This window comes from Autumnicola edwardsiae, from assembly GCF_031846505.1.
GTDB lineage: Bacteria > Bacteroidota > Bacteroidia > Flavobacteriales > Flavobacteriaceae > Autumnicola > Autumnicola edwardsiae.
In genome coordinates, this window is the sequence record NZ_JAVRHP010000019.1 from 1 (window position 1) to 46,549 (window position 46,549).

The window sequence follows — 46,549 nt, forward strand, 5'->3', positions numbered from 1 at the left end:
AATTCTTGTATTATGATTTTACCCGTCCGTTTTTATCAGCCTTTCGGCTGACAAAGCTAGCTTCCCTTGAAAAAAGAAGGAGCTATTGAAATTTTGAATGATGCCTGAAAATTGGCAAATATCGATCTTTAGTATGAATATCGACGTGAGGGATAGGAGCGGACTTCCATCGTTAACTTTACCTTTCCTAATGAGAAGCTAGTCAAAAAGTGCTTTTATCAAGGTTACAATTCCTTTAAAAATAAAGAAGATGGCGGCGGCAGAAAATAATATTCCGCCAATGAGAATTGGAATATATAGGGGTTTGTCCTGGTTGTTAAAAGCGCTGAAAATTATAGAAGGACCTACTAGTATAAGTGGCATCGCAATTAAGAGGTACTTGATTCCTTTTCCTAAAACATCGCGATTAGTACGTTTCATTTTTTTAATTTTTCTTGATTATTCTACTACGTAACTGGCCGTGTCTACCTGAGAAAGCTGAAAATAACCTAATGGATAATTTTCTTGATTGGTCTGGTTCACAATATTTCCTTTTAAGGTTGCGGGCTTGGTTTCAAAAGGGCCACCGGCATTTGTGCCTATTTGTGAACGTAATATAAAAAGATATTCGTAATAGGGTCTGGAGATACCGGCCATTTCTATAGAAACCTGATCCCCTGCTTCTAAATCCTCATCTGAATAGTAACCGAAGATCTGATTCCCGTTTGTGAACTCATCTTCGTAAATCTCAAAAGTGGTTCTTTCTTCTTTAAAGGAGAAAAAATAATAATTCTCTGCGTCTGCAGGATCGGTGTAGTATGTCTTTATTTCTATTTCGTCCCCGTTAAAGCCTCCGTTTGTGGTCTGCTCTACAAAATCTATATCTACAACAGGGATTAGTGTTTCAGTAGCGGTGTAAAGTTGCTCATTATGTTGCACACTCAACTGGTATTGCATTTCCAGAACAGGGTTAAAATAAAAATTTTGGTAAATTCCTTCTGAAGTATGTTGAAATACGTAAACCACACCATCCTCGTCTGTAATTTGTACTTGAGCATTAGTTACGGGAGGTGTTTCTTGTTCATAAAACGGAGAAGTAGTGGATAATCTTATAGATTGCATGTTTCCCTGTGTTCCTTTAATCCACTTAACGGAGGCTTCAATTACAAGACGTGGTTCACTTTCCTTCAAATCTACCTCTACTACATCTTCGCAGGAAATAAGCAAAATCATGCTCTGCAGTAGTACTATTATTTTTAAAGTTCGTATCATTTTCAGAATTTGAAATTATAGGTAATGGAAGGGATTATACCAAAGAGGGATAATCGTACCGCCTCATTTCTCTGGGTATCCAGGTTTTGACGAAAAGAAATGGAATAGGCATTTTTGCGATTGTATATATTGTAGATCCCGAAATTCCATGAGGATTCATAGGTTTTGTTTCCTTTTTTATTAGGCGTGTAGGTGGCAGATAGGTCCATCCTGTGATAGGCCGGTAGGCGGTTGCTGTTGCGTTTGGAATAAACCGGGACAGTAATATTCATATACTTGTAGTTGCCGGTAGGATAAGTGGTTGCCAGCCCTGTTTGGAAAACAAAGTTGGCATTGAATTGCCATTTTTTATTCAGATCATAAGACGTGGTTAGGCTTAGATCGTGAGTTTTGTCAAAGTTGGTGTTATACCAGTCTCCGTTGTTGATGCCGGTTTCGTTGGCCGTACGACCGGGAGTTTGTTGTTCAGATCTTGAGAGGGTGTAGGCAAGCCATCCTGTAAGTTTTCCCGTATTCTTTTTCAGTAAGACCTCGAGACCGTATGCTCTTGCTCTCCCATTAAGAACAGCAGTTTCAATAGCATTGTTGGCTATTAAATTGGCACCGTTAAGGTAATCTATCCGGTTTTTGATTTTCTTATAAAAGCTTTCTACCTCAAGCGAAAATTTACCATTATCGATATTGCGGAAGTACCCAACGGCGACCTGATCCAGGATTTGTGGTTCTATGTAAGGGCCACTGGGCGTCCAGACATCTGTTGGAGTAGGGGAGCTCGTATTGGAAATTAGATGTAAATACTGCGTCATCCGGTTGTAACCGGCCTTAAACGACTCATTTTCATTCAGCTTATACGATATGGATAACCTAGGCTCCAGATTAAGAAACGATGCTATGACTTTACTGCGGCTATCGGTTTGCACTCCAATGGGCGTGGCTTCTGTGTAAATATCCTGCGACTCGTTATAAACTACCGGAAGATCATTTTCATAAACATTCAGTTCGTCCTGTCCTAACCGGAAAAATCCGCTTAATCGGGCTCCGTATTCAGCACTAATTTTATCTGAAATATCGTGTTCTGCTGAAAAATACAGAGCACTTTCCAGTGCGTATTTATTGTTAAGCTTAAGATAATTAATACCTGAATCTTCACCTGTAGGCTGAATTTCTCCGGGATTAAACTCATAGTACGTGTTATGCAAGCCGTACTTCAACTGGAATTTATCGTTGAGATAATGATTAAAATCGTACTTTAAATTGAAGTTTTTGATTCCGCTGTCCCAGTTAAACTGTACGAGATTAAGCTGGAGGCCATAGTGGTAATCACTGTAGATGAGAGATAAATTACTAAAAAGATTATCAGAATTTAAGTGATTCCACCTCAGGTTTAGCACCGTATTTCCATAAGTGTTCTCAAAATTTTCGCTAATGCTAAAGACATCTCTCCCAAAATACCCTGAAAAGAGCAATTTGTTTTTAGCATCAATCCTATAGCTGAGTTTGGTATTAAGGTCATAGAAATATGCAGAATTTTCATTATCTGTTAACTTAAGAAAAAGATGAGCATAAGAACTTCTTCCACCAATTAAAAAGGAACCTTTGTCTTTCACAATAGGACCTTCTGCCAGGAGCCTGCTGGAAATGACACCTATACCTCCCTGCGCCTCAAATTCTTTGCTGTTCCCATCTCGCTGATAGATATCGAGTACCGAAGAAACCCTGCCCCCGTATTTTGCAGGAATTCCCCCCTTGTATAGCTTTAAATCCTTTATCGCGTCGGGATTAAAGACAGAAAAGAACCCGAACAAGTGGGACGAGTTAAAAATTGTAGCTTCATCTAACAGAATTAGATTTTGGTCTGCAGCGCCTCCACGCACATTAAATCCAGAAGACCCTTCGCCCGCGTTAGATACTCCCGGAAGTAAAAGTAGTGATTTGACGATATCTACTTCCCCAAAAACCACGGGCAGTTTTTGAATAGTGTTTATAGAAAGTTTATTTACGCTCATTGCCGGACTTTCAATATCTATACCTTCAACATCTTCTGAAATAACAACTTCCTCAAGGTTCTCTGAAGATTCCGTCATCCCGATGTTAACCGAAGTATCCTTGGTAAGGTTAATTTGCCGTGATATTGTTTCATAACCTAAATATGAAATTTGTATGGTGTAGGTGCCTTCGGGAAGTTTTATAGAAAAAAAACCATACTCATTAGTGACAACGCCTGTGCTTTGAGAAGGAATAATAACATTTACACCAATAAGTGTTTCATTGCTGGCAGCATCTGTTATGGTGCCGCTTATGTTAAATGTCTCCTGGGCTTGAAACAGGGAAGAGGATAAACAAAATATAAGAAGTAGGAGCTTTTGGATATTCAATTTTTCTGTAAAGATACATTACAGGAGCCTAATTAAAAAAGCTTTAGGTTTTGTTGAAACTTTAATGACCACTAAGTGCGAGCTTTCTTTTTTCTTTTCCCGAAAAGCGGAGTAGTAAAAGAAAACTTACCATTAAACAAAACAACAAAACAACAGCCAAAGGAATTACTCCCGGATCATGAAAAAGGCTGATTGTAAAGGAAGCCAAAGCTCCCAGGATCATCTTTAAACTACCTATTAATGCTGAAGCTCTTCCTGCTTTGGTGGCGAAAGGTTCCAGGGACAGCGCTGTGGTATTAGGGTTTTGAAATCCAAGGAGGAATAAAATAAAGAAAAGCAGTCCCACTGTCACATAAAAGTTTGGGCCCATCATTCCGTTTAAAAGGAATAGAAAGGCTAATCCAACCAGAATTATGCTGTTAAAAAAAGTGATTTGGAAGGTGGTAAATTTTTTCAGGAACAAGCGGTTTATCTGGCTTCCTAATATCAGGCCGGCCGCATTAATTCCAAACAACATTCCGAATTCCTTTTGAGAGAGGTCAAAATTTCCCATGAACAGCTTAGGAGCGTCAGAAATATAGGCAAACATAGCTCCAATAGTAAAACTTCCTGCCATGGAAAAACTCCAGAATTTCTCATGTGTGAGAATGCCAAAGTATTTGCTAAGGATTGGTTTTGCCCGGAGTTGTACTTTTTTATTTGGAACAATACTTTCCGGAAGAAATCTATAGACGCTCAGGATCATTAAAAAACTAAAAAGTGCCAGGAACAGAAAAATAGTCTTCCATCCAAGACTTTCAATAATAAAACTTCCTACGGTTGGAGCAATAATTGGAGCTCCACCCATAATTAACATTAAGACGGAAATTGCGCCGGCAACTTCGTTTACCGGGAAGATATCCCTTACAACAGCTTTTGCGGCAACCATCCCGGCGGCTGCCCCAATAGCAAGAAAAAACCGGGAAACGATTAACCACTCCAGGTTTGGCGAATAGAAACAACTAAGAGCTGCAATAAAATAAATAAGAAGACCCGTTAGCAGAGGCTTCTTTCTTCCGTATTTATCCATTATTGGTCCATATGCCAACTGCCCAAGAGAAATACCTATAAAGTAGCTGGTTAAAGTAAGTCCGACTTTCCCTATAGTGGTGTCAAAATCATCGGCTATCCTTGCGAAACCTGGAAGGTAGGCATCTATTGAAAAAGGCCCGAGAGCAATAAGGGTTCCCAGAACCACAAGAATAATGGATTCTTTTTTCTTATTTCTTCCCTCTGGTGAATTTTTCATTTTGCAAAGTTCGTAAATTGGAACCTTCTATAAAGTTTCATACTCTGGTTTAACGTATCATTAGTACGGTTATAGGGATATAGTAATTTTAAGGAATTATTTTTTGAGAATCTGAAGATTATTGGGAAGAAAAGTGAGTTTGTGAAAAGATACATCCAGCTTGTTTCTCAAAGTATTTTTCCGGGGCTACTTTTTAAGAGGGATTTGTTTTACGAGTAGTTTGTCCCTTACTCTGGATTGGAGTCTTAAGGATTTATAAAGAAGATTGGGGGTACGTTCAAGAAAAAAACTTTCATTTACACTAAGCCATTCCGGGTGTTTGTCTTTTGTAGAAAAGTACAAAGCAGATTTTGCCTGCCTAACGTAGAAATGGTTTTTAATATTTATTTTTTCAGCTATTGCGTCGTCAATAAAATTCCAGCTTTTAATGTAGCTATTTATGCCAGATTTGGTATCTCTCCTGGTACTTATGCGGTTTCCGCTGCCTGTGCGGTAAAGGACGTAGGTTTCCTTACAAAATATCACTTCTGAAGAATGTAGGATCACACGGGTGAAAAATTCCCCGTCCTGGTTTATTTTTAGCTCATTTTTCCATTCTCCTGATTTTTTCAGGAGTATACGCGGAATAAGATAAGCGTGTATGGGTAAAAAAGTAAACCATTTGGCAAAGCGGTTTAACAATCTTAGAGGTTCTTTTGTGCTGATATAGGAAGCAAGACCTTCATAAATTCGCGGATACTTCCATTTTGGTTTTAATCCGCCCCACTTGCAGGTTGCGAAGCTTAGGGGAGAAGCATTTTCCAATTTTTTTAGCTGAACTTCAAATTTATTTAAGCTGAGTTTATCATCAGAATCAAGAAACTGAATATAATCACCTGAAGACTTCTCTATTCCAATATTTCTGCAGGTACAGGCGCCTTTTTCCCGTCCATCGGGTCTTTTAAAATACTTGAAGCGTTCATCACGTAGATATTTTTTAATTACATCTTTCGTATTGTCTCCAGAGCCATCATCTATAATAAGACACTCCCAATTAGCGTATGTTTGATCAAGTACAGAATCCAGGGTTTCATTTATAATATGAGCCCGGTTGTATGTTGGTATTATTACCGAAATTGTTGGTTTCACAGATTTGATTTCAACTTTGAAAAAATTTTCAGGAAAAAGTAATTGAAGAGAGACATTCGCGAATTAAAAAAATCCGGGTATTCTTCAATTACAGCGGGATTATGCTTCTTAATGCGTTTATAAAAATTCAGCTTTCCCTGCTTTACGAAGACATGATTTTTAATTCCGATACTACGGTATATTTCTTCTTCAATACTCTTCCAGGCCTTAATATAGCTTGCAATTCCTTCTTCAGATAAAAGTCCGTTAAGGCGATTGCCTGCTCCTTGCTTATAAATGGCATATGTGTGGGATGAGAAAACAATTTCTGAACTGCTTAAGATCATACGGCATAGAAACTCCCCATCGTCGCTTACCGTTAATTGTTCGTTCCAGTTTCCGACTTTTTCTACTAGCGCTTTAGGAATAAGGTAAACATGAAGAGGGAAATAGGTAAAATTCTCTCCGAATGTGGTAAGTAACTGCTGCGGATTTTTTGTACTGTAATAGGTTGGCAATTTCTCATGAATCTTCGGAAATTCCCAATCTGGCTGCATTCTTCCCCATTTTGAAGTTGCTATGGCATTTGGGCTTGATTTCTTAAGCAATCCAATTTGTTCTTCCAGTTTATTTTCAGCAATAATATCATCAGAATCCAGAAACTGAATAAATTCTCCTGCTGCGTTTTCCAAACCTATATTTCGGCAGGAGGCTGCACCTTTTTTCCTGCTTTTTGGTCGTTGGATGTAGCTTAACCTTGAATCGTGGAAAATTTTTTTCTTTAGCAATTGCTCTGTTCCATCTGTAGAACCGTCATCAATAACAATACATTCCCAATTTTGATGTGTTTGATTAAAGACACAATCTAAAGTCTCTATAATCGTATGTGCACGGTTAAAAGTGGGAATAATTATGGAAACTTCTGGTTTCATCTACTCTGGGCTGGGAAATTATTTCTTCTATTACAATAGCAATATAAAAAAGGCTGTCCTAAATTCATTTAAAGTCAACATGTAAATTACATGAGGACGATAATTGGCAATTTTGGACAGCCTCTTTAGAATTATACTTTCTGAACTTTAGTTCGCTAAAATCTGATTCAGAGTTTCACTAGGTCTCATGGCCTTAGAGGTTAGCTCCTCATCTGGTTTATAATATCCTCCTATGTTCACAGAAGAACCCTGAGCTTCGATCAATTCTTTTACAATTTCATCTTCTTTTATCTCCAGGACTCTTGCTATTTTTTCAAAATATTCCTTCATTTCCGAATCTTTTTCCTGATTTGCGAGAGCCTGTGCCCAATAGAGTGCCAAATAGAAATGGCTTCCCCTGTTATCCAGCTCATTCACTTTACGGGAAGGCGATTTTCTATTATCCAGGAACTTGTCTGTAGCATCGTCTAAAGCTTCAGATAAAACAAGGGCTTTTTTGTTATCATATTTTTGACCCGCATGTTCCAGTGAAACTGCCAGTGCAAGAAATTCTCCTAAAGAATCCCATCGTAAATGTCCTTCTTCAACAAATTGCTGAACATGTTTAGGGGCAGATCCGCCGGCACCGGTTTCAAATAAACCACCACCATTCATAAGCGGTACAATAGAAAGCATTTTTGCACTTGTTCCCAACTCCAGTATTGGAAAAAGATCGGTTAAATAATCTCTAAGTACGTTTCCTGTTACAGATACGGTATCTTTTCCATCTTTTACCCTTCTAAGCGTAAATTCTGTAGCTTCAACAGGAGACAGTATTCTAATGTCCAGCCCATCGGTATCATGCTCTGGTAGGTATTTCTGAACTTTATCAATTAATTGTGCATCATGTGCTCTTTCGTTATCAAGCCAGAAAACCGTTGGGTTACCGGTAGCTTTTGCACGATTTACGGCAAGTTTTACCCAATCTCTTACAGGAGCATCTTTTACCTGGCACATTCTCCAGATATCACCTTCTTCTACTGCATGTTCTAAGAGTACCTCTCCGGCATTGTTTATAACACGTACAGTTCCTTTTTCAGGAATTTCAAAAGTTTTATCATGGGAACCATATTCTTCTGCCTTTTGGGCCATTAAACCAACATTAGGAACTGTTCCCATGGTCGTTGGATCAAATGCGCCGTTTTTCTTACAAAAATCTATTGTGGCCTGGTAAACTCCGGCATAACTGCTATCTGGAATAACAGCTTTTGCATCCTGCTGTTTTCCTTCTGCATTCCACATCTGGCCAGATGTTCTAATCATAGCGGGCATAGATGCATCAATAATCACATCGCTTGGTACGTGCAGGTTGGTAATTCCTTTATCAGAATTAACCATGGCAAGGTCAGGGCCGTCTTTTAGATCTGATTGTATAGCTGCATCTATTTCTTGTTTTTTATCTTCCGGAAGCTTGTCCAAAGCACTTAGAATATCTCCCAGACCGCTGTTTGGATCGGCACCCGCTTCTTTAAGGTCCTGTCCGTATTTCTGAAAAATATCCTGAAAAAAGACTTTTACAGCATGACCAAAAATAATAGGATCAGAAACTTTCATCATTGTAGCCTTCATATGAAGAGAAAAAAGTACATTCTTGTCTTTGGCGTCCTGAACCTGTTTTCTCAAAAATTCTACAAGTGCTTTTCTATTCATTACGGCGGCATCAATAATTTCGCCGGTCAATAAATGAATGTTGTCCTTTAATACTTTTTTCTCACCTTGGTTAGAAGTAAACTCAATGGTTACATCTCCTTCTTTGGCAATAGTAACAGACTTTTCGGTATGTCTAAAATCACCTGAATCCATTGTGGCAACGTGAGTTTTTGAATCTGCACTCCATTCTCCCATCTTGTGCGGATTCTTTTTAGCAAAATTCTTAACGGCTTTAGGTGCACGCCTATCGGAATTTCCTTCCCTTAACACAGGATTTACGGCACTACCTTTTACTTTATCATAATTAGCCCTGATTTTCTTTTCTTCTTCAGACGAAGGTTCATCAGGATAGTTGGGGATATCAAATCCTTTTTCCTGAAGTTCTTTTATAGCTGCCTTTAGCTGAGGAATAGAGGCACTGATATTTGGGAGCTTTATAATATTTGCTTCCGATTTTTTGGCAAGTTCTCCAAGTTCTGCAAGGGCATCAGAAACTTTTTGGTCATCTTTTAAATATTCAGGAAATTGGGAAAGGATTCTTCCAGCCAGGGAAATATCTTTAATTTCAAGATCGATATTTGCTGTTTCTGTAAATTTTTGCACTATAGGTAGAAAAGAATACGTGGCCAGTGCAGGAGCCTCATCAGTTTTGGTATAAATAATTTTGGTTTGTTGTGCCATTTTTTATGTGTTTTTATGATAAGATTATTTAGCAAACGCCCTGGTGTTAGCCAGGGCGTCCTCAACCCCCGCAATATAACATAATTAAGGCTTTTTTCATAACCTGAAAAGACTAAAAGCTTCCTAAAACTTAGAGCAAATAAAAAAGCCATTTCATCTTAGTAACTAAAATGAAATGGCTTCTACTGAAATAATCTCTTATTCACCACGGAATTTATCCTTAAGCTCAAAGGCTTTTAGGTGGAGGTCATTTCATCCGGGACAACTGTTTACTTTAGAAGTAAAGTGCTCCGGAAAGGGTTTTATCTTTCAAACTACTTTTGACACAGCAAAAAATTAACGTTATATAGAAGATAAAAACCAGATGCAAAGACTTTTTTTCTTTACATACAAATTCTAGTTTTCATGGAAAATCCTTTTGTCATTTCTTTGAAGCTAGATTCTTTACTTAAAATTAAAGAGAAACTTCTTTTCAGAAAACAATTTTAGCTTTTGTTTAACTATTTTGTTTTCAACACTTTATAAACAGCTTTTATTCACATTTGTTCATAAAAAAAGCCTCCGGTACCGGAGGCTTTTACAGCTTACTTTATAAGAGAAATTATTTTCTCTTTTGTTCTTTAATACGAGCTTTTTTACCGGTAAGTTCTCTAAAGTAATAGATCCTTGCTCGTCTAACTTTACCTCTTTTGTTTATCTCAATCTTTTGGATTGCCGGTAAATTTAGAGGGAAAATACGTTCAACACCCACAGTACCACTCATTTTTCTAATGGTAAATGTTTGAGAGGCCCCGGTTCCTCTTTTTTGGATTACAACTCCTCTGAAGAACTGAGTACGGGTTTTCTGACCTTCCTTAATTTCGTAATACACGGTAATTGTGTCTCCGGCTGAAAATTCAGGTAAATCTTTTTTTGCAACGAACTCTTCCTGAACGTACTTAATTAATGATTCCATATTTCTTTGTTTAAAATATTTCTGAAATAACATTCACGGTTTTCGCCAGAGGTTATTTTAGAATGAGTGCAAAAGTAAATATTTTAATTTTAAATGCAAGTCCCTTAGTTTGTTATTTTTCATCCTCTTCAAGTAAATCGGGACGCAGATTTTTGGTTCGCAGATAGGCCTGTTCTTCCCGCCATTCCTCAATCTTTGGAAAGTTACCTGAAGTTAATATTTCCGGAACCTGCCAGCCCTTATAATCTGCAGGCCTGGTATATACCGGGGGAGCCAGTAAATTATCCTGAAAAGAATCGGTTAAGGCTGAAGTTTCGTTACCCAAAACGCCGGGAATTAGCCTGATTACAGCATCGCATAAAATAGCTGCGCCCAGTTCGCCGCCAGAGAGTACATAATCCCCAATAGAAATTTCTTTGGTGATAAATTGATCCCTCACTCTCTGGTCCACACCTTTATAGTGACCGCAGAGGATGATGATATTTTCAAGTAAGGAAATTTTATTAGCCAGTTTCTGATGCAGTCGTTCCCCATCGGGGGTCATATAAATTACTTCGTCATAATTCCTTTCAGATTTTAACTGCGAAATACATTTGTCTATGGGTTCCACCATCATTACCATCCCGGCACCTCCGCCAAATTGATAGTCGTCTATTTGTTTATAATTGTCAGTCACATAATCGCGCAAATTATGAAGGTGAATCTCTACATGCCCTTTTTCGATTGCGCGTTTTAAAATAGATGCTTCAAAAGGGCTCTTTAAAATATCGGGAACCACTGTAATGATGTCAATGCGCATAACAATTGCTGTGTTTTTAGGAAGCAAAGATGGGAATTATTACCAGATTTTGACGAATTCCCTATGGATTAGAAGATTTGTTCCGCTCGTCCTGCAACAGTCTCCCCAGTCGTTGTTCTTTCTCAAGGGCTTTTGCCCGATAAGCATCAAACTCCCGTTCAGTCTCTTCCAGTTTTTTTCGTGCTTCTTTTGTGGTAGCATGGGAACTTTTAAATTTATAGATAAAGAGTAGAAGAGCAAGAATAAGAATACCTACCACACTCCACATTACTGTTTTATAACCTCCTTTGCTAAATGGCATTCCCAGGAAGGTAATAGCATCTTTTTCGTTGTTGACCTTTTCTAAATCAGCTTCAGTATCCTGTAGTTGTGTCTCAAATTCTTCCAGTTCCTCGTTTTGCCTGTCTATAGTATTTTGCTGGGTCGTAATTTCATTTTTTAGCTCTTCAATATATTCTGAAGTGGTATTCCGAAGCTCTATAAGCCTGTCATATTCCACAACTTTATACCCCTGGTAATTATTCGAGGTTTCAATAAGTTCATCAAACTCTGCCCGAATTGGCTGATTGTTTTGAAGACTGTCCTGAGCTTTTACCTGCGTTAAAAGTGCAGAAAAAAGCAAAAAGGTAAAAATAGTTCTGTTCATTCCTTTAGAGGTTTCATTTTTTGGTTCTATCACACAACGTTCCCTCAAAAAAGTTATTGCCGATAAATTTTCCTGAATGCAAATTTCCTGAAAAAGAATGGATTTGCAAATAGATGCAATTCTTAATATTGCATTTTTTTATTGCTCTTCTGTACTGTCTTTAAACAAAATATCTTCTATAGGTTTAGGTAAGGCAAAAAAAAAAGCTCCTTCTTAAAGAAGAGGGAGCTTTTAAACAGGGTTAGAAAAATTACCTCCAAACGACCCTTTGTTTTTCAACATTTTCGTCAATAAAAGTTACAACAACAGGATCTGAACTTCTTTTTCCTTCAATTATTCTTTCAACATCCTGGATGTTATGGACTTCTTCATTGTTAATTTCGGTAATAATGTTGCCGGCCAACTCATCTGCAGGAAGATCGTTCCTTAAGATCTGGTTTATTTTCACTCCATAATCTGTATTGTACCGGCGTAATTCATCTTTGGACGCATTAGCTACTTCCAGTCCTATAGATCTAATTCTATAAACCTCATATTTTGTAAGGGTTACTGTTACTTCCCGTTCACGCCCGTCTCGTAAAAGAGTTACTGCAACCTTATCACCAGGACGTTTTGAGTTAATATATCCTGTAAGGTCAGAAAGCTTGTTGATCTCGATATTGTCAATTTTCCGGATAATGTCATTCTCTCTGATTCCTGCGTTTTCAGCTCCGCTGCCAGGACTAATGTCTGCAACGAGAACGCCTTGTGTGGCATCAAGATCAAATTCTTCAACGGCACGCTGGGTAACACTATATCCTCTTATTCCCAAAATTCCTTTTTGCACATCGCCATATTCCATAATATCTTCAACAATTTTGCGTGCATTGTTGGATGGAACAGCAAAAGCATAACCCACATAGCTTCCGGTTTTTGATGTAATTGCGGTATTAATTCCTATCAATTCGCCATTGATATTTACTAAAGCACCACCACTGTTACCCGGGTTTATTGCAGCATCTGTTTGTATAAAAGATTGAGGGATAGCGTCTGCAGTGTTAAGGTCCCTGGCTTTGGCACTTACTATTCCCGCAGTCACCGTAGATTTTAAATTAAAAGGGTTTCCTACGGCCAATACCCATTCTCCCAACCTCACATTGTTCGAATTCCCAAAAGGAATATAATCCAAACCTTCGGCATCTACTTTTAGCAGGGCGATATCTGAAGCTTTATCAGTCCCTATAACCTCTGCCATGTAGGTTTGATTATTGTTCAAGGTCACTTCCAGTTCACTGGCTCCTTCAATAACATGGTTGTTGGTCACAATATATCCGTCAGGTGTAATTATAACTCCGGAACCTGCTCCCTGCACAGCTTTTCCTTCACTTCCGCCTCTGCGTCCGTAATAAAATTCAAAAGGATTTCTTGATCCATTAAAAACTGCTACATTTTTAACGTGTACCACTGCATGTACAGTATTTTCTGCTGCTTCGGTAAAGTCGGCATTAGTCCCATAAACCCTGTCTGTGTAATTTGCAGGAATAAAATTGCTGGTTGCTTCTGTAGAAGGAAGGGCGAAATTTGATGAAATTGGTTCTTCTTCAAAAAATAATTTATAACTACCTAAGGTAAGAACTCCTCCTAAAACAGAAACAATAAGTAAAGTTGCTAATTTTTTCATATTTCTGAAATGTATTTGTTAATTAAACGGTTAAATTAAAATTTTTAGTATGCTTGCTTTTCAGCTTTAACGACCCTTTAACACCGCAAAATTCTTAAGCTTTATTGTATATTTGTGCCCGTTTTAAACCAGAATTATGAAGATCCAGTTTTATAAATATCAGGGCACCGGGAATGATTTTGTGATGATTGATAATCGTCATAAAATACTTTCCAAAAAGGATACCAAACTTGTCAGGCTTCTTTGCGACCGTAAATTTGGCATAGGAGCTGACGGGCTAATTCTTCTGGAAGAGCCAGACGTAAAAGGCGATGATTTTAAGATGGTTTATTTTAACGCAGACGGGAACGAGAGCAGTATGTGTGGTAATGGTGGAAGATGCCTGGTTGCTTTTGCAAAATATTTGGGAGTAATAGAAAATGAGGCTGTGTTTACTGCAGTAGATGGTCCCCATAAAGCTAAGGTAAAGGCTGGAATGGTGAGTCTCCAGATGCAGAATGTGAGCGAAATCAGAAAATTTGGAAATGTATCCTTTTTGGATACCGGTTCACCACACCATATCGTCTTTACTAAAAATGTAAAAGACCTTAAAGTTAAAGAAGAAGGTGCTGCAATCAGGTATTCTGATGCTTATGTAAATAATGGTGGGACCAATGTAAATTTTGTTGAAGCTGAAGAGGAGAACACATTTTTGGTACGCACCTATGAGCGGGGAGTGGAGGACGAAACATTATCTTGTGGCACCGGCGTTACTGCCGTGGCTATAGCTGCAAATGCTTCTGGTAGAGCCACTGGGAATACTATAAAACTTATTGTACCTGGAGGAGAACTTTCCGTTTCTTTTGAAAAAGAAGAAGAGGACCACTACAAAAATATCTGGCTCACGGGACCGGCAGAACAGGTTTTTAAAGGAGAAATTGAATGCTAACACTGGAAGGGGAAAAAATCTATTTGCGTGCACTGGAGCCCGAAGATCTGGACTTTGTTCACGAGCTCGAAAATACCGAAGATTTTTGGGAAGTGAGTGCGACTCAGGTTCCCTATTCCCGTTTTATGATAAAGAAATACCTGGAAAACGCACATCGCGATATTTATGACTACAGGCAATTACGGCTTGTAATTTGCAACAGGCAGCATAAAGCTATAGGTCTTATAGATATTTTTGACCTGGAGCCGAAAGATCGCAGGGCGGCAATCGGAATTTTAATTTCTGAAACCACCGACCGCGGTAAGGGCTATGGCGCAGAAAGTCTTTCTTTGATCTGTAACTACTGCTTTAAGCACCTTGCACTGCACCAGGTTTACGCCAACATTACTGATGGAAATTTGGCTAGTGTTAATCTTTTTGAAAAAAGAGGTTTTAGAAAAGTGGGTGTGAAAAAAGAATGGAATTTTCTTAATGGAAGCTTTAAGGATGAAATTTTGTACCAACTTGTAAATAATGTCTAAAAAGAACATAATATTTATTGTGGCCGCGGTGGTTGTTATTGCACTCTCTGCTGTGGGCTATTATGCTTATACTAGCGTGTTTTCTGCAAATACAGATTTTTCTGAAGAGCAGGCGGTTGTCTACATTCCGACGGGAGCCGACTACAATACCCTCGTAGATAGCATCCAGCCATTGCTGAAAAATATAGAATCTTTTGAAATGGTAGCCGAAAAGAAAGGATATAAATCCAGTATCCGGCCCGGGCGCTATATTCTGAAGAGGAATATGAATAATAATGAAATTGTGAATGTGCTCAGGAGTAGAAATGCACCAGTTAAAGTGCGCTTCAACAATCAGGAGCGACTGGAAAACCTGGCTGGAAGAATTTCGAATCAAATTGAAGCCGACAGTGCAGAGTTGCTTCAGGCTATGAAAGATCAGCAGTTTTTAGCTAAAAATAATATGTCCGAAAGGGAAGCATTGTCTTTGTATATACCAAATCAATACGAATTTTACTGGAACACTTCCGCTGAAGAATTTAGAAAGAGGATGCAGCAGGAGTATAACAGGTTTTGGACAGAAGAGCGGTTAGAGAAAGCAGAAGAAATAAATCTCACTCCAACACAGGTCATGGTCCTGGCGTCTATTGTTCAAAAGGAAACTGCGAAGGTGGACGAACGCCCAAAGGTCGCAGGAGTTTATATGAATCGTTATAAAAACGGATGGAAACTCGATGCAGATCCTACCGTTATTTATGCTATTAAAGATGAAAGTCAGAAATTCGATACCATTATAAAGCGTGTCCTTTACAAAGACTTGAAACTGGACTCTCCTTATAATACCTATTTATATAAAGAAATTCCTCCGGGACCTATAACGATGCCCGATATTTCGTCTATAGATGCTGTTCTCAATTATCAGGATCACGATTTTTTCTATTTCGTGGCAGATGTTCAAAATTTTGGCTATCATAAATTTGCAGAAACATTGGCGCAGCATAACCGCAATAAACGGGAATATGTTCGTTGGATCAACCAGCAGGGCATAAGGCGATAAGACCATTTTTCGTATTTTTCTTTAACAAGTCTGTAAGTCTTGAAACCCTCCAATGCTATATGTTTGTTAAAGTCCGATACTATTTATATTTGCCTTAACTACTTGTGTATCAAATTAATAAAATTTGTTGTACATTCGCAGCGCAAAATTGAAGGGGGCATTTTGGGCTATTTCCAGTCCAAGGCCATTAACTCTTCAGAAACATAATATTATGCAAAAAAGAAAGAAAATCGCGAAAATTTCAATTTTACCGGCAATTGCAGGTACAATGTTTTTCAGTTTTTCTACCAAAGATGCAGCTAAGCTGGACCTGGAAAGTTTCTCTACTGCAAACCTGGAGTTGGATTATACAGTTGAGCCGTTGCTGGAGGATGAAGCCTTTGAGGAGGTTCATTTAGCGAACCTGCCAAAATTAGGTAAATCTTACCTTGGCTTTAAAGAGGCCCTTGGTTTTAAAGAATCCCGAAGCAATTACAAGTCTGTTAACGAGTACGGCTACATGGGGAAATATCAGTTTGGGAAAGGAACCCTGGAGCTTATTGGGATTTATAACACACAGGAGTTTATGAATTCCCCGGCACTGCAGGAAGCTGCCTTTTATGCAAATGCTTCCAGGAACAAATGGATCTTGATTCGGGATATTAAAAGATTTAGTGGTAAAACAATTAACGGTGTTGAGGTAACTGAGTCTGGAATCCTTGCAGCAGCACATTTGGCAGGTCCAGGAAGTGTAAAGAAGTACCTTAGAAGCTGGGGAGCCCATGCTTTTAGCGATGCTTTTGGTACAAGTATAAAAAATTATATGAAGAAGTTTGGTGGATATGATACTTCATTTATCCAGCCGGAAAAGAGGGCGAAGGCAATCTTGCCAACTGCTTAAAAATCTTTCTGAATAATAAAAATAGTGGGCCTTTTATGAAGGTCCACTTTTGTTTTGGACCAATCTTCCATTGCCTTAGTTATTATATATTCAGATTGAAGGGTAAGTTCACAGGCAATACATAACCTCGTACCGGGGTGCAAATTCTGTTGCATATCTTCCAGAAGTTTATTGTTGCGATACGGAGTTTCGATAAAAATTTGAGCCTGATTCCTTTCTGAGGATATCCGCTCCAGGTTCTTCAGTTCGTGTTTACGCTCCTTTTTATCGATTGGAAGATACCCATGGAAGGTAAATCCCTGTCCGTTCATGCCGCTTCCCATTAAAGCAAGGAGAATAGAGGAGGGGCCAACCAGCGGTATCACCTGAATATTTTCTTCGTGGGCCAGTTTCACCATTTCAGCTCCGGGATCTGCTACTCCCGGGCAGCCTGCCTCACTCATTAATCCAACATTTTTTCCTTCTTTGCAGGCCTTTAAATACGTTGGTAGTGCAGAGGCCTCTGTAAATTTGTTGAGTAAATGCAATTTTAGAGACTGCTGATTCTTACCGGGAACTAGCTTCTTTATTGCCCTTCTTGCGGTCTTTTCGTTCTCAACAATATACTCGTCTGTTTCTTCAATGATCTTTTTTATATGAAGTGGCAGTACTTCCAGGGGATTGGAATCTCCTAAAGTTGTAGGGATCATATAAAGTTTTCCCAGGTATTTAAATGAAGAATCGGCCATATTACTTTAAATCCAGGCGTTGGACAATATTTTCGCAAGCTTCCTCGAGCATTTGATAAACATTTTCGAAGCCCTCATCACCTCCATGGTAAGGATCCGGGACATCTACATTCTCACCGGGAAAGATTTCGTTCAGGATAAGTTGTACTTTTTCTTCGTCATCTTTATTCTCAGTAAGCGATAAAATATTCCGATAATTGGCATTATCCATTACAAAAATATGGTCAAATTCTTCAAAATCTGAAACATCAAACTGCCTGCACTTTTGTTCGGTAATATCAATACTATATTTTCTTCCCACGGCAATAGAACGTTCATCTGGAGCGCAACCTACATGGTAACTTCCCGTTCCGGCAGAATCTATATATACTTTTTCAGGGTCTGTTTTAGCTTTTAAAATTCCTTCAGCCAGGGGTGATCTGCAAATATTGCCGAGGCAAACCATTAAAATTTTGGTTTTCATTTTTCTTTTCTTTTTCAGATCTCTTCAAAAAACGGAAAGAATCCGGTGCTGTTCCAGAATTCAGGAAGAGTTTATATCGTAAGTTTTTTGTTTAGATCTTCCACAAATTTCTTAAACTGCTTATCTGTTGCCGCCAGGTTATCTACCGTTTTACAGGCGTGAAGTACAGTAGCATGATCTCTGCTGCCAATCTGTGAGCCTATACTGGCAAGAGAAGCTTTAGTGAATTTTTTTGCAAAAAACATGGCGATTTGCCTTGCCTGTACAATATGTCTTTTTCGGGTTTTGGATTGTAGCGTGTCTACATCCATCTGGAAATAATCACTCACTACTTTCTGGATATAATCTATGGAAACTTCGCGCTTAGTGTTCTTCACATAATTGTCCACGATCTTCTTAGCCAGATCCAGCGTAATATCTTTCTTGTTAAAGGAAGAGTGGGCGATTAAGGAAATTATCGCGCCTTCCAGTTCCCGAATGTTGGTTTTAATATTATTTGCTAAAAACTCTACAATATCTTCAGGCATTTCTACGCCGTCACGATAGAGTTTATTCTTTATTATAGAAACCCTTGTTTCAAAATCGGGGTTTTGAAGTTCTGCAGAAAGTCCCCATTTAAACCTCGATAAAAGGCGTTGTTCAATATCCTGCATGTCTACTGGAGCCTTATCGCTGGTAAGGATCACCTGCTTCCCATTTTGGTGCAGATGGTTAAAAATGTGAAAAAAGACATCCTGGGTTCCTGCTTTTCCGGAGAGAAGCTGGATATCATCGACGATCAGCACATCTATAATCTGGTAAAAATGAATAAAATCGTTCCTGTTATTCTTTTTAACCGACTCAATATACTGTTGGGTAAATTTTTCTGCGGAAATATATAAAACGGTTTTCTCGGGATATTTATCTTTTATTTCAACTCCAATAGCATGTGCCAGGTGCGTTTTTCCCAATCCAACACCTCCAAAGATTAAAAGCGGATTAAAAGAAGTGCCTCCCGGCTTGTTGGCCACCGCCATTCCGGCAGAGCGTGCCAGCCTGTTGGAATCACCTTCAAGAAAATTGTCGAAACTATAGCTGGGGTTAAGCTGAGACTCAATTTTTACATTTCTTATTCCTGGAATAATAAACGGATTTTTAAGCTCAGGATTCTTGTTTTTAATAGGAACATCAACTTCCTGCGAAGTCATGTTGCTTCGCTGGCTGCTAGGTATTTTTTCAGTAAAAGGCAACTTGTTACCATAGGTGTTTTCCATCTTGATAACATATACCAGTTTTGCTTTTTCACCCAATTCCCGGGTAAGAGAAACTTTTAATAATTTAACATAGTGTTCTTCCAGCCATTCATAGAAAAACTTGGAAGGTACCTGAATGCTAAGAGCACAATCGGTAAGTTTTACAGCTTGTATTGGTTCAAACCAGGTTTTATAGGCCTGAGGTGTGATATTGTCCTTAATAAAAGCTAGACAGCTATTCCAAACTGATTGCGCAGTTTCCGACATGCTAATTTTGACTTATTAATAGGTTAGTAGAAAGTTCAAATTCGTTGCACAGAGAAGCGTTACTTTCTGTACTTAGGCAGAACAAATATGTGAACAAATTATCTGAAAAAAAAATCCTTTTAAGGTTGAATTTTAAGAAAATTTTATGCATACTTCCATCTGTCATTGAAAGTACAAAACCTTGTCCAATTATACTATATTTTAGGCTATGAAATCCCACATTTCTCATGTTAAAGTTCGTTATGCAGAAACCGACCAGATGGGTGTGGTGCATCACGGTAATTATGCTCAATATCTTGAAATGGCCCGTATAGACTGGCTTACCGAGTTAGGGATTTCTTATAAGAGTATGGAAACTAATGGAATTATGCTTCCCGTTTTCGAACTTTCTTTTAAATTTTTAAGGCCTGCGACCTTTGATGAAATTCTTAAAATTGAAACCCGTCTGAAGGAAAAACCCGGCGTAAAAATCGCTTTTGACTATTCAATTTTTAATGAGAAAGAAGAATTGATCACAACCGCAAATACGGTCCTCGTTTTCATGGATTCTGGCACTAGAAAACCAGTAAAATGCCCACCAAATATTCTTGAAAGATTAGGCTTCTAAAGATCCAGCTCCTTAATGTTAACTTTATAGGTAGCATCAAATTTCTCAAAAATTTCATCAGCTTCATTTTTTCTAATCGAAAGAATTATCTTACAATCCAATTCTAATTTTTGATCCAGCACATTTAAGTTATTTTCTTTGATCATCCGCATCACCACATTCATTTCAGGATAATCAAATTTTATCAGAAAAACACGGTCTATACTACGCGTAATCGTTTCAGAAGCTTCCAAAGCCATTTGCGCTGCGGTCTTATAAGCGTTAATTAACCCGCCAACACCAAGTTTTACTCCGCCAAAATAACGCACCACCACAATAAGGATATTAGTGACTTCAAAAGATTGAATTTGTCCATAGATTGGCATTCCTGCCGAGTTGGAAGGCTCCCCGTCGTCGTTTGCGCGATAATGAAAATCCTCCTTGCCCAATTGCCAAGCATAACACCAGTGACGGGCTTTATGGTGTTTGGTTTTTAATTCCTCCAGATAAATGTTTATCTCTTCTTCAGTCTTTACGGGGAAAGCATAACCAAAAAATTTAGAGTTCCGGTCTTTAAACAGTACTTCGCTAGAAGGTTTTGTGATGCTTTTGTACGTGTCTTTCATTTTTAACGAATTTAGATGCCGTAAATTGCCATTTTTGGTGCTTAGCTTTGTGCAACAAGAATTATGCTTATTATCGCCAGGCTAATTCCTATCCAGTTTTTCCTGATAAGCCGTTCTTCAAAAAAAGCAATTCCAAGTAAAGTGGAAACACTTACAATCCCAACATTATTCATCGTAAAAATTGAGGAACTGTCAAACTCCGGGCTTCGCAGTGCCATTACCAGGAAGTAAATTGAAAAGTAATTGGGAATCCCCAGGGCAATTCCGCCTAAAATATTCCTCATTGTTATTTTTAACCCGCCTGTAAGCACCTGATAGAGTAGAATACCTGTTCCAATAGTTCCTGCAATGGCAAAGATTGTAGAGGAGAAAAGCCCCACATCACTTTCTGAAACATAACTGGTCTCCAGGAACTTTATAGTGGCATCTATTATCCCGCTTCCAAGAAAAACCAGAAGCGGAAAGATGAGGTTTTTCTTTTTAATACTAATGCCTTCTTTTTTCTTTATAGACGTAAGATATACTGAAGCTAAAGCTAAAAATATACCAATAATTTTTAAAATTCCGGTGTTTTCGTTGTAGAGGAACATGCCGAAGAAAACCGGGATAGCTACCGACATTTTTGTAGCTACAGAAACTACCGAAAGTCCGCTTTTTTGAGTGGTAAGCGCCGCCAGGTAAAAAACGCTGATAAACATCACCCCCAGGAACAGCGTTCCCGGAAACCACGACTCCGCAGGTACTCTGGAAATATCAAAGTTTTCGATATACCCAAAAAATCCTACGGTACAGGCAATGTAGTAGTTTACAATAATCGCCTGTAGGGTGTTTATCCCGAATTTTGTGTAGAGTTTAAACACTACAAATATTATACTCGAAGATAAAATGCTTAGCAGGAGGTAAATCAAAATAATTCCTGCTTAGTGGTAAAAAGATCTATCACATCTTCCCGGGTAGGCTTAATATTCCAGGTGTGGATTCCCAGCGCCTTTGCAGCATCTGTATTTTCTTTGGTGTCATCAATAAAAAGGCATTCTTCAGGTTTAAGATCGTGCTTTTTTAGTACAAATTCATAAATCTCAGCATCTGGTTTTCTGAAATTAATTTCGTGCGATAGGTAAAATGCGTCGAAGCAGTTTTTAAAATCCTCAAAGAACGGCACATTGTTTTTGATCCAGTCAATATGGATTTCGTTGGTATTGCTTAACAGGATAAGCTGAAAATCCTTTTCTTCGGAAATTTTTTTAATAAAATCGAAGCGATACTTCGGAAAATCCACTAGAATTGCGTTCCAGGAGTTCAGCATTTGTTCTTTGCTAAGCTGGTTATATTCTGAACAATAAGCCGCTGTAAAATCTTCAGAAGAAATTAAACCCTTTTCGTACTGAAGATTTTTCTCCAAAATGTCTTCAGAGAGGGATGAAATTTGGCAATTATCGAGCTCCTTTGCGGTGGCGGCTTTGTCCAGGTTTACAAATACGTCTCCAAAATCAAATATTATTGTGCTTACCATTGGTGTAAATTTTTAAATGATCATCAGCAATTTCCTGCTCGTTAACTAACCTGCCATTTAATTGCGGACTTTTTACTCCGGAATTAAACCTAACTTTTCCTGTAAAAACCCTTGCCTCATCCCATAAACCTGCATCTATAAACGTTTGAAGCGTTTTTGCGCCTCCTTCAATAATAACCGATTGCAGTTCGTGTTTATAAAGAATTTCACAGATTTGCGGAGCGATTTCAGTTTCAAAATCTATTTTTTCAAAAATCAGATTTTCAGAATTTTGAAAGGAATCTGGATCAATTTCCGAAGAACAAGAATCGGAGTTTTCAGTAAAAACAATGGTTTTTATGCTACCATCGAGTACAGCAGATTTCTTCGGAATCCTGCCGCTCCTGTCAAGGACGACCCGCACAGGATTTGCTCCTTTCCACAGCCGGGTATTCAGTTTTGGGTTATCTTCAATAGCAGTATTTGTTCCCACTAAAATTGCCTGTTCTTCTGCTCTCCATTTGTGTACCAGTTGTTTAGAAATCGATCCCGTAATCCAAACCGGCGCCCGCTTTTCTTTACTTTCCGGAGCAAGAAATTTGTCGCTGGTCTGCGCCCATTTCAGGATAATATACGGCCGCTTTTCCTGGTGAAAAGTAAAAAAGCGCTTGTTAAGTTCCCGGCAATCTTTTTCCAAAATACCCATTGCAACTTCACACCCGGCATCCATCAGCTTTTTGATTCCTCTCCCGGCAACTTCAGCAAAAGGATCTACGGTGCCAATCACCACTTTTTTAATTCCTTTAGCAATAATTAAATCACTGCATGGCGGAGTTTTACCAAAATGGCTACAGGGTTCCAGGCTTACATAAATTGTACTCTCTGGCAAAAGCTCCTGGTTTTTTACTGAATTTATTGCATTTACCTCGGCATGAGGCAGGCCTGCCTTTTGATGCCAGCCTTCGCCAATTATTTTGTTTTTATGAACAACCACGCTGCCTACCATGGGGTTGGGATAGGTCCTCCCAAGGCCATTGCGAGCAAGGTCGATACACCTTTTTATATATTTTTCATGTATCTTCACACCCCAAAAATAAGATTAATAAGTAAGAATGAGCGCTTTGAAAATTCGTAAAATTCAACCGGAAGATAATCAGGAAGTTGCCAAAGTTATAAGAGCCGTTTTAGTCGAAATGGGCGTACCTAAAGTTGGTACTGCTTATGAAGATAAGGCGCTGGAGGATATGTATGCCACTTATGATTTCCCGCGAATGGAATACTTCATTATCGAAAATGAAGGTAAAATTATAGGATGTGCGGGAATTGCACCTCTAAAAGGTCTTGAAGAGGAAGTTTGTGAACTTCAGAAAATGTATTTTCTTCCTGAAGCAAGAGGGAAAGGCCTTGGCACCCAAATGATGGATACCTGCCTGAAATTTGCCAAAAGCAAAGGCTTTCAAAAATGTTATATTGAAACTTTGCCTTATATGAAGGATGCCCGAAAACTGTATAAGAAAACCGGATTTCAGAATCTTGAAAAACCTTTAGGCGATACGGGTCATTATAATTGTACGGTTTGGATGTTGAAAGAGCTGGAAAGTTGATAGTTTGAAGGTAAAAAAGTTAAAGAGTGAAAGAGTGAAAGAGTAAAAGAGGGAATAAGTGTGTAGAGGGTGATCCTGCAAGGTTTTAAAACCTTGTAGGTTTGTTAAAATAATATATCCCGGCCAGAACCTAAGGCTTCAGGCCTTCAGCTTTTAGCTTTTCCTAGCAATAATAATAGATAATAAGAATATATAAAGCTTGCTACTAAGAGATCTTAAAATAAAATTCAGGAAAGAACTGGAAGAAGAATACCCGCGGGAGGAGATTGATTCTTTTTTCAATTTGCTGGCAGAAGAATATCTGGGCATGAGCAGGCTGGAAATGGCGTTGGAACCAACGCGCGAAATAGCTGAGGCCGAAAATTGTCATTTTAAGAGTGCCACCTTAAAACTGAAGGATCATCACCCAATCCAATATATTTTAGGTACCACGGAATTCTTCGGATTAAAATTTAAAGTGGCTGAAGGGGTGCTAATCCCGAGGCCCGAGACCGAAGAGCTGGTGCAATGGATCCTGGACGGCGTTTCTTCCGAAGAAAAGCTGAAAATCCTGGATATTGGGACGGGTAGCGGGTGTATTGCGGTGAGCCTGGCCAAAAACCTTCCAAATGCTGAAATTTCTGCAATGGATATTTCAGAAAAAGCATTGAAAATAGCCAAAAAGAATGCTGAATCAAATGCGGTGAACATAAATTTTATTCAGCAGGATGTTCTGGAGCTTAAAAAGCTAGAGAATTTTGATATTATCGTCTCCAATCCACCCTACGTGCGGGAACTGGAGAAAAAAGAGATGCAGCGAAACGTGTTGGATTACGAACCTGCACTGGCCCTTTATGTGGAGAACCAGAATCCGCTGATTTTCTATGAAAAAATAGCAAAACTGGCAAAAAAAGCCCTGCGTCCAGAGGGAAAATTGTATTTTGAAATTAACCAATATTTAGCTAAAGAAACCAAATTTCTGGTGAAAAAATTTGGTTTTAAAGCATGCCTGAAAAAGGACATTTTCGGCAATTATAGAATGCTGAGAGGCAATAAAAATGACAACTAAGAAAATTTCAGTTTAAATGAAAAGTATAGCGGTATTTTGTGGCAGCAGCGACGGGAATGATGATATTATTTTGCAGGAAGCATACCAATTAGGGGAAACCCTGGCAAAAAAGAAGATAAAATTAATTTATGGAGGCAGTCAGCTTGGCCTTATGGGGCAGGTGGCTAATGGCGTGCTGGAAAATGGAGGCGATGTAACCGGTGTGATCCCGGATTTTTTGCAAACTAAAGAAGTGGTGCACCCAAATTTACCACAACTTGTTGTTACGCAGGATATGCACGAGCGCAAGATGAAAATGCATGAATTAAGTGAGGGTTTTATTGCTCTTCCCGGTGGTTTTGGGACTTTTGAGGAGCTTTTTGAAATTATTACCTGGGCGCAACTTGGACTGCATCAACATCCAATTGGACTTTTAAATAGTAACGGCTATTACGACGCGCTTATTGAAATGCTGAAGACCATGGTGCGCAAAGGACTGCTGAAAAAGGCAAATTTCGACCTGTTGCTTGTTGCTGAAGATATTGAGGAACTGCTGGAAAAAATGGCTAATTTTAAACCACTGGCCGTCCCTAAATGGCTAAATAAAAGTCAGACCTAAAACTCCCGAAATGAAGATTGAAAAATTGCAGGTTTTCACCTCTAATCTCGAAGCGCAAATGGCTTTTTACCGGGATGTTATGGGTCTGGAAATCGAAAACGAAGATGAAGATAGCTTTGAGCTTACTTTGGGCTATTCGGTGTTGAGATTTGAGAAAAAAGAAGATGCCACGCCTTATCATATCGCCTTTCATATCCCGGACAATGAAGAAAATGAAGCCTTGCAGTGGCTGAAAAATAAGGTGGAAATCCAGAAAAGCGGGGAGGATGAAATTGTGGATTTCAGTAACTGGAATGCGAAGTCGGTTTACTTTTATGATGCCGATAAAAATATTCTCGAGTTTATTTCCAGGCGCAATTTAAACCCCAAGCAACTGGCGTATTTTTCTTCAGAAAGCATCTCCGGTATTGCAGAAATTGGTCTGGCAACTACCAATATTGAAGAGAAATTCTTTTTTCTTCACAGGGAATGCTGTCTCGAAATTTTTGACGGCAATCTCGAGAAATTCTGCGCTATTGGAGATGCAGAAGGTCTGATCATTATGATCAATAAAGATCTAAAAGACTGGTTTCCCGTAGACGATAAAGCCTTTAGTTCAGAATTTAGTTTGGATTTTATATATGAAAATCAGAAATGCCGGATTGTTTATCAGGACGAACAGCTAAAAACACTTTAACCTTAATGATTTCCTTTAAAAAATGGACGTTGAAAAGAAAATAAACCAGCTTCGCGAAGAGTTGCAGCAGCACAACTACAATTATTACGTGCTGGATAAATCTGAAATCAGTGATTTTGATTTTGATATAAAGCTGAAGGAATTGCAGGAGCTGGAAGAACAACATCCTGAATTTGCTGATGAAAATTCACCTATACAACGGGTTGGCGGCGCAGTAACAAAAAGTTTCGGTACTGTGGTGCATGATTTCAGAATGTATTCTTTGTCCAATTCTTATTCTAAGGAAGAACTGGAAGATTGGGAAAAGAGGGTTAAAAAACTGGTAGACGGGAAAGTGGAATATGTTTGCGAGCTAAAGTATGACGGGGCTTCCATCAGCTTAACATATGAAAATGGTCAGTTGGTAAGGGCAGTAACCCGGGGCGACGGGATCCAGGGCGACGATGTAACCAATAATGTAAAAACCATACGATCTGTCCCTTTAAAACTAAAAGGGGATTACCCTGAAAAATTTCATATTCGCGGGGAAATTGTGCTTCCGTATGAAGGTTTTGCAAAGATGAATGCAGAGCGCGTGGAAGCCGGGGAAGAACCTTATGCTAATCCAAGAAATACTGCTTCGGGAAGTTTAAAACTTCAGGACAGTGCAGAGGTTGCAAAGCGCCCATTAGACTGTTTACTTTATAATATTACAGGTGAAAATATCAATATAAAATCCCAGTTTGAGAGCCTTCAGAAGGCCAGGGAATGGGGTTTTAAAGTACCCGATGAATCGGAGTTGAAAACCAGCACTTCGGCAGTAATGGACTATGTAAATTACTGGGATGTGCACCGCCACGATTTACCGTATGAGACCGATGGCGTGGTGGTAAAGGTGAACAGTTTTCATCAACAGGATGAGCTGGGATATACCGCTAAATCTCCGCGTTGGGCGATGGCTTATAAATTTAAGGCAGAGCAGGAGAGTACAAAGTTGAACAAAATTACGTACCAGGTAGGACGAACCGGTGCGATTACTCCCGTGGCAAACCTGCAGCCTGTGCAGCTTGCGGGCACTGTGGTAAAAAGAGCTTCTTTGCATAATGCAGATCAAATCGAGAAACTTGATATCAGAGAAGGAGATACGGTGTTTGTTGAAAAAGGCGGGGAAATAATTCCGAAAATTGTGGGTGTGGATTTCACTAAAAGAGATCCTGATTCCAAGCCTACAGAATATGCACAAACCTGCCCAGAATGTGATACTGAATTAATTAGAAACGAAGGCGAAGCCGCGCATTATTGCCCTAATTACAATGGTTGCCCTCCGCAAATAAACGGCCGTATTCAGCATTATATATCTAGAAAAGCCATGGATATTGAAGGTCTTGGCGGGGAAACAGTAAACCTTCTGGTAAGTGAAAAACTGATTGCCAATTACGCAGATCTCTATACACTTAAAAAAGAGGATATTCTGCCCCTGGAACGTATGGCCGATAAATCTGCTGAAAACCTAATTAATGGAATAGAAAAATCAAAGGAAATCCCTTTCGAAAGGGTGCTTTTTGCGCTGGGAATAAGATATGTGGGGGAAACCGTAGCCAAAAAGCTGGCAAAACATTATAAAAATATCGATGCTTTGGAGGCTGCTTCAGAAGAAGATCTTACCGCGATAGACGAAATTGGTGAACGTATTGCGTGGAGCGTGGCAGATTTTTTTGCTTCCGAAGAAAACAGGAGGATTGTTGAGCGGCTGAAGGATTATGGCGTGCAGATGCAGATTTCTGCAGAGAAAATCGCAAGCCAAACAGATAAACTGGAAGGAAATACCTTTGTAATTTCAGGGGTTTTTGAGAAAGTTTCGCGAAATGAGCTCAAAAAAATGATTGAGGATAACGGCGGGAAAGTTTCAGGTTCTATTTCCTCCAAAACCAATTATCTTCTTGCAGGGGAAAATATGGGCCCGAGCAAACTTGCAAAAGCCGAAAAGCTAGGGACAAATTTGATAAGCGAGGACCAATTTCTAAAAATGCTGAAGTAATTTATTTTACCCCAAGTTTATCACATAGCTCCAGGAATTGATCTTTAAAATAGGGCAACCTGGGGAGATTTAAGTCTTTAAGTTCTGCATTTTTCTTCTTAGCGGTCTGTGAACTAAGGTCGCTAAGATAATTATCTCTTATGTCCCAGGGCGTATTATAATTTCTGAATCGCTCTTTGGGAATATGGCTGAAAATCTTGTTTTTAAGAAAGAAGAAATTTTTCTTCTGGTTCATAAAATTTTGGTATCGACAACTATGAATTAAAAAGCTAAACACGGGACGAAAATTGACAAATTTCGGGCAGCTTCTAATAAGGATGAAAGTTATGCATAGAGTGGAAGGAGATTGAGCTTCTATTATGTAAAGTAGATAATAGGTGTTTTTAATGCTTGTCTAAAAACGAGTACTTAAAAAAAATATTTTAAACACTTAAAAAGGATTGGAAACTTAAATTATTAATTTCTAGAAATTTAAATATAAAATAAAAGAGTTCTGGATTTTAATTTTCAGAAGGTAACGGCTTATCCTTTTGTTAAAATAAATTATTTTTACGATCTTCAACTAGCCCTTGATCGGTTAAAGCAATCACTTTGTCGATATAAATTTATAGTGGTCGATTAAAATGCTAAAGTTTCCTTTGCTGTAAGCAGGAATAAAAGGGGAAAGAAGCAACGAATTATTATGAATAGAAAACTAAAAGTTGTTCATATCGAAGACTCATCTCAAGATGCGGAGCACGTTGCTGACGCGTTAAAAGCTGGAGGTTTTGATCTTGAAATATTTTTGGTTCAAACAGAAAAGGATTTTTCTGCTGTTCTGGAAAAAGCTGAGCCAGACCTCATTCTCTCAGAGCATTCCGTTTTACCTTTTAACGCCAAAAAAGCACTTAAAATACTTCAGGATTCAAACCTGGTTATTCCTTTCATAATTGTGACCCATGGTGTTTCAGATAGGTGTGCTGTGGAAGTTATGAAAAGCGGTGCAGATGATTATATACTCAAAGATAATTTGCAAAGGCTTTCCGGAGCTGTGGAAAGGTCGCTTGAAAAATTTAAGTGCGACAAAGAAAGGGAGAATTACATCAGGCAATTAAAAAACAATGAGTATAAGTTTAAAAGCCTGATAGAAAACGGAGCTGATGGCGTACTGGTTATTACCCCCAATGGAGAAACAACCTATGTATCCCCTTCAGTAGAAAATATTCTTGGCTACACTACAGAAGAAGCTCTGCAACTTAAAGTGCTGGATATTGCACATAAAGATGATAGAGAGCTCGCTCAGGAAAATATGAGGGCATGCCTGGAAAACCCTGGTAAGCCGGTAAAGGCAGCGGTGGTAAGGATTAAACATAAGGATGGGAACTGGCACTGGTTGGAAGCTACACTTACCAATATGCTGGACAATCCTGCAGTAAAAGGGATTGTTAATAATTTTCGGGATATTTCTGAACGTAAAGAAGCCAATAAAGTCATAAAGGAGAGCGAAGAAAAATATCGTGCTTTTTTTGAAACCACTGCGGACGGAATATTGCTTACCGAGCCCAGCGGAAAAATCCGTGCAGCAAATCCCGCAGCCTGCGGGATTTTTGGAATGACTGAAGAGGAAATTTGCAGGGTGGGGCGCTCTGGTGTTACAGATGGCACTGACCCCAGATTGGCTATAGCTATAAAGGAGCGGGAATTAACCGGGAGTGCTCATTCCGAGATCACAATGTTAAGGAAGGGAGGAATAAAATTCCCTGCAGAACTCACTTCTGCAGTTTTTAAAGATGCATCTGGAGAGGAGAAAATGTCGGTTATAATAAGGGACATTTCAGATAAGAAAAAGACTGAAGAGGAAATAAAAGCTTCAAAAGAGAACTATGAACTTTTGTTTCAGTATAGTCCATTGCCAAACATGATTTATGATTTGGAAACGCTGGAAATCCTGGATGTAAACGAGACGGCGATCAGGCACTATGACTACAGCCGCGAGGAGTTTTTAAGTATGAATATCCTCGATTTACGTCCAAAAAATGATATTCCAGATTTTCTGTCTTACATAAAGACAACACGGGATAAAGGTGATCCTGTGCGTCTCGCACCTTCGCTTCATCTTAAAAAAGATGGAACACCCATTAAGATGGAGGTATGGGGCTACCGCCTTAGATTTGGAGAAAAAAATTGCATACTAACAGTTTTACAGGATATAACAGAAAGAGAAGCGATTTTTGAAAGACTTAAGGAGGAGGAGTCCAAATTGCGCATGGTATATAAAATAGCCAGGCTTGGATATTGGGAAATTAACATTCAGGATCAATCCTTTTACTGGAGTGATGAGGTCTATAAAATGTGGGGAAGAGAAAAAGAATCTTTTCAGGTTGGAAAAGATGAATTTCTTAAAACTATTCATCCCGATGATTTGGAATATTTTATTCAGGAACAGATGACAGCCATCTCGGGATCTAAGGATATGGATTTTGAGCACCGTATTATTTTACCAGATGGCACAATAAAGTGGATCCATGAGAGAGGGAAGCAGATAAAGGATAACGATGGAAACAGTATTATTTTTAAAGGGTCTGTGCAGGATATAACCGAGCGTAAGGAATATCTTCACAGGTTAATGAAAAGTGAGGCCCGGCACCATGGCATCCTTAAATCCCAGACAAATTATTTAATAAGGGCAGACCTTGAAGGATTCTATACCTATGCTAACGAAAAATTCAGGAACGACTTTAAATGGATTTATTCTGAAGATTTAGTAGGAAAAAGTGCCCTTAATTCTATTTATAAAGAACACCACGAACAGGTAACGGAAACCTTCACGGCTTGTATAGCAAATCCTAATGAAGTGTTTCAGGTAGAGATGGACAAACTTCAGAAAGACGGTGTTTATAAAACAACACTTTGGGATTTTGTATGCCTGACAGATGCTGAAGGGGAGCCTATGGAGGTGCAATGCGTGGGAATTGATATTACAGACCGTGTAAAGGCAGAGCGGTCTTTAAAAGAAAGTAACAGGCGGTATGAACTGGTATCAAGGGCAACTTCTGATGCTATCTGGGACTGGGACCTGGTAAAAGGAAATATCCTGTGGGGTGAAGGTTTTCAAACACTTTTCGGCTACGCGCAACATTCGATTTCCCCAGATATAGATTTCTGGAAAGACAGGATACATCCCGGGGATGCCGTAGGGGTAATTGAATCTATTTATGCCGCACAGAAAGGAAAAAAAAGCAATTGGCAGGCAGAATACCGATTTAAGAAAGCAGATGGTGATTATGCTTTTGTAACAGACCGCGGATTCATTATTCGGGATAAAAACCGGGAAGCGATTCGTATGGTAGGTGCGATACAGGATATTACCGAGAAGAGAAAATTGCGAAACCTTCTGGACAATGCGTCCAACCTGGCGAGGATAGGGAGTTATGAAATTAACCTGAAAGAAAATACCCTTTACTGGTCGTCTATAATTAAGGAAATACATGAGTTGCCGCAGGATTTCACTCCTCAGTTTAAGGATACGGTAAGCTACTTTAAACCAGGTAAAGATAAAAGTGCAATGGTAAAAGCCCTGGATAAGGCAGTAGAAAAAAATGCCTGCTTTGAGCTGGAGCTCCAGATTGTAACTGCCAAAGGAAATGAGCGATGGGTACGCATAATAGGAAGGCCGGAGTTCGAGAATGGTAAATGTGTGTGTTTAAATGGCAGTTTTCAGGATATTAATAAAATGAAAAGAGCAGAGTTAGAAGTTATAAAGGCTTCTAGGGAAAAAGAAGTAATACTGGAAAGTATTGGAGATGCTTTTTTTGCACTGGATCATAATTGGCAGGTAACATACTGGAATCGTGAGTCTGAAAGAGTACTGGAACGTTCCAAACAGGAAGTCTTGGGAAAAAATCTCATCCAGATTTTTGGCGTCAGGTTTTCCCGGTTTGAAGAGTACTTTAGAAAAGCCGTAACAGAAAATACAACACAGCATTTTGAAGCTTTTTTCAAGGGTACTCAGGCGTGGTTTGAAGTAAATGCGTACCCTGCAAAAAAAGGTCTCTCTGTTTATTTTAAAGATGTTACTGAGCGCAAGGAGGCCAACCTGAAGTTAGTAGAGTTAAATGAAAGCCTGAAGGATTATACTGAAGAGCTTGTCTCTGCAAACAAGGGTCTTGAACAATTTTCCTATATAGTATCCCACAACCTTAGAGCCCCGCTGGCCAATATTTTGGGACTGGCAGATCTAATGAGTATGGATGGATATCCACCGGAAGTAAAACAGAATTTTTTAAATGAACTCCTTTTGTAATGTAAAGCGATTGGATCAGGTGATTAATGATCTAAATCATATTTTGCAGGTAAAGGTGGACCTTAATGCAAAGAAGGAAAATGTTAATTTGCAGTCGCTGGTAAATTCTATTGAAGCAAGTATTCAGGATCTAATTAAATCGGAACAGGTGCAAATCATAACAGAATTCTGTGTACCTGAAGTTAAAACCATCCAGAGCTATTTTTACAGCATCTTTTATAACCTTATTGCAAACAGCATAAAAAACCGCCGGCCCAATTTGGCACCAGAAATTAAAATCACTTCAGAAAAAAAGGACAACCGCCTTATGCTAACCTTTATGGATAATGGGCTGGGAATTGATCTATCGACAAAAAAGGATCAGGTATTTGGTCTTTACAAACATTTTCACAGGCATGTGAAAGGTAAAGGAATGGGATTATTTATGGTGAAAACCCAGGTGGAAATGCTGGGAGGTAAAATAAAAATTGAAAGTGAAATAAATAAGGGTACCATATTTGAAATAGAATTTGACGAAATCTAAACATAAGATAAAGAGATAATGAAAAGACCGCATCATTACATGGTTGTAGATGACGATCCCACTAATAATTTGATTTGTGAATATATTATAAAGGGAACTGTCGAAAATGCTGACTTTGAGTCATTCATTCAACCAGAGAAGGCACTTTCCACTATAGAAGAAAGATACTCTAATCCCGAGAACCGGGAAACTTTTTTATTCCTGGATATTAATATGCCTACAATGACCGGGTGGGAATTTCTGGATGTGTTTAAGGATTACCGGGATCAAGTAAAAGATCAGTTTAATGTATTCATATTAACTTCTTCCATAGAAAACTTTTCCCGTCAAAAGGAGCTATATCCTTTTGTTTGCGGTTTTATTTCAAAACCTTTAAAAAAGGAGAAGTTGCAGGAAATATTAGCCAAGTACGAAGAAGAAAAAAGTATGGAATATCGTAATTCAAAGTAACAGGAAAATTTGGATAGAAGAAACCCATATTTATAGTTTTCACTTCTGCAGAAATCGTACTTCAGTTTAAACAGTAATTTTTACTCCGTTTGCTTCAATATTATTATTGCTGTCCAGGTAGAAGTCTATCCGCCCAAGATAAAGACCATAACAGCCCACCTGGTTTACAAGGACTTTTTTACCTGCTTTATTCGTTTCAATTGTGGGTTTGTCCAGGAAGGTGTGCGTATGTCCACCAATAATAAGGTCAATGTTTTCTGTTTCGCGGGCTAATTTCAGGTCAGAAATCTTATTGCCATTATACTTGTAGCCCAGGTGTGACAGGCAAACAACAAGGTCGCATTGCTCATCTTCCTTTAGCCTTCGCGTCATCTCCTGCGCAGTTTCTACAGGATCCAGGTATTTTGTCTCTTTATAAAGCTTACGGTTCACTAATCCCTCCAGTTCTATCCCTAGTCCAAAAATGCCAATTTTCACCCCATCTTTTGTGAATACCTGCAGTGGCAAAGTATGACCGTCTAAAACCGTATTGCTAAAATCATAATTAGAAGAAATAAAATTAAAATCGGCGTGCGGAAGCTGGGCATAAAGTCCGTCGATGCCATTATCAAAGTCATGGTTGCCTATAGTAGCGGCATCGTACTTCATTTTGCTCATTAATTTAAACTCCAGTTCTCCACCATAGAAATTAAAATAAGGTGTACCCTGAAAGATATCGCCGGCATCAAAAAGGAGTGTATTTGGATTTTCCCGCCTTATCTTTTCCACCAAAGTGGCTCTTCGTGCTACTCCGCCCATATTGGCGTTGCGCGGATCATTTGGCCCAAATGGCTCAATGTGACTGTGAACGTCGTTAGTATGAAGGATGGTAATATGTTTCCTGGCTGCAGGTTTAAACGAGAGTGACGATAATCCGCCAATGCCCACAAAAGCTGTGGCCGCTGAGGTTTGCCAGATAAAATTTCTTCTTTTCATAATAATTTAGTTTTAAAGAGCGCTTCTCGTTATTTTAAAAGCTGCGGAAGAACTTTTTATTTAATCAGGATGTAGCGATCATCTATTTTGGCATCCAGAGTGTCTACTTTGGAGAAATAATCGATAATAGCATTCCGTAGTTTATAATCTACATTGTAAAGCGCTACAGGATCTTTAAAAAAGTCCATATTATCCCCACCCTGCTGTAGATAATCTGAAGTAGCCACAAAATAGTTCCGGCTACTATCTATTTCCTGTCCATTTATCTCCGCCCTGGTTACTTTATAATCACTATTCACCCGAATCTTAATTCCGCTAAGGGGATGTGGAGTGCCCGCATCCTCAAGGTAACGCAACATTTCCAGAATTTTGGAGCCGCTGAGTTCCGCAACCACAATCTCGTTTTCAAAAGGCATAAGGGCGTAGGCAGATCGTGCAGAAATATTTCCCTGATTCAGGGTAGAGCGAATTCCGCCCTGGTTCAGTAAAACCATATCTATTTGATTTCCCGTTCGTTTTAGGAAAACCGGACCAGCCTGCTCCATCACAATATCGGCCATAAGGTTTCCTATGGCTGTGTTTAACGTCCCTTCAGATTTTGAGAGGTAAGCGGGATTATAAGCCAATGTACTATCCAAAGTGGCATTAAGATGTTCTTTATATGGCTGTATAAAATTGGCAATGGCTGTATCTTCTTCTACTGCCTGATCTATCGGAATTCGATCACTTGTTATTTCCGCATTGTGGTAAGCTTTACTATTGCAGGAGATAAGAGCGGCCAGACCTAAGACGAATATAATTTTCTGTGGTTTCTTCATTCTATCTTATTGAAAGGGTAAAGATAGAATTGCTGTTTTTAATCCGAAAATTTATTTCAAGTCTAATTTTTTAAATAAAATTTCCTACTGATTCAACAATTGCTAAAATTTTCTTAAATTGGTGCGCCCAAAAATCTAATTAATGAAGATAAAAAAAATCTGTCTGCCCCTGGCCTGCGTGGTTCTCACAATAAATATTTTTGCTGTATTATTCCAGGTAGATTGGCTGCAGGAAGTTTCCCGCCTTTTCTTTTTTGTACTACCACTAATTCTATTTTCCCAACAGTTAAGCTTTTCAAACCAAAATATTCTAAGCTTTGTTTTTGTGTTTTTTATGGCAGAATTAATTCTTTTCGTGCCGGGAAGCTGGTATTTTAATGGTCTTAGACTCTTGCTGCTTGTGGCGGGGTATTTCTTGTTGAGCAGGGAAGCACTAAGGTTTACCAAAAAAATTAGATCCAACAATTTTGTTTTACTTTTCGGGGGCTTTCTTTTGTGCATTAACGGGTACTTATTTACACTTCATCTTTTAAATATCAAAGGACATTCTGGTAGTACGACAGAGCTCAGTATTTATGCACTCTATTATTTTAGCCTTCTTCTTTTGGCTGTTGTAGCACTCCTGTATTATACCAATTCCTACTCGAGAAAATCGGTATTTTTTGTTGCCCTTGTGCTGGCTATTATTTTTGCCGATATTTTTGAAAAAATGCAGCAGATGTACCTGCTGGACCTGGGAATTAAATTGGTAGAGAATATCCTGCATTTCGCTACTGCCATGTTTATTTTTTATTTTTTCACCACAAAGGAGAAAAAACTGAACCTCCGCAATTTTCTTTAGATATCTCGCCTACCAGAGACCTTTTGAAAAAATTGATGTATAGCATTTCACAAAAAATGTAAAGGTGTTAAATAATGTAGTACAACTACTTCACGAATCCTTTTGGTGCTATAGTCTTTACAGATTTTATTTACATTTGTGCCCCTTTAAATCAGGAAACCTGGAAATGTGTTCATTAAAGCTCAAAAATTGCCAAAATCGGCAGTAGGCTTTGATCGGATCTTTTTATCAGGAACTTTTTAGGATTGGAAAAATACTTTATTGCTGAAATTAATTCGTAAGCTGTAATTACACTTTGCTGAAAGGATTTTGGCCATAATTTTTTTTCCGGAAGTGAAAGATTAATAAATATTTTTCTTTTGAATTCAGATTAAATTGAAAAATTTCAGGATAAAAGGAAACAGGAGTAAAATTCTTATTGCACACCTGAAAAACAATAATATTTTTGCAAAAAAATTAGGTTTAGGCAGAAGACTCGCCGATTCTTTCCGGAAGGAGGAAAGTAGAATAAAGTTATTAAAAAAGAAATTGAATAAATTGAATAAGATGGACGCTTTGGTAGGAACAGGAGTTGCTTTAATTACTCCGTTTAATAACGATTTTTCTGTAGATGTTGCAGCACTGGAAGAGCTCGTGGAAAATCAGATCCACAACGGAGTAGATTACCTCGTTGTATTGGGTACTACGGCAGAAAGCGCTACGCTCACTCCAGAAGAAAAAGAACTGATTATTGCCACGATAATTGCCAAAAACAATGGCAGGCTTCCTTTAGTATTGGGTATTGGCGGAAATAATACAATGGCCCTTGTAGAAGAGCTGAGCCAATCTAATCTTGAAGATTTTGCGGCAGTATTATCTGTTTCACCGTTTTATAACAAGCCCACCCAGGAAGGTATATTTCAACATTTTCGTGCCATTGCAGATGCTTCACCAAAACCGGTGATCTTGTACAATGTACCAGGAAGGACCTCGTCCAATATCCTTCCCGAAACTGTAAATCGTATTGCGCGTAACCTCCCAAACGTGATTGGAATTAAGGAGGCTGCGGGAGACATTGTACAGGCTATGCTGCTTATTAGCCTTGTGCCCCAGGATTTTCTAGTGATTTCGGGAGACGATATGATTACTTTGCCAATGGTGCTGGCCGGGGGTAAAGGCGTGATTTCTGTAATTGGCCAGGGTTTTCCTGCAGAATTTTCAGAAATGGTAAGGCTCGGGCTGGAAGGAAAATCCAAAGAGGCCTACAAACTTCATTACAAAATAGCACCTTCTATAAACCTTATATTTGCTGAAGGAAATCCTTCCGGAATTAAGACTTTGCTGGCCAAAAAGGATTTGTGCAAAAATAACCTGCGTTTACCGCTGGTAAAGGCGACAGATTCCCTTCAGAAGAAAATTGAAGCTTTTCTTGAAGCTTTTTAATCTTTAGTAGCGATATAAGGCTGAAGCGTGTTTAGAAAGTTTTGCATCGGTTACAATAATTTGTTGATTTTAAGGTTATTCTTGTAGCTATGGAAAGTTTTTTTTATAGTGCAGAAAAATGTACTTTTGCCAGATGTTTTTACAAATGATGAAAAAAGGAATCCTACTACTCCTTGTATTGCTTACAGTGTCCTGCAGTGAATATCAAAAGATGCTGAAGAGTGAAGATACCGGGGAAAAATACGCTTACGCTGAGAATTTGTACGATGAAGGCGTGGAAGAGGACAGCAATAAAAAGTTTAGAAAAGCTTTGCGCCTGTTTGAACAAATTATGCCTCAGTTTAGAGGAAAGCCACAGGGGCAGCGAATAAGTTATCTTGTTGCAGATTCTTATTATCATGTTGGGGACTATCTCCTGGCATCCTTTGAATTTGAACGTTTTCTACAGACGTATTCCGAGAGTGAGAAAGCCGAGGAAGCCATGTTTAAAATGGCTGCCAGTAACTATCATGAGTCGCCAAGCTATAATCTTGATCAAACAGAAACAGATAAAGCTGTAGTCCTGCTACAAACCTATCTCGATACTTATCCTGAAGGGGAATATGCAGAGCAGGCCAACGATATGGCTACAGAGTTGCGAATAAAGCTTGAGAAAAAAGCTTATGAAATTGCCAAGCAGTACCATAAAACAATGGATTATAAAGCTGCGGTTGTTTCTTTTGATAATTTTATTACCACTTATCCTGGTTCCCCTTTTAGGGAAGCTGCTTTTTATTACAAATTTGATGCAGCTTACGAACTGGCAATTAACAGTTACCTGCAATTAATGCAAGAGCGTCTGGTAGAGGCGCGGGGATATTATGATGCTTATAAAAAATATTATCCCGAAGGTGAATACCAGGAGTCAATAGAAGCTTCTCTTGATGATATAGATGTGAGATTACAGAATTTTTAATAATAATAGTAAGATGGATATAAAGAAAACAGATGCGCCGATAAACAGTGTAACTTACGACAGAAATGCAGTAGATGCACCGACGAGCAATATTTACGAGGCTATTTCAATAATTGCCAAAAGAGCTACCCAGATCAATTCTGAAATAAAAAAGGAATTGCTTGAAAAGCTTGATGAATTTGCTACTTATAACGACAGTCTGGACGAAATTTTTGAAAACAAGGAGCAGATAGAAGTTTCCAAGTTTTATGAGAAATTGCCTAAGCCGCATGCATTGGCCGTACAAGAGTGGTTAGATGAAAAGATCTATTACCGCAACACGCTGGATTCCGAAGCTTAGTAAAATTCACTATGTCTGTACTAAAGGGCAAGAAGGTTCTTTTGGGCATCACTGCCGGAATAGCTGCATATAAAACTGCCTTTTTAGTCAGATTACTTATTAAAGCCGGTGCTCAGGTAAAAATTATCATGACGCCGGCTTCTAAGGACTTTGTAACTCCGCTTACCCTATCTACGCTTTCCAAAAATGAAGTTTTATCTTCTTTTACCAAAGAAGAGGACGAAAATAAAGTCTGGAACAGTCATGTGGAACTGGGCCTTTGGGCCGATTTTATGCTTATAGCCCCGGCAACGGCCAACACCCTTTCCAAAATGGCCACGGGAAACAGCGACAACTTCTTACTTGCTACCTATCTTTCAGCCAAATGTCCGGTTTTTTTTGCACCGGCTATGGATTTGGATATGTACCAGCATCCGTCTACCAAAAATAGTTTTAGTACGTTAGAGAGCTACGGAAATGTGATGATCCCCGCCGGTACAGGCGAACTTGCCAGCGGACTTACAGGTGAGGGCAGGATGGCAGAGCCGGAAGAAATTCTGAAGTTTATAGAAGAGCATCTCTCCCAAAGTTTACCACTTAAAACCAGGACTATTTTAATAACTGCCGGCCCAACATACGAAGCAATAGATCCCGTACGTTTTATAGGAAACCATTCCAGCGGGAAAATGGGTTTTGAGCTTGCAGAAGCTGCTGCAGCATTGGGAGCTAAAGTGATTCTTATTTCGGGGCCAACACATCTGGAAGCAAAGAATGAGCAAATAGAGTTGATAAGAGTGGTGAGCACTCAGGATATGTACGATGCTGTAAATGCCAATTTTCGGCAGGTAGATGCGGTGATCGCTGCTGCTGCGGTTTCAGATTATAAGCCGAAAGTAGTGGCCGATCAGAAAATTAAAAAATCTGAAGAGCAGTTTAGCATAGAATTAACCAGGACGCAGGATATACTTGCGGAACTCGGGGAGAAAAAGACCACCCAAAAACTTATAGGTTTTGCTTTGGAAACAAATAACGAGCTGGAAAACGCAAAAGGAAAATTGGAAAGGAAAAACCTGGATTTTATTGTACTCAATTCTATGCAGGACACAGAAGCAGGTTTTAAAAAAGACACTAATAAAGTAACTATTTTATATCCCGACCGCAAGGTAGCCTTCCCGGTAAAGCCGAAAAAAGAAGTAGCCAGGGACATTTTAAATGAAGTTGTACAATTATTCGATGCGTAAATTCCTTACATTTCTTTTGTGTATTATCAGTTTCAGCACAATTACTGCCCAGGAACTTAACTGCGAGATCATTATTAATGCAGAACAAACGGGGCAAAGCAACCTCTCGGTTTTTAGGACTTTGCAGCGGTCACTTTCAGATTTTGTGAATCAGAATACCTGGACCAACCTCGATTTTGAGAATAATGAGCGGATTAACTGCAGTATGTTTATCACCATCAACAGTTTTGAAGGCGAATTCTTCAGTGGGAGCATCCAGGTGCAATCTTCCCGTCCTGTTTACGGAACTTCGATGATTTCTCCTGTATTTAATTTTAACGACGAACAATTCAGTTTTAATTACAGGGAATATCAGCCGTTAAACTACAGTGAGAATTCCTATATTTCCAACCTGATTTCTGTAATTTCGTTTTACGTATATACAATTTTAGGTTTGGATGCCGATACTTTTCAGCTAAATGGAGGCAGTGAATATTTTGAAGAAGCCAACAGGATTGTAACCACTGCACAGCAGGGAAATTCCCAGGGCTGGAGAGGGGCAGACGGTTCACATTCACGCTACAGGTTAAATACAGATCTGCTTTCCAACACGTATGCAGAATATCGCGTTGCTTTATACGATTATCATCGCCTGGGGCTGGATGTAATGCACACAGATCTTCAAGCCGGAAAAATGGCTGTTGTCGGTGCGCTGGAAAAGCTGGAAGTTATGAACAGTCGCCGGGCGAACCCCCTGCTGCTGCGAACTTTTTTCGATTCAAAGGCAGATGAGATTGGCCGTATTTTTGGAGGCGGTCCCGAAATTCCGCTGCAGCCATTGGTTCAGACTTTAAATAATATTGCACCCCGATATTCCAGGAACTGGAATAGTCTTCAATAAGTGCTTTAAGTTTGATTCGCAATTATTTCTTAGGTATATTTAGGCTCAAATTTTTCTACATTGCTAACAGCACTTTCAATAAAAAATTACGCTTTAATAGAAGATATAAATATTAATCTTCAGCCGGGTTTTACCACGATTACAGGCGAAACCGGTGCGGGAAAATCTATAATGCTTGGTGCGCTGGGCCTTCTTTTGGGTAACAGGGCAGACTATGGCGCAATACGTAATCCAGATAAAAAATGCGTTATAGAAGGCAGTTTTAATATTTCAAATTATAAACTAAAGGATTTTTTTACTGCGGAAGATCTGGATTACGAAACCACAACCATTATCAGGAGGGAAATTCTGGCCTCCGGAAAATCACGTGCTTTTGTAAATGATACTCCGGTCAATCTGAATGCTTTAAATGCACTGGGCGCTTATCTTATCGATATCCACAGTCAGCATGAAACCCTTAGCCTTGGGAATATCGATTATCAATTCCAGGTAATCGATACTATCGCCAAAAATGAAGGTGTTATTATTGAATATAAGCAGCATTTAAGGGAATACAAAAAGCTTCAGAAGCGTGCTGTGGAACTAAAAGAAGAACAGGCACAGGCAGCAAAAGAGTACGATTACAATCTGTTTTTGCTGAATGAGCTCCAGGAAGCGAAACTTAAACCCGGGATGCAGGAAGAGCTGGAAGGGCGTTATGAAGAGCTGAACAATGTTGAAGAATTGACCGAGCAACTGAGTTTTGCTCTTAATAATGTAACCCAGGAAGAAATAGGAAGTTTGGAAACGCTGAAAGAAGTGCGGACAGCCATGGCCAAAATTTCCACATTTTCGGCAAACTACGGGAGCATGCACGAGCGGGTGCAGAGCGTGATTATTGAACTTGATGATATTGCTGAAGAAATAGCCGGGGCGCTGGAAAGGGTAGAGGCAAATCCTGAAGAATTGGAAGCTACCAATGCAAAACTTCAGCTTATCTACAACCTTCAGAAGAAGCATGCTGCTGCGAGTATAGAGGAGTTACAGGAAATCCAGGAAGAACTTCAGAAGAAAGTGTCAGCCAGTGAAAATGCAGAAACCGATCTTTCCGAGTTGAACAAAGCCATTGCCGATAAAGAAGCAGAATTAAAGAAGATTGCAGATAAACTCCATGCCAACCGGAAAAAAATAATTCCGCCTTTTATCCTTGAAGCCGAAGAAACCCTTGCAGCACTCGGTATGCCAAATGCGAGGCTAAAAATTGATCTTGAGAAGCAAAAAACCTTTTTACCCAACGGTCAGGATCATTTATCCTGGTTCCTGGCAGCAAATAAAGGAGGAGCATTTAAGGAAATGAAAAAAGCAGCTTCGGGCGGGGAACTTTCCCGTATTATGTTAGCGGTAAAAAGCATTCTTGCGGCACAAAGCAACCTCCCCACCATTATTTTTGATGAAATCGACACCGGGGTTTCGGGCGATATTGCGCAAAAAATGGGAGAGATCCTTCAGCGAATGGGTAATAACATGCAGGTAATTGCAATTACGCACCTTCCGCAAATCGCGGGAAAAGGGAACAGCCATTTCAAAATTTTTAAAGAAGATACTGCAGATACCACCACTACAAAAATAAAACAACTTCAAAACCCGGACAGGGTAGAGGAGCTGGCGATGATGTTGGGTGGTAACAATATTAGCGAATCTGCACGCGCACATGCCAAAGAGTTGTTGAGTGAGTAGTTAGTAGTGGAGAGAGGAAAGTGAAAAAAATGATTTAAAAATGTGCTAATTCGCTAATTTGAAAATGAATAGTTATAGAGTGAGTGAAAAGTGAAGAGTGAAAAGTTCAGTTCATAATTTGAAAGTCTTGTTCTGCGTTATCTGGGAGAAACCTGAAACCTAAAACTTTTGAAAACCCCCAACCGATAATTTAACGCCAAGCTATAAACAACAAACTTTTTGCTTCTGCGGGAATTTTAAACCTGAAACCTGAAACTTCACAACCCACAACTAATTTTATCTCCGAACTCCGAACTAAAAACTACAAACCAAATGAAAATTCTGAAGGACGAATAGAATTCAAACATCTTTGTTATCTTTACCCGCTATCAACCAAAAAAATTATTAAAATGTCATATAACCTGCTAAAAGGAAAAAAAGGGATCATATTTGGTGCGCTGGATGAAAATTCTATCGCATGGAAAACTGCTGAACGTGTACATGAAGAAGGTGGGCAATTTGTGCTTACCAATGCGCCTATTGCAATGAGGATGGGGAGTATCAAAAATTTGGGAGAGAAAACCGGTGCCGAAATTATTCCTGCCGATGCCACTAAAGTTGAAGACCTTGAAAATCTTGTGGAAAAAGCACAGGAGATCCTGGGCGGGAAATTGGATTTTGTACTTCACTCCATCGGGATGTCTGTAAACGTTCGTAAAGGAAACCATTATACAGATATGAATTACGATTATACCACCAAAGGATGGGACGTTTCTGCGGTTTCTTTTCATAAAACCATGCAGGTGTTGTATAAAAAAGACGCGATGAATGAGTGGGGAAGTATTGTTGCCCTCTCGTATATCGCTGCTCAAAAAGTTTTTCCGGATTATAATGACATGGCCGATAATAAGGCGTATTTAGAATCTATCGCGCGGAGCTTCGGATATTTCTTCGGAAAAGATAAAAAAGTACGAGTGAATACAATTTCCCAGTCTCCAACGCCAACCACGGCAGGACAGGGCGTTAAAGGTTTTGGCGGTTTTATTGCTTATGCCGATAAAATGTCGCCGCTGGGTAACGCAACCGCCCAGGATTGTGCAGATTATACGGTCTCATTATTTTCAGATCTTACAAAAAGAGTGACGCTTCAGAACTTGTACAACGATGGCGGATTCTCGAACATGGGAGTGAGCCAGCAGGTGATGGAAGCTTTTGAAAAAGACCAGGAAGGGTAATTGCTTCTGAAATAATATAAAAAAAGGTTGTCCGGGAAGTATTTTCATCAGGTTAAAGAGATGATTTGTGCTTTTTGAACAGCCTTTCTTTTTACCAGTTTTTATCAGATGGATTTGAAATATTCTTTTATAATTCCTGTTTTTAACCGTCCGGAAGAAATCAGGGAACTGCTGCAAAGTATGCTTCAGCTAAGTTTTGAAGCGGCTTTTGAAGTGGTAATTATAGAAGATGGCTCCACGGTTTCTTCTGAAGAAGTTGTTTCCGAATTTAAAGATCAGCTTCAGATAAATTATTATTCCAAACCGAATTCCGGTCCCGGAAATTCCCGCAATTACGGAATGGCCCGTGCAAAAGGCAATTATTTCCTGATCCTGGATTCCGACGTACTTCTTCCTTCAGATTATTTGCAACAGGTGGATCTTTTTCTGAAAAACAGTTATTGCGACTGCTTTGGCGGGCCAGATGCGGCTCATGAATCCTTTAGTGATCTTCAAAAAGCTATAGATTACAGTATGACTTCGGTTTTAACTACAGGCGGAATCCGCGGAAAGAAATCTTCAGTAAACAAATTCCAGCCACGGAGTTTTAATATGGGGATTTCAAAAATAGCATTTGAAAAAACGGGCGGCTTCGGAAGAATTCATCCAGGCGAAGATCCCGATTTATCCTTAAGGCTGATAATTGCCAATTTTAGCACCTGCCTTATTCCGGAGGCCAAAGTGTTCCATAAAAGACGTATCGACTGGACAAAATTTTACATCCAGGTAAAGAAATTTGGGATGGTAAGGCCTGTTTTAAATAAATGGCACCCAAATTCGGTCAAAATCACCTATTGGTTTCCCTCAGTTTTTATTGTGGGACTGGGCCTGGCCTTTATTTTGGCAATTTTCGGCGTTAATATGTTCCTCGTGATATATATCTTATATTTCGGGATTATTGGCATAGATGCTGCGGTTAGGAACAGAAGCATGAAAATTGGTATTTTGGCGGTGCCGGCAGTTTTTATCCAGTTTTTAGGTTATGGTTACGGATTTTTAAAATCCTTTTGGCAAATTCAGGTTCTAAACAAAAACGAGGAAGAGGTATTTCCTCAATTATTCTTTAAAGATGCTCAACAGGTTTAAGATAAGTAGAGGAAATTTTAAAAAGGCGAATGTAAAAACATTCTCTGTCTTCCTGTTTTTTTCGGCAATAACCTGGCTACTGGTGCAACTTTCCAAAGAATATACCCAGATTTTACAAATTCCTATACAATATGTCAATGCCCCGTTAGACAAGAGTATTTCCAGCGAAAAGCCCGGGAGCATTTCTATGCGCATGCAGGACCAGGGATTTTTTATTCTTTACTACCAGCTTTTTAAGCCAGAGCTGCATGTGGACCTTGCAAATGCCGAAGTGCAGGGTGAATACCTTGTTTTTAGGATTGAGAATAACCTGAATGAAATTTCTGAGGAATTACAGATGGATTTTGAAAATTCTACTTTTCTTGATGATCAAATTCTTATTCCTTATCAGCCTAAAAAGGAAGCGCGGGTTGCCGTTATTTCCAACATAGCTGTGAATTACGCTGTGGGCTATTCCGCCGGAAAAAACGTTTCCCTTGAGCCGGATTCCATTACCGTGAGCGGGCCGCAAAATATTATCGATACTATTACCAGGGTGCAGACGGTTCGTCTTGAGCGCAATGAGGTGAACCGCGATATCGCCGGTACTATTCCTATTGATACTACAAATTTGGGGATGCTTAGTTTTTATCAAACCGAAGTGGAATATGCCCTGAAGGTAGATAAGTTTACTGAAGGCAGCGTACAGATACCCGTAGAGGTAATTAATGTGCCAGATAACCTGAACCTGTCGTATTTTCCAAAACGTATTTTGCTGTATTATCAGGTAAACCTGGATGATTATGAAAAGGTAAAAGCTTCAGATTTTAGGGTGGTTTGTGATTATAACGAGGTAACCGAAGGGGAAGATTATTTTTTAGCCGAAATTGTTGAACAGCCAGGTTTTATTACCAATGTTAGGCTTAGCGAGCGAAAGATCCAGTTCGTGATCAAGAAGTGATTGGAAGTACGAGGGGCGAAGTTGGAAGATTCAGAAGTGCGAGGGATGAAGTTGGAAGTACGTTGCAACATTGAACAAATATCGTAACATAAAAACAATTTGAACTAAATGAAAAAAATTACATTTACCCTAATCTTCTGCGGACTAACCTTAATCGCCAAATCTCAAAATGCCAGCGTTGAAGAATCAACTTACGGAATCCAAACTGGATTTTTAGGGATTTGGGCACATAATGAAACGAAACTATCGAATCAAATTGCTTTACGAAGCGAAATCGGATTTGATTCAGGATTTTGGGGCGGAGCTTTTTATGACAAAACTGGCTATGTATTTGCACCAGTATTCACTTTGGAACCTCGATGGTATTATAATTTGAACAAAAGAGTTAAGAAAGACAGAAGAATTGAGGGAAATAGCGGAAATTTTATTTCTTTAGAAACAAGTTACCATCCAGATTGGTTTGTAATTTCTAACTATGACGACATAAGTGTAGTAAGTGATATTTCAATTGTTCCAACTTGGGGAATTAGACGAAATATTGGAAACCACTTTACTTACGAAACTGGAATTGGAATTGGATATGTGTATTATTTTGCAAAGAGTGCCGGATATTTAGAAAATGAAAGTGATGTTGCTGTAAATTTACACTTACGAATTGGATATAGATTTTAATGAAAAGTAGGATAGAACATTGCACAAGAGCCTAAAAGAATCAGGAAACAGGAGACAAGAAACAGGTTTCAGAAGTACGAGGTACGGAAGT

45 protein-coding genes are annotated in these 46,549 nt (G+C 39.0%); 24 read left to right on the plus strand and 21 right to left on the minus strand.

Features of this window, described 5'->3' with window-relative positions:
* Positions 1-198: 198 nt before the first annotated feature.
* From RM529_RS05470 to RM529_RS05520, 11 genes are all read right to left on the minus strand, one after another.
* Complete coding sequence (locus RM529_RS05470; protein ID WP_311483744.1) at positions 199-420, minus strand: DUF6095 family protein; 222 nt, start codon at positions 418-420, stop codon at positions 199-201.
* Between the two features lie 18 nt (positions 421-438).
* Positions 439-1,251: a DUF4249 domain-containing protein gene (locus tag RM529_RS05475; protein ID WP_311483745.1), complete on the minus strand. Its 813-nt coding sequence runs from the start codon at positions 1,249-1,251 to the stop codon at positions 439-441.
* Between the two features lie 2 nt (positions 1,252-1,253).
* Positions 1,254-3,626, minus strand: a complete 2,373-nt coding sequence (locus tag RM529_RS05480; RefSeq protein ID WP_311483746.1) for a TonB-dependent receptor — start codon at positions 3,624-3,626, stop codon at positions 1,254-1,256.
* 61 nt (positions 3,627-3,687) lie between these two features.
* Positions 3,688-4,914 carry a multidrug effflux MFS transporter gene (locus RM529_RS05485; RefSeq protein ID WP_311483747.1) on the minus strand — a complete coding sequence of 409 codons (1,227 nt, stop codon included), beginning with the start codon at positions 4,912-4,914 and terminating at the stop codon, positions 3,688-3,690.
* 186 nt (positions 4,915-5,100) lie between these two features.
* Positions 5,101-6,042 carry a glycosyltransferase family 2 protein gene (locus RM529_RS05490; protein ID WP_311483748.1) on the minus strand — a complete coding sequence of 314 codons (942 nt, stop codon included), beginning with the start codon at positions 6,040-6,042 and terminating at the stop codon, positions 5,101-5,103.
* Complete coding sequence (locus RM529_RS05495) at positions 6,039-6,953, minus strand: glycosyltransferase family 2 protein (protein WP_311483749.1); 915 nt, start codon at positions 6,951-6,953, stop codon at positions 6,039-6,041. Before RM529_RS05495 ends, RM529_RS05490 begins: the two co-directional genes overlap by 4 nt.
* Before the next feature lie 147 nt (positions 6,954-7,100).
* Entirely contained in the window at positions 7,101-9,323 is a 2,223-nt protein-coding gene (locus tag RM529_RS05500) for an NADP-dependent isocitrate dehydrogenase (RefSeq protein WP_311483750.1), read from the minus strand.
* 601 nt (positions 9,324-9,924) lie between these two features.
* Positions 9,925-10,278, minus strand: a complete 354-nt coding sequence (rplS, locus tag RM529_RS05505) for a 50S ribosomal protein L19 (RefSeq protein ID WP_311483751.1) — start codon at positions 10,276-10,278, stop codon at positions 9,925-9,927.
* Positions 10,279-10,390: 112 nt separating this feature from the next.
* Positions 10,391-11,077: a tRNA (guanosine(37)-N1)-methyltransferase TrmD gene (gene trmD, locus RM529_RS05510; protein WP_311483752.1), complete on the minus strand. Its 687-nt coding sequence runs from the start codon at positions 11,075-11,077 to the stop codon at positions 10,391-10,393.
* Between the two features lie 61 nt (positions 11,078-11,138).
* Positions 11,139-11,723: a hypothetical protein gene (locus RM529_RS05515; RefSeq protein ID WP_311483753.1), complete on the minus strand. Its 585-nt coding sequence runs from the start codon at positions 11,721-11,723 to the stop codon at positions 11,139-11,141.
* Positions 11,724-11,973: 250 nt separating this feature from the next.
* On the minus strand, positions 11,974-13,383 hold the full coding sequence (locus RM529_RS05520; protein ID WP_311483754.1) for a trypsin-like peptidase domain-containing protein: 1,410 nt from the start codon (positions 13,381-13,383) through the stop codon (positions 11,974-11,976).
* 136 nt (positions 13,384-13,519) lie between these two features.
* On the opposite strand from RM529_RS05520, the gene dapF reads away from it, so the two are divergent.
* The 4 genes from dapF (at position 13,520) to RM529_RS05540 (ending at position 16,748) form a co-directional block, all read left to right on the plus strand.
* Positions 13,520-14,311 carry a diaminopimelate epimerase gene (gene dapF, locus RM529_RS05525; protein WP_311483755.1) on the plus strand — a complete coding sequence of 264 codons (792 nt, stop codon included), beginning with the start codon at positions 13,520-13,522 and terminating at the stop codon, positions 14,309-14,311.
* Positions 14,305-14,832: a GNAT family N-acetyltransferase gene (locus RM529_RS05530; protein ID WP_311483756.1), complete on the plus strand. Its 528-nt coding sequence runs from the start codon at positions 14,305-14,307 to the stop codon at positions 14,830-14,832. The genes dapF and RM529_RS05530 overlap by 7 nt, the downstream gene beginning before the upstream one ends.
* Positions 14,825-15,868 carry an endolytic transglycosylase MltG gene (gene mltG / locus RM529_RS05535; protein ID WP_311483757.1) on the plus strand — a complete coding sequence of 348 codons (1,044 nt, stop codon included), beginning with the start codon at positions 14,825-14,827 and terminating at the stop codon, positions 15,866-15,868. The genes RM529_RS05530 and mltG overlap by 8 nt, the downstream gene beginning before the upstream one ends.
* A gap of 211 nt (positions 15,869-16,079) precedes the next feature.
* Positions 16,080-16,748: a peptidoglycan-binding protein LysM gene (locus RM529_RS05540; protein ID WP_311483758.1), complete on the plus strand. Its 669-nt coding sequence runs from the start codon at positions 16,080-16,082 to the stop codon at positions 16,746-16,748.
* Here the strand turns inward: RM529_RS05540 and RM529_RS05545 are convergent.
* The 3 genes from RM529_RS05545 to dnaA all read right to left on the minus strand — a co-directional run bounded on the left by RM529_RS05545 (position 16,745) and on the right by dnaA (position 19,438).
* Positions 16,745-17,476, minus strand: a complete 732-nt coding sequence (locus RM529_RS05545; RefSeq protein ID WP_311483759.1) for an SAM-dependent methyltransferase — start codon at positions 17,474-17,476, stop codon at positions 16,745-16,747. The genes RM529_RS05540 and RM529_RS05545 overlap by 4 nt on opposite strands.
* Before the next feature lies 1 nt (position 17,477).
* On the minus strand, positions 17,478-17,939 hold the full coding sequence (locus RM529_RS05550) for a low molecular weight protein-tyrosine-phosphatase (RefSeq protein WP_311483760.1): 462 nt from the start codon (positions 17,937-17,939) through the stop codon (positions 17,478-17,480).
* A gap of 71 nt (positions 17,940-18,010) precedes the next feature.
* Positions 18,011-19,438, minus strand: a complete 1,428-nt coding sequence (gene dnaA, locus RM529_RS05555) for a chromosomal replication initiator protein DnaA (protein ID WP_311483761.1) — start codon at positions 19,436-19,438, stop codon at positions 18,011-18,013.
* Positions 19,439-19,646: 208 nt separating this feature from the next.
* Here dnaA and RM529_RS05560 point away from each other — a divergent pair, with 208 nt between their 5' ends.
* Positions 19,647-20,045, plus strand: a complete 399-nt coding sequence (locus RM529_RS05560) for an acyl-CoA thioesterase (protein WP_311483762.1) — start codon at positions 19,647-19,649, stop codon at positions 20,043-20,045.
* On the opposite strand, the gene RM529_RS05565 is transcribed toward RM529_RS05560, so the two are convergent.
* The 4 genes from RM529_RS05565 to ribD are packed head-to-tail and all read right to left on the minus strand — an operon-like array spanning position 20,042 to position 23,226.
* The gene (locus RM529_RS05565; protein ID WP_311483763.1) at positions 20,042-20,650 is read right to left on the minus strand and encodes an IMPACT family protein; all 609 of its coding nucleotides are present in this window, start codon (positions 20,648-20,650) and stop codon (positions 20,042-20,044) included. The genes RM529_RS05560 and RM529_RS05565 overlap by 4 nt on opposite strands.
* Positions 20,651-20,691: 41 nt before the next feature.
* Positions 20,692-21,558, minus strand: coding sequence for an EamA family transporter (locus tag RM529_RS05570; protein WP_311483764.1), 867 nt, complete (start codon positions 21,556-21,558; stop codon positions 20,692-20,694).
* Complete coding sequence (locus RM529_RS05575) at positions 21,555-22,163, minus strand: HAD family hydrolase (protein WP_311483765.1); 609 nt, start codon at positions 22,161-22,163, stop codon at positions 21,555-21,557. The genes RM529_RS05570 and RM529_RS05575 overlap by 4 nt, the downstream gene beginning before the upstream one ends.
* Positions 22,141-23,226 carry a bifunctional diaminohydroxyphosphoribosylaminopyrimidine deaminase/5-amino-6-(5-phosphoribosylamino)uracil reductase RibD gene (gene ribD / locus RM529_RS05580; protein WP_311483766.1) on the minus strand — a complete coding sequence of 362 codons (1,086 nt, stop codon included), beginning with the start codon at positions 23,224-23,226 and terminating at the stop codon, positions 22,141-22,143. The genes RM529_RS05575 and ribD overlap by 23 nt, the downstream gene beginning before the upstream one ends.
* A gap of 28 nt (positions 23,227-23,254) precedes the next feature.
* Between ribD and RM529_RS05585 the strand changes: the two genes are divergently transcribed.
* The 5 genes from RM529_RS05585 to ligA all read left to right on the plus strand — a co-directional run bounded on the left by RM529_RS05585 (position 23,255) and on the right by ligA (position 28,085).
* Positions 23,255-23,746 carry a GNAT family N-acetyltransferase gene (locus RM529_RS05585; protein WP_311483767.1) on the plus strand — a complete coding sequence of 164 codons (492 nt, stop codon included), beginning with the start codon at positions 23,255-23,257 and terminating at the stop codon, positions 23,744-23,746.
* A 199-nt stretch (positions 23,747-23,945) separates the two neighbouring features.
* Positions 23,946-24,794 carry a peptide chain release factor N(5)-glutamine methyltransferase gene (gene prmC / locus RM529_RS05590; protein WP_311483768.1) on the plus strand — a complete coding sequence of 283 codons (849 nt, stop codon included), beginning with the start codon at positions 23,946-23,948 and terminating at the stop codon, positions 24,792-24,794.
* Positions 24,795-24,810: 16 nt separating this feature from the next.
* Positions 24,811-25,392, plus strand: coding sequence for an LOG family protein (locus RM529_RS05595; RefSeq protein ID WP_311483769.1), 582 nt, complete (start codon positions 24,811-24,813; stop codon positions 25,390-25,392).
* A gap of 10 nt (positions 25,393-25,402) precedes the next feature.
* Entirely contained in the window at positions 25,403-26,068 is a 666-nt protein-coding gene (locus tag RM529_RS05600) for a VOC family protein (RefSeq protein WP_311483770.1), read from the plus strand.
* Between the two features lie 22 nt (positions 26,069-26,090).
* Entirely contained in the window at positions 26,091-28,085 is a 1,995-nt protein-coding gene (gene ligA / locus RM529_RS05605; protein WP_311483771.1) for an NAD-dependent DNA ligase LigA, read from the plus strand.
* A gap of 1 nt (position 28,086) precedes the next feature.
* Here the strand turns inward: ligA and RM529_RS05610 are convergent, their stop codons facing one another.
* A complete protein-coding gene (locus tag RM529_RS05610) occupies positions 28,087-28,320 on the minus strand; it encodes a hypothetical protein (protein WP_311483772.1) in 234 nt (77 codons plus the stop codon).
* Between the two features lie 447 nt (positions 28,321-28,767).
* On the opposite strand from RM529_RS05610, the gene RM529_RS05615 reads away from it, so the two are divergent.
* Genes RM529_RS05615 through RM529_RS05625 form a run of 3 tightly spaced genes read left to right on the plus strand, consistent with a single transcriptional unit; the run spans position 28,768 to position 33,340 of the window.
* Positions 28,768-32,367 carry a PAS domain-containing response regulator gene (locus RM529_RS05615; protein ID WP_311483773.1) on the plus strand — a complete coding sequence of 1,200 codons (3,600 nt, stop codon included), beginning with the start codon at positions 28,768-28,770 and terminating at the stop codon, positions 32,365-32,367.
* Positions 32,351-32,890, plus strand: a complete 540-nt coding sequence (locus RM529_RS05620) for a sensor histidine kinase (RefSeq protein WP_311483774.1) — start codon at positions 32,351-32,353, stop codon at positions 32,888-32,890. The genes RM529_RS05615 and RM529_RS05620 overlap by 17 nt, the downstream gene beginning before the upstream one ends.
* A gap of 18 nt (positions 32,891-32,908) precedes the next feature.
* Entirely contained in the window at positions 32,909-33,340 is a 432-nt protein-coding gene (locus RM529_RS05625) for a response regulator (protein ID WP_311483775.1), read from the plus strand.
* Between the two features lie 66 nt (positions 33,341-33,406).
* Here RM529_RS05625 and RM529_RS05630 read toward each other — a convergent pair whose 3' ends face one another.
* Together RM529_RS05630 and RM529_RS05635 are read right to left on the minus strand one after the other, a co-directional pair.
* On the minus strand, positions 33,407-34,315 hold the full coding sequence (locus RM529_RS05630; protein ID WP_311483776.1) for a bifunctional metallophosphatase/5'-nucleotidase: 909 nt from the start codon (positions 34,313-34,315) through the stop codon (positions 33,407-33,409).
* A 56-nt stretch (positions 34,316-34,371) separates the two neighbouring features.
* Complete coding sequence (locus RM529_RS05635; RefSeq protein WP_311483777.1) at positions 34,372-35,133, minus strand: 5'-nucleotidase C-terminal domain-containing protein; 762 nt, start codon at positions 35,131-35,133, stop codon at positions 34,372-34,374.
* A gap of 142 nt (positions 35,134-35,275) precedes the next feature.
* Between RM529_RS05635 and RM529_RS05640 the strand changes: the two genes are divergently transcribed.
* The 11 genes from RM529_RS05640 (at position 35,276) to RM529_RS05690 (ending at position 46,458) form a co-directional block, all read left to right on the plus strand.
* Positions 35,276-35,974 (plus strand): hypothetical protein, encoded by a 699-nt coding sequence (locus RM529_RS05640; protein WP_311483778.1) that lies wholly within the window; start codon positions 35,276-35,278, stop codon positions 35,972-35,974.
* A gap of 546 nt (positions 35,975-36,520) precedes the next feature.
* Entirely contained in the window at positions 36,521-37,396 is an 876-nt protein-coding gene (gene dapA / locus RM529_RS05645; RefSeq protein WP_311483779.1) for a 4-hydroxy-tetrahydrodipicolinate synthase, read from the plus strand.
* A 145-nt stretch (positions 37,397-37,541) separates the two neighbouring features.
* Positions 37,542-38,351, plus strand: a complete 810-nt coding sequence (locus RM529_RS05650) for an outer membrane protein assembly factor BamD (RefSeq protein WP_311483780.1) — start codon at positions 37,542-37,544, stop codon at positions 38,349-38,351.
* A 13-nt stretch (positions 38,352-38,364) separates the two neighbouring features.
* Positions 38,365-38,691, plus strand: a complete 327-nt coding sequence (locus tag RM529_RS05655) for a DNA-directed RNA polymerase subunit omega (RefSeq protein WP_311483781.1) — start codon at positions 38,365-38,367, stop codon at positions 38,689-38,691.
* 11 nt (positions 38,692-38,702) lie between these two features.
* Positions 38,703-39,911 carry a bifunctional phosphopantothenoylcysteine decarboxylase/phosphopantothenate--cysteine ligase CoaBC gene (gene coaBC / locus RM529_RS05660; protein ID WP_311483782.1) on the plus strand — a complete coding sequence of 403 codons (1,209 nt, stop codon included), beginning with the start codon at positions 38,703-38,705 and terminating at the stop codon, positions 39,909-39,911.
* Complete coding sequence (gene porD, locus RM529_RS05665; RefSeq protein ID WP_489752727.1) at positions 39,904-40,791, plus strand: type IX secretion system protein PorD; 888 nt, start codon at positions 39,904-39,906, stop codon at positions 40,789-40,791. The genes coaBC and porD overlap by 8 nt, the downstream gene beginning before the upstream one ends.
* Before the next feature lie 60 nt (positions 40,792-40,851).
* Positions 40,852-42,507 (plus strand): DNA repair protein RecN, encoded by a 1,656-nt coding sequence (gene recN, locus RM529_RS05670; RefSeq protein ID WP_311483784.1) that lies wholly within the window; start codon positions 40,852-40,854, stop codon positions 42,505-42,507.
* Between the two features lie 389 nt (positions 42,508-42,896).
* A complete protein-coding gene (locus RM529_RS05675; protein ID WP_311483785.1) occupies positions 42,897-43,721 on the plus strand; it encodes an enoyl-ACP reductase FabI in 825 nt (274 codons plus the stop codon).
* Positions 43,722-43,829: 108 nt separating this feature from the next.
* Positions 43,830-44,846, plus strand: coding sequence for a glycosyltransferase family 2 protein (locus RM529_RS05680; protein WP_311483786.1), 1,017 nt, complete (start codon positions 43,830-43,832; stop codon positions 44,844-44,846).
* On the plus strand, positions 44,830-45,786 hold the full coding sequence (locus RM529_RS05685) for a YbbR-like domain-containing protein (RefSeq protein ID WP_311483787.1): 957 nt from the start codon (positions 44,830-44,832) through the stop codon (positions 45,784-45,786). Before RM529_RS05680 ends, RM529_RS05685 begins: the two co-directional genes overlap by 17 nt.
* Positions 45,787-45,894: 108 nt before the next feature.
* Complete coding sequence (locus RM529_RS05690; RefSeq protein ID WP_311483788.1) at positions 45,895-46,458, plus strand: hypothetical protein; 564 nt, start codon at positions 45,895-45,897, stop codon at positions 46,456-46,458.
* Positions 46,459-46,549 lie beyond the last annotated feature (91 nt).

Bases quoted from the DNA above. Each gene is read 5' to 3' on its own strand.
- RM529_RS05470 (WP_311483744.1), bottom strand. From the start codon at position 420: ATGAAACGTACTAATCGCGATGTTTTAGGAAAAGGAATCAAGTACCTC.
- RM529_RS05475 (WP_311483745.1), bottom strand. From the start codon at position 1,251: ATGATACGAACTTTAAAAATAATAGTACTACTGCAGAGCATGATTTTG.
- RM529_RS05485 (WP_311483747.1), bottom strand. From the start codon at position 4,914: ATGAAAAATTCACCAGAGGGAAGAAATAAGAAAAAAGAATCCATTATT.
- RM529_RS05495 (WP_311483749.1), bottom strand. From the start codon at position 6,953: ATGAAACCAGAAGTTTCCATAATTATTCCCACTTTTAACCGTGCACAT.
- RM529_RS05500 (WP_311483750.1), bottom strand. From the start codon at position 9,323: ATGGCACAACAAACCAAAATTATTTATACCAAAACTGATGAGGCTCCT.
- rplS (WP_311483751.1), bottom strand. From the start codon at position 10,278: ATGGAATCATTAATTAAGTACGTTCAGGAAGAGTTCGTTGCAAAAAAA.
- trmD (WP_311483752.1), bottom strand. From the start codon at position 11,077: ATGCGCATTGACATCATTACAGTGGTTCCCGATATTTTAAAGAGCCCT.
- RM529_RS05515 (WP_311483753.1), bottom strand. From the start codon at position 11,723: ATGAACAGAACTATTTTTACCTTTTTGCTTTTTTCTGCACTTTTAACG.
- RM529_RS05520 (WP_311483754.1), bottom strand. From the start codon at position 13,383: ATGAAAAAATTAGCAACTTTACTTATTGTTTCTGTTTTAGGAGGAGTT.
- dapF (WP_311483755.1), top strand. From the start codon at position 13,520: ATGAAGATCCAGTTTTATAAATATCAGGGCACCGGGAATGATTTTGTG.
- RM529_RS05530 (WP_311483756.1), top strand. From the start codon at position 14,305: ATGCTAACACTGGAAGGGGAAAAAATCTATTTGCGTGCACTGGAGCCC.
- mltG (WP_311483757.1), top strand. From the start codon at position 14,825: ATGTCTAAAAAGAACATAATATTTATTGTGGCCGCGGTGGTTGTTATT.
- RM529_RS05540 (WP_311483758.1), top strand. From the start codon at position 16,080: ATGCAAAAAAGAAAGAAAATCGCGAAAATTTCAATTTTACCGGCAATT.
- RM529_RS05545 (WP_311483759.1), bottom strand. From the start codon at position 17,476: ATGGCCGATTCTTCATTTAAATACCTGGGAAAACTTTATATGATCCCT.
- RM529_RS05550 (WP_311483760.1), bottom strand. From the start codon at position 17,939: ATGAAAACCAAAATTTTAATGGTTTGCCTCGGCAATATTTGCAGATCA.
- dnaA (WP_311483761.1), bottom strand. From the start codon at position 19,438: ATGTCGGAAACTGCGCAATCAGTTTGGAATAGCTGTCTAGCTTTTATT.
- RM529_RS05560 (WP_311483762.1), top strand. From the start codon at position 19,647: ATGAAATCCCACATTTCTCATGTTAAAGTTCGTTATGCAGAAACCGAC.
- RM529_RS05565 (WP_311483763.1), bottom strand. From the start codon at position 20,650: ATGAAAGACACGTACAAAAGCATCACAAAACCTTCTAGCGAAGTACTG.
- RM529_RS05575 (WP_311483765.1), bottom strand. From the start codon at position 22,163: ATGGTAAGCACAATAATATTTGATTTTGGAGACGTATTTGTAAACCTG.
- RM529_RS05585 (WP_311483767.1), top strand. From the start codon at position 23,255: ATGAGCGCTTTGAAAATTCGTAAAATTCAACCGGAAGATAATCAGGAA.
- RM529_RS05595 (WP_311483769.1), top strand. From the start codon at position 24,811: ATGAAAAGTATAGCGGTATTTTGTGGCAGCAGCGACGGGAATGATGAT.
- RM529_RS05600 (WP_311483770.1), top strand. From the start codon at position 25,403: ATGAAGATTGAAAAATTGCAGGTTTTCACCTCTAATCTCGAAGCGCAA.
- ligA (WP_311483771.1), top strand. From the start codon at position 26,091: ATGGACGTTGAAAAGAAAATAAACCAGCTTCGCGAAGAGTTGCAGCAG.
- RM529_RS05610 (WP_311483772.1), bottom strand. From the start codon at position 28,320: ATGAACCAGAAGAAAAATTTCTTCTTTCTTAAAAACAAGATTTTCAGC.
- RM529_RS05615 (WP_311483773.1), top strand. From the start codon at position 28,768: ATGAATAGAAAACTAAAAGTTGTTCATATCGAAGACTCATCTCAAGAT.
- RM529_RS05620 (WP_311483774.1), top strand. From the start codon at position 32,351: ATGAACTCCTTTTGTAATGTAAAGCGATTGGATCAGGTGATTAATGAT.
- RM529_RS05625 (WP_311483775.1), top strand. From the start codon at position 32,909: ATGAAAAGACCGCATCATTACATGGTTGTAGATGACGATCCCACTAAT.
- RM529_RS05630 (WP_311483776.1), bottom strand. From the start codon at position 34,315: ATGAAAAGAAGAAATTTTATCTGGCAAACCTCAGCGGCCACAGCTTTT.
- RM529_RS05635 (WP_311483777.1), bottom strand. From the start codon at position 35,133: ATGAAGAAACCACAGAAAATTATATTCGTCTTAGGTCTGGCCGCTCTT.
- RM529_RS05640 (WP_311483778.1), top strand. From the start codon at position 35,276: ATGAAGATAAAAAAAATCTGTCTGCCCCTGGCCTGCGTGGTTCTCACA.
- dapA (WP_311483779.1), top strand. From the start codon at position 36,521: ATGGACGCTTTGGTAGGAACAGGAGTTGCTTTAATTACTCCGTTTAAT.
- RM529_RS05650 (WP_311483780.1), top strand. From the start codon at position 37,542: ATGATGAAAAAAGGAATCCTACTACTCCTTGTATTGCTTACAGTGTCC.
- RM529_RS05655 (WP_311483781.1), top strand. From the start codon at position 38,365: ATGGATATAAAGAAAACAGATGCGCCGATAAACAGTGTAACTTACGAC.
- coaBC (WP_311483782.1), top strand. From the start codon at position 38,703: ATGTCTGTACTAAAGGGCAAGAAGGTTCTTTTGGGCATCACTGCCGGA.
- porD (WP_489752727.1), top strand. From the start codon at position 39,904: ATGCGTAAATTCCTTACATTTCTTTTGTGTATTATCAGTTTCAGCACA.
- RM529_RS05675 (WP_311483785.1), top strand. From the start codon at position 42,897: ATGTCATATAACCTGCTAAAAGGAAAAAAAGGGATCATATTTGGTGCG.
- RM529_RS05680 (WP_311483786.1), top strand. From the start codon at position 43,830: ATGGATTTGAAATATTCTTTTATAATTCCTGTTTTTAACCGTCCGGAA.
- RM529_RS05685 (WP_311483787.1), top strand. From the start codon at position 44,830: ATGCTCAACAGGTTTAAGATAAGTAGAGGAAATTTTAAAAAGGCGAAT.
- RM529_RS05690 (WP_311483788.1), top strand. From the start codon at position 45,895: ATGAAAAAAATTACATTTACCCTAATCTTCTGCGGACTAACCTTAATC.